The organism is Streptomyces sp. NPDC002784 (genome assembly GCF_053592135.1).
In genome coordinates this window covers 56036-110389 of the sequence record NZ_JBSFVD010000014.1, presented here as the reverse complement: position 1 = coordinate 110389, position 54354 = coordinate 56036, and the positions used below count along the sequence as shown (strand labels likewise).

The 54354-nt window shown below is 72.1% G+C and carries 60 protein-coding genes, 1 tRNA gene and 3 pseudogenes (2 of these 64 only partly in view); 43 read left to right on the top strand and 21 right to left on the bottom strand.

Translation table 11 applies throughout. From position 1 onward, the window contains the following. From rpmB to ACWD1Z_RS23570, 4 genes are all read left to right on the top strand, one after another. On the top strand, positions 1–8 hold the 3' end of the coding sequence (rpmB, locus tag ACWD1Z_RS23585; RefSeq protein WP_389416917.1) for a 50S ribosomal protein L28. It extends 229 nt beyond the left edge of the window; 8 of the gene's 237 nt are visible here — the last part of the coding sequence; its start codon lies beyond the left edge, outside the window; it ends in the stop codon at positions 6–8. A 79-nt stretch (positions 9–87) separates the two neighbouring features. After that, positions 88–393 carry a 30S ribosomal protein S14 gene (gene rpsN, locus ACWD1Z_RS23580; protein WP_451121505.1) on the top strand — a complete coding sequence of 102 codons (306 nt, stop codon included), beginning with the start codon at positions 88–90 and terminating at the stop codon, positions 391–393. A 133-nt stretch (positions 394–526) separates the two neighbouring features. Then, on the top strand, positions 527–997 hold the full coding sequence (locus ACWD1Z_RS23575) for a hypothetical protein (RefSeq protein WP_451121630.1): 471 nt from the start codon (positions 527–529) through the stop codon (positions 995–997). Between the two features lie 179 nt (positions 998–1176). Then, the gene (locus ACWD1Z_RS23570; protein ID WP_451121503.1) at positions 1177–1698 is read left to right on the top strand and encodes a DUF4232 domain-containing protein; all 522 of its coding nucleotides are present in this window, start codon (positions 1177–1179) and stop codon (positions 1696–1698) included. 1 nt (position 1699) lies between these two features. Here ACWD1Z_RS23570 and ACWD1Z_RS23565 read toward each other — a convergent pair whose 3' ends face one another. Then, positions 1700–2833 (bottom strand): DUF2786 domain-containing protein, encoded by a 1134-nt coding sequence (locus ACWD1Z_RS23565; RefSeq protein WP_451121501.1) that lies wholly within the window; start codon positions 2831–2833, stop codon positions 1700–1702. Positions 2834–2898: 65 nt separating this feature from the next. Between ACWD1Z_RS23565 and ACWD1Z_RS23560 the strand changes: the two genes are divergently transcribed. After that, positions 2899–3531 (top strand): LysE family translocator, encoded by a 633-nt coding sequence (locus ACWD1Z_RS23560; protein ID WP_451121499.1) that lies wholly within the window; start codon positions 2899–2901, stop codon positions 3529–3531. Between the two features lie 39 nt (positions 3532–3570). Continuing rightward, complete coding sequence (locus ACWD1Z_RS23555) at positions 3571–5256, top strand: bifunctional 3'-5' exonuclease/DNA polymerase (RefSeq protein ID WP_451121497.1); 1686 nt, start codon at positions 3571–3573, stop codon at positions 5254–5256. Between the two features lie 112 nt (positions 5257–5368). Here the strand turns inward: ACWD1Z_RS23555 and ACWD1Z_RS23550 are convergent, their stop codons facing one another. From ACWD1Z_RS23550 to bldG, 13 genes are all read right to left on the bottom strand, one after another. Then, positions 5369–6184 carry a tetratricopeptide repeat protein gene (locus tag ACWD1Z_RS23550; RefSeq protein ID WP_451121495.1) on the bottom strand — a complete coding sequence of 272 codons (816 nt, stop codon included), beginning with the start codon at positions 6182–6184 and terminating at the stop codon, positions 5369–5371. Continuing rightward, entirely contained in the window at positions 6105–8618 is a 2514-nt protein-coding gene (locus ACWD1Z_RS23545; protein ID WP_451121493.1) for a BTAD domain-containing putative transcriptional regulator, read from the bottom strand. The genes ACWD1Z_RS23550 and ACWD1Z_RS23545 overlap by 80 nt, the downstream gene beginning before the upstream one ends. A 485-nt stretch (positions 8619–9103) precedes the next feature. Next, a tRNA-Thr gene (locus ACWD1Z_RS23540) sits at positions 9104–9180 on the bottom strand. Positions 9181–9287: 107 nt separating this feature from the next. Beyond that, positions 9288–10907, bottom strand: a complete 1620-nt coding sequence (locus ACWD1Z_RS23535) for an alpha/beta hydrolase (RefSeq protein ID WP_451121491.1) — start codon at positions 10905–10907, stop codon at positions 9288–9290. A 175-nt stretch (positions 10908–11082) separates the two neighbouring features. Beyond that, positions 11083–12288 carry a DNA polymerase III subunit delta' gene (locus tag ACWD1Z_RS23530; protein WP_451121490.1) on the bottom strand — a complete coding sequence of 402 codons (1206 nt, stop codon included), beginning with the start codon at positions 12286–12288 and terminating at the stop codon, positions 11083–11085. A 316-nt stretch (positions 12289–12604) separates the two neighbouring features. Continuing rightward, positions 12605–16159, bottom strand: a complete 3555-nt coding sequence (tmk, locus tag ACWD1Z_RS23525; protein WP_451121489.1) for a dTMP kinase — start codon at positions 16157–16159, stop codon at positions 12605–12607. Between the two features lie 128 nt (positions 16160–16287). Beyond that, complete coding sequence (topA, locus tag ACWD1Z_RS23520) at positions 16288–19116, bottom strand: type I DNA topoisomerase (RefSeq protein ID WP_451121487.1); 2829 nt, start codon at positions 19114–19116, stop codon at positions 16288–16290. A 261-nt stretch (positions 19117–19377) separates the two neighbouring features. Next, positions 19378–19575 (bottom strand): hypothetical protein, encoded by a 198-nt coding sequence (locus ACWD1Z_RS23515; RefSeq protein WP_451121485.1) that lies wholly within the window; start codon positions 19573–19575, stop codon positions 19378–19380. A gap of 339 nt (positions 19576–19914) precedes the next feature. After that, positions 19915–21432: a DUF7059 domain-containing protein gene (locus tag ACWD1Z_RS23510; protein WP_451121483.1), complete on the bottom strand. Its 1518-nt coding sequence runs from the start codon at positions 21430–21432 to the stop codon at positions 19915–19917. Between the two features lie 46 nt (positions 21433–21478). Further along, entirely contained in the window at positions 21479–22078 is a 600-nt protein-coding gene (locus ACWD1Z_RS23505; protein ID WP_451121482.1) for a small secreted protein, read from the bottom strand. Between the two features lie 186 nt (positions 22079–22264). Beyond that, a complete protein-coding gene (locus ACWD1Z_RS23500; protein WP_451121480.1) occupies positions 22265–24676 on the bottom strand; it encodes a sodium-translocating pyrophosphatase in 2412 nt (803 codons plus the stop codon). Positions 24677–24967: 291 nt separating this feature from the next. Beyond that, entirely contained in the window at positions 24968–25399 is a 432-nt protein-coding gene (locus ACWD1Z_RS23495) for an ATP-binding protein (RefSeq protein ID WP_451121478.1), read from the bottom strand. Between the two features lie 108 nt (positions 25400–25507). Further along, complete coding sequence (bldG, locus tag ACWD1Z_RS23490; RefSeq protein ID WP_003975386.1) at positions 25508–25849, bottom strand: anti-sigma factor antagonist BldG; 342 nt, start codon at positions 25847–25849, stop codon at positions 25508–25510. 83 nt (positions 25850–25932) lie between these two features. Between bldG and ACWD1Z_RS23485 the strand changes: the two genes are divergently transcribed. Further along, positions 25933–28440 (top strand): DEAD/DEAH box helicase, encoded by a 2508-nt coding sequence (locus ACWD1Z_RS23485; RefSeq protein ID WP_451121476.1) that lies wholly within the window; start codon positions 25933–25935, stop codon positions 28438–28440. Here ACWD1Z_RS23485 and ACWD1Z_RS23480 read toward each other — a convergent pair. The 6 genes and pseudogenes from ACWD1Z_RS23480 to ACWD1Z_RS23455 all read right to left on the bottom strand — a co-directional run. Further along, positions 28352–28732, bottom strand: a pseudogene (locus ACWD1Z_RS23480) (Rv3654c family TadE-like protein); the annotation flags it as partial. The gene ACWD1Z_RS23485 and the pseudogene ACWD1Z_RS23480 overlap by 89 nt on opposite strands. 227 nt (positions 28733–28959) lie before the next feature. After that, positions 28960–29319 (bottom strand): annotated as a pseudogene (locus ACWD1Z_RS23475) (TadE family type IV pilus minor pilin); the annotation flags it as partial. Then, positions 29306–29533, bottom strand: a complete 228-nt coding sequence (locus ACWD1Z_RS23470; protein ID WP_451121475.1) for a DUF4244 domain-containing protein — start codon at positions 29531–29533, stop codon at positions 29306–29308. The pseudogene ACWD1Z_RS23475 and the gene ACWD1Z_RS23470, both read right to left, overlap by 14 nt. Before the next feature lie 59 nt (positions 29534–29592). Then, positions 29593–30378: a type II secretion system F family protein gene (locus tag ACWD1Z_RS23465; RefSeq protein WP_451121474.1), complete on the bottom strand. Its 786-nt coding sequence runs from the start codon at positions 30376–30378 to the stop codon at positions 29593–29595. A gap of 111 nt (positions 30379–30489) precedes the next feature. Next, positions 30490–31365 carry a type II secretion system F family protein gene (locus ACWD1Z_RS23460; RefSeq protein ID WP_451121472.1) on the bottom strand — a complete coding sequence of 292 codons (876 nt, stop codon included), beginning with the start codon at positions 31363–31365 and terminating at the stop codon, positions 30490–30492. Continuing rightward, positions 31358–31960, bottom strand: a pseudogene (locus tag ACWD1Z_RS23455) (CpaF family protein); the annotation flags it as partial. The pseudogene ACWD1Z_RS23455 and the gene ACWD1Z_RS23460, both read right to left, overlap by 8 nt. 36 nt (positions 31961–31996) lie before the next feature. On the opposite strand from ACWD1Z_RS23455, the gene ACWD1Z_RS23450 reads away from it, so the two are divergent. Next, positions 31997–33502 (top strand): recombinase family protein, encoded by a 1506-nt coding sequence (locus ACWD1Z_RS23450; protein WP_451121470.1) that lies wholly within the window; start codon positions 31997–31999, stop codon positions 33500–33502. Here ACWD1Z_RS23450 and ACWD1Z_RS23445 read toward each other — a convergent pair. Beyond that, the gene (locus ACWD1Z_RS23445) at positions 33481–34443 is read right to left on the bottom strand and encodes a hypothetical protein (protein ID WP_451121469.1); all 963 of its coding nucleotides are present in this window, start codon (positions 34441–34443) and stop codon (positions 33481–33483) included. The genes ACWD1Z_RS23450 and ACWD1Z_RS23445 overlap by 22 nt on opposite strands. A gap of 162 nt (positions 34444–34605) precedes the next feature. On the opposite strand from ACWD1Z_RS23445, the gene ACWD1Z_RS23440 reads away from it, so the two are divergent. From ACWD1Z_RS23440 to ACWD1Z_RS23270, 35 genes are all read left to right on the top strand, one after another. Then, entirely contained in the window at positions 34606–34908 is a 303-nt protein-coding gene (locus tag ACWD1Z_RS23440; RefSeq protein WP_451121467.1) for a helix-turn-helix domain-containing protein, read from the top strand. 19 nt (positions 34909–34927) lie between these two features. Then, positions 34928–35362, top strand: a complete 435-nt coding sequence (locus tag ACWD1Z_RS23435) for a hypothetical protein (protein WP_451121465.1) — start codon at positions 34928–34930, stop codon at positions 35360–35362. Positions 35363–35493: 131 nt separating this feature from the next. Further along, positions 35494–35667 carry a hypothetical protein gene (locus tag ACWD1Z_RS23430; protein WP_451121463.1) on the top strand — a complete coding sequence of 58 codons (174 nt, stop codon included), beginning with the start codon at positions 35494–35496 and terminating at the stop codon, positions 35665–35667. Further along, entirely contained in the window at positions 35664–35864 is a 201-nt protein-coding gene (locus ACWD1Z_RS23425) for a hypothetical protein (RefSeq protein ID WP_451121461.1), read from the top strand. Before ACWD1Z_RS23430 ends, ACWD1Z_RS23425 begins: the two co-directional genes overlap by 4 nt. Further along, entirely contained in the window at positions 35861–36286 is a 426-nt protein-coding gene (locus tag ACWD1Z_RS23420) for a hypothetical protein (protein WP_451121459.1), read from the top strand. Before ACWD1Z_RS23425 ends, ACWD1Z_RS23420 begins: the two co-directional genes overlap by 4 nt. A gap of 79 nt (positions 36287–36365) precedes the next feature. Continuing rightward, a complete protein-coding gene (locus tag ACWD1Z_RS23415) occupies positions 36366–39035 on the top strand; it encodes a hypothetical protein (protein ID WP_451121457.1) in 2670 nt (889 codons plus the stop codon). Between the two features lie 47 nt (positions 39036–39082). Next, positions 39083–39604: a single-stranded DNA-binding protein gene (locus ACWD1Z_RS23410; protein ID WP_451121456.1), complete on the top strand. Its 522-nt coding sequence runs from the start codon at positions 39083–39085 to the stop codon at positions 39602–39604. 15 nt (positions 39605–39619) lie between these two features. Further along, complete coding sequence (locus ACWD1Z_RS23405; protein WP_451121454.1) at positions 39620–39820, top strand: hypothetical protein; 201 nt, start codon at positions 39620–39622, stop codon at positions 39818–39820. Next, on the top strand, positions 39817–40500 hold the full coding sequence (locus ACWD1Z_RS23400) for a hypothetical protein (RefSeq protein ID WP_451121452.1): 684 nt from the start codon (positions 39817–39819) through the stop codon (positions 40498–40500). The genes ACWD1Z_RS23405 and ACWD1Z_RS23400 overlap by 4 nt, the downstream gene beginning before the upstream one ends. Before the next feature lie 317 nt (positions 40501–40817). Next, positions 40818–40970, top strand: coding sequence for a hypothetical protein (locus ACWD1Z_RS23395; protein WP_451121450.1), 153 nt, complete (start codon positions 40818–40820; stop codon positions 40968–40970). Beyond that, complete coding sequence (locus ACWD1Z_RS23390; RefSeq protein ID WP_451121449.1) at positions 40967–41197, top strand: hypothetical protein; 231 nt, start codon at positions 40967–40969, stop codon at positions 41195–41197. Before ACWD1Z_RS23395 ends, ACWD1Z_RS23390 begins: the two co-directional genes overlap by 4 nt. Then, positions 41194–41559, top strand: coding sequence for a DUF6907 domain-containing protein (locus ACWD1Z_RS23385; protein WP_451121447.1), 366 nt, complete (start codon positions 41194–41196; stop codon positions 41557–41559). Before ACWD1Z_RS23390 ends, ACWD1Z_RS23385 begins: the two co-directional genes overlap by 4 nt. After that, the gene (locus ACWD1Z_RS23380; protein ID WP_451121445.1) at positions 41559–41753 is read left to right on the top strand and encodes a hypothetical protein; all 195 of its coding nucleotides are present in this window, start codon (positions 41559–41561) and stop codon (positions 41751–41753) included. Before ACWD1Z_RS23385 ends, ACWD1Z_RS23380 begins: the two co-directional genes overlap by 1 nt. Continuing rightward, a complete protein-coding gene (locus ACWD1Z_RS23375) occupies positions 41744–42541 on the top strand; it encodes a hypothetical protein (RefSeq protein WP_451121444.1) in 798 nt (265 codons plus the stop codon). Before ACWD1Z_RS23380 ends, ACWD1Z_RS23375 begins: the two co-directional genes overlap by 10 nt. Beyond that, the gene (locus ACWD1Z_RS23370) at positions 42538–42684 is read left to right on the top strand and encodes a hypothetical protein (protein ID WP_389416879.1); all 147 of its coding nucleotides are present in this window, start codon (positions 42538–42540) and stop codon (positions 42682–42684) included. The genes ACWD1Z_RS23375 and ACWD1Z_RS23370 overlap by 4 nt, the downstream gene beginning before the upstream one ends. A gap of 13 nt (positions 42685–42697) precedes the next feature. Further along, a complete protein-coding gene (locus ACWD1Z_RS23365; RefSeq protein WP_451121442.1) occupies positions 42698–43207 on the top strand; it encodes a hypothetical protein in 510 nt (169 codons plus the stop codon). After that, complete coding sequence (locus ACWD1Z_RS23360; RefSeq protein WP_451121440.1) at positions 43207–43581, top strand: hypothetical protein; 375 nt, start codon at positions 43207–43209, stop codon at positions 43579–43581. Before ACWD1Z_RS23365 ends, ACWD1Z_RS23360 begins: the two co-directional genes overlap by 1 nt. A 33-nt stretch (positions 43582–43614) precedes the next feature. After that, positions 43615–43815 carry a hypothetical protein gene (locus ACWD1Z_RS23355; protein WP_451121438.1) on the top strand — a complete coding sequence of 67 codons (201 nt, stop codon included), beginning with the start codon at positions 43615–43617 and terminating at the stop codon, positions 43813–43815. 123 nt (positions 43816–43938) lie between these two features. After that, complete coding sequence (locus ACWD1Z_RS23350; RefSeq protein ID WP_451121436.1) at positions 43939–44232, top strand: HNH endonuclease; 294 nt, start codon at positions 43939–43941, stop codon at positions 44230–44232. A gap of 23 nt (positions 44233–44255) precedes the next feature. Next, entirely contained in the window at positions 44256–44663 is a 408-nt protein-coding gene (locus tag ACWD1Z_RS23345) for a DUF6221 family protein (protein WP_451121434.1), read from the top strand. A gap of 9 nt (positions 44664–44672) precedes the next feature. Beyond that, a complete protein-coding gene (locus ACWD1Z_RS23340; protein WP_451121432.1) occupies positions 44673–44942 on the top strand; it encodes a hypothetical protein in 270 nt (89 codons plus the stop codon). A 125-nt stretch (positions 44943–45067) separates the two neighbouring features. Further along, positions 45068–45343 (top strand): hypothetical protein, encoded by a 276-nt coding sequence (locus ACWD1Z_RS23335; protein WP_451121430.1) that lies wholly within the window; start codon positions 45068–45070, stop codon positions 45341–45343. After that, positions 45306–46865 (top strand): terminase large subunit domain-containing protein, encoded by a 1560-nt coding sequence (locus tag ACWD1Z_RS23330; RefSeq protein WP_451121429.1) that lies wholly within the window; start codon positions 45306–45308, stop codon positions 46863–46865. Before ACWD1Z_RS23335 ends, ACWD1Z_RS23330 begins: the two co-directional genes overlap by 38 nt. A gap of 12 nt (positions 46866–46877) precedes the next feature. Next, positions 46878–48092, top strand: a complete 1215-nt coding sequence (locus ACWD1Z_RS23325) for a phage portal protein (RefSeq protein ID WP_451121428.1) — start codon at positions 46878–46880, stop codon at positions 48090–48092. After that, positions 48089–48763, top strand: coding sequence for an HK97 family phage prohead protease (locus tag ACWD1Z_RS23320; protein ID WP_389416871.1), 675 nt, complete (start codon positions 48089–48091; stop codon positions 48761–48763). The genes ACWD1Z_RS23325 and ACWD1Z_RS23320 overlap by 4 nt, the downstream gene beginning before the upstream one ends. Positions 48764–48899: 136 nt before the next feature. Further along, positions 48900–50294 carry a phage major capsid protein gene (locus tag ACWD1Z_RS23315; protein WP_451121425.1) on the top strand — a complete coding sequence of 465 codons (1395 nt, stop codon included), beginning with the start codon at positions 48900–48902 and terminating at the stop codon, positions 50292–50294. A gap of 74 nt (positions 50295–50368) precedes the next feature. Further along, positions 50369–50626 (top strand): hypothetical protein, encoded by a 258-nt coding sequence (locus ACWD1Z_RS23310; protein WP_451121423.1) that lies wholly within the window; start codon positions 50369–50371, stop codon positions 50624–50626. Between the two features lies 1 nt (position 50627). Continuing rightward, entirely contained in the window at positions 50628–51221 is a 594-nt protein-coding gene (locus ACWD1Z_RS23305; protein WP_451121421.1) for a phage gp6-like head-tail connector protein, read from the top strand. Between the two features lie 10 nt (positions 51222–51231). After that, positions 51232–51681 carry a hypothetical protein gene (locus ACWD1Z_RS23300; protein WP_451121419.1) on the top strand — a complete coding sequence of 150 codons (450 nt, stop codon included), beginning with the start codon at positions 51232–51234 and terminating at the stop codon, positions 51679–51681. Between the two features lie 8 nt (positions 51682–51689). Continuing rightward, positions 51690–51890, top strand: a complete 201-nt coding sequence (locus tag ACWD1Z_RS23295; protein WP_451121417.1) for a hypothetical protein — start codon at positions 51690–51692, stop codon at positions 51888–51890. A 1-nt stretch (position 51891) separates the two neighbouring features. Continuing rightward, positions 51892–52629 (top strand): hypothetical protein, encoded by a 738-nt coding sequence (locus tag ACWD1Z_RS23290; protein WP_451121416.1) that lies wholly within the window; start codon positions 51892–51894, stop codon positions 52627–52629. A gap of 66 nt (positions 52630–52695) precedes the next feature. Then, positions 52696–53106, top strand: a complete 411-nt coding sequence (locus tag ACWD1Z_RS23285) for a hypothetical protein (protein WP_451121415.1) — start codon at positions 52696–52698, stop codon at positions 53104–53106. Beyond that, on the top strand, positions 53106–53621 hold the full coding sequence (locus ACWD1Z_RS23280; protein WP_451121413.1) for a hypothetical protein: 516 nt from the start codon (positions 53106–53108) through the stop codon (positions 53619–53621). Before ACWD1Z_RS23285 ends, ACWD1Z_RS23280 begins: the two co-directional genes overlap by 1 nt. Positions 53622–53630: 9 nt before the next feature. Next, positions 53631–54041 (top strand): hypothetical protein, encoded by a 411-nt coding sequence (locus ACWD1Z_RS23275; protein ID WP_451121412.1) that lies wholly within the window; start codon positions 53631–53633, stop codon positions 54039–54041. A gap of 177 nt (positions 54042–54218) precedes the next feature. Next, on the top strand, positions 54219–54354 hold the 5' end (the start) of the coding sequence (locus tag ACWD1Z_RS23270) for a phage tail tape measure protein (RefSeq protein ID WP_451121410.1). It continues 2789 nt past the right edge of the window; the window shows 136 of its 2925 coding nt (coding positions 1–136); the start codon lies at positions 54219–54221; its stop codon lies beyond the right edge, outside the window.

The window sequence follows — 54354 nt, the reverse complement described above, 5'->3', positions numbered from 1 at the left end:
GGGTCTGATGGCGAAGCGGAGCACGCGGGAGGACGCGGGAGGTACGGGGCTGATGGCGAAGCAGAACACGCGGGAGGTACGGGGCTGATGGCGAAGCAGAGCAAGATCGCGAAGAACGAGAAGCGGCAGGAGATCGTCGCGCGGTACGCCCGGCGGCGGGCCGAGCTGAAGGAGATCATCCGGCGGCCGTCGTCGACGGAGGCCGAACGGCTCGCGGCACAGCGGGAGCTGCGGCGCCAGCCGCGCGACGCGAGCCCCACGCGCGTGCGCAACCGGGACCAGGTCGACGGGCGCCCGCGCGGGTACTTCCGGGCGTTCGGGCTGTCCCGGGTGTCGCTGCGGCAGCAGGCGCACGCGGGATATCTCCCGGGGGTACGCAAGTCGTCCTGGTGACGGTCGTCGCCCTGGTCCTGGTCCTGGTCCTGGTTACGTCCTGGTAGCTTGCTGCGGTCGTGGCGTCCTAACCGGCTCATCCTGGGGGCTTGCAGTGACTTCGGCGAGGTACGCGCGCGTGGCGCGCAGGCGGATGCGGATCATGGCCGCGGCCACGGGGCTGACCGGCGTGCTCGTGCTGGGCGGGTGCGGCGACGGCGACTCCTCGGACGACGCCTCGCCCAGCGCGAGTGCCACGCCGTCCGCCACGGGGGCCTCCACGGGGGCCGCCGACACCGGAGGGGGCGGCGGGAGTACGGCGTCCCCCGCCGGTGACCTGGAGGGCAGCTGGCTCGCCACGACCAAGGGCAAGGCGGTGGCGCTGGTCGTCACCGGCAGCAAGGCGGGGCTGTTCGCGACCGGCGGGACCGTGTGCAGCGGCACCGCGGGCGGCACGATCGAACTCACCTGCACGGACGGCAGCAAGGACCGGTCGAGCGGGACGGTCGAATCCGTCGGCGCGGACACGCTCAAGGTGACCTGGGACAGCGGCCTGGGCACCGAGACCTACCGGAAGGCCGACGGCGCCACCCTGCCCACGGGGCTGCCGACGGCGGGCCAGTAGCCCCGGAGTCCCCGGGCCCCGGAGGTTCGGCAACCGGCGCACAGCCGCATGCGGGACGGCGACGCACAGCCGTATGCGGGACGGCGACGCACAGCCGTATGCGGGATGATCGGCGCACGTGATCGTATGCGTGATGATCGGTGTACGCGATCCGTCACGCACGCCTCAGAGGACACCACATGCGCGCCACCGCCCTCCCCCTCGCCGCCCTCGCCGCGGCCCTTCTGCTGACCTCCTGCGGTGACAGTGAGGGCGGTGACGGCGGCGCGGACGCGAAGCAGGGCGACAAGGCCACGGCCGCCTGCCGGCTCGCCGCCCTGGAGGTGCAGGTCGGTCCGGCCAACGCCGCCCCGGCCGCCGGGGACACCGGCAACGTGCCCGTCACCCTCACCAACGACGGCGCCGACTGCACCCTGGACGGCCTGCCCTCGGTGACCCTGAAGGCGGGCGGCACCTCGGCGGAGGTGGCCCCCGACGCGGCGGCGACGCAGGAGAAGCGGACGCTCGCGCGGGGCGGCTCGGTGTCCGTCACCGTCACCTATGTGCGCGCGCAGGCGGGCGGCGGCCTCGCCGTGAAGACGGCCGACTTCGCGCTGCCCGGCGCCGACGCGACGCACAGCTTTCCCTGGTCGTACGGCGATGTCGCGCTCAAGGGCGACCAGCCCGACGCCACGGTGAGCGGGTTCCAGCAGGGCGACTGAGCTACTCCAGCCGGCGCCTGGCCCGCACCTGCGCCTGATCGGCGGCCTCCGCGCCCTCGGTCCAGCCCGCCGCGTCGGTCACGCCGCGCAGCCGGGTCGTGGTGGTCTCGGGGAACATGTGGTCGAGCCGGGCGGTGACCGCGACCTCCCGGGAGGCCAGGACCGGCAGCAGGTCGTCGCTCACCTGGGTCTCGGCGGCCCGCGCGAGCCGGGTGCCGATGCGGTGGGCGTAGGCGGCGAGGAAGGACTGCCGGAAGGTCTTGGTCCGCTTGCGCCCGCCGGCGCGCTGGGCCGCCTCCGCCTTCGTCATCGCGGTCTGCGCCTGCACGAGGAGCGAGGTGTGGAGCAGCTCGACCACCTCCAGATCGGCCTCGAACCCGACGACGGTGGAGAAGCCGACGGCCTCGTTCCACACCGCGCGGCAGTGGTTCGCGGCGGCCACCGCGTCCAGCAGCATCGCCTTGGCCTGCTCGTACGGCGGCTCGACGCCGATCCGGCAGGCGCCGGGGATGTCGGGCGCGGGTGCCTGGGCCGCCAGCAGCGCCTCGTCGACGCTGTGCCGGGCCATCAGCTCCTGTGCCTTGGCGGTCAGCGCCTCCGCCTCCTCCGGGAACCCCGTTCCCTCCGCCTTGGCGAGCAGCGCGCGGATCCGGGTCAGCATGCGCGACTCGGGCCTGCGGGAGTGCCGCGGATCGTCGAGGGGTTCCAGGGGCGGCAGGCGCAGCAGCAGGCGGTACAGCTCCAGGACGGCGGTGGCGTGCGTGAAGCGGTCGCCCGCGCGCGTGGGCGGCGCGTCCAGCTCGTCGAGCTGCGCCCGCCACCGCGGGCCGCGCGGCACGTCGTCCGGCGCCTGCGCGTGGATGAGGGCCGCGAGCAGGCGCAGATGTACGTCGTCCAGGTCACGCCGGACGACGCGTACGACGTCGGCGGGCTGCCAGCCGCGCCGCCAGGCCGCCGCGACGAACTCCCGGCCCCGGCGCTCCAGTTCCGCGTCCGCGCCGGCGTCGGCGGCGAGGAGGGAGGCGCCGGTGTCCAGGGCGCTGTCGGAGTCGGTGTGGAGGGCGGCCTCGAAGGCGCGGTCCACGGTGCCGCGCGTGCCGCTCTTGCCGCCGCTCGAACTGTTCGTACTGCTCACCCGCCGATCGTCTCACTCCCCGAAAATCGGTCGCCCCCGCGCGTGGGTGCTCCGAGCATGGCCGCATGGTGGACATGTCTTTGTACGCGGCGTTTCTGGTCGCCGCCTTCGCGCTCTGCATCACCCCGGGCCCCGACATGATGTTCATCGTGGCGATGGGCGGGCGGGGCGGACCCACGGCGGGAGTGATGGCGGCGTTCGGGGTGGCCTGCGCGATGCTCGTCCACACGGTCGCCGCGGCGCTCGGCCTGTCGGCGCTGTTCACGACGCTGCCGACGCTCTACCACGTGCTGCGCTGGGTGGGCGCGGCCTATCTGCTCTACCTCGCGGTGAAGGCGTTCCGGGACCGCTCGGTGCCGGGCGAGGACGGAACCGCCGACACCGGCTCGGGCATGCGGCGGGCCTTCTGGCAGGGTGCCGTCACCAATCTGCTGAACCCCAAGGTGATCCTGTTCAACGTGGCGTTCCTGCCGCAGTTCGTGGACCCGTCGCTCGGGCGTGTGCCGGGGCAGCTGCTCCTGCTCGGCGGGACACTCGTGCTGATGGGGTTCCTCTGGGACGGCTGCGTGGGCCTGCTGGCCGGCCGGCTGGCGGACCTGCTCCGCCGCAGCAGGCGGGTGAACCGCTGGCTCAACATCGTCTCCGGCACGGTGTTCACGGGCCTGGCGGTGCGGCTGGCGGTGACCTCGCCGAAGTAGCCGAGGGCCGTTGTCAGACCCTCCTGCCACACTCCTGACATGACCGACCGGTGGGCTCTCGCACCGGCCGAGGACGGTGGCGCGGAACTCGCCCCCCTCGGCCCGGACGGGGTGCCCGCGGGGCCGGTCGTGCGGGAGCCGGACCTCGCCGCGGCGGTGCGCGGCAGGCCGGAGGTCGCGCGCTGGGTCTGGCGTTCCACCGCCGAGGTCTACCCGCGCCTGCTCGCCACGGGGGTGCGAGTGGAGCGGTGCTACGACATCGAGGACGCCGAGACCCTCCTGCTCGGCCACGAGGGGCGGTACGGCGAGCCCCGTTCCGCGGCCGCGGCCCTGGCCCGGCTGCGCGGCGGACCCGTACCGCCCGACCCGCCCCAGCGGCCCGCCGAGCCGGGCGCCCAGTCCTCGCTCTTCGAGCCGCAGGCCGTCCATGTGCCGCTGGCCGACCTGCTGGAGGTCTACGCCGAGCAGCAGCGGCGGCACGACAAGGCCGCGCACCCGGAGCGGATGCGGCTGCTGACGGCCGCCGAGTCGGCGGGGATGCTGGTCGCCGCCGAGATGAACCGCGCCGGGCTGCCGTGGAGCGCCGACGTCCACCGCCGGGTGCTGCACGACCTGCTCGGCGAGCGGTACGCGGGCGGTGGCGAGCCCCGGCGCCTGGCCGAGCTGGCCGACGAGGTGTCCGCCGCCTTCGGCCGCCGGGTCCGGCCCGATCTGCCCGCCGATGTCGTCAAGGCCTTCGCGCAGGCCGGCATCAAGGTGCGGTCGACCCGGCGCTGGGAGATCGCGTCCGTCGACCATCCGGCCGTGGCGCCGCTGCTCGAATACAAGAAGCTGTACCGGATCTGGGTGGCCCATGGCTGGTCCTGGCTCCAGGACTGGGTGCGCGAGGGGCGGTTCCGCCCGGAGTTCCTCGCGGGCGGCACGGTCACCGGGCGGTGGGTGACCAATGGCGGGGGCGGGCTGCAGATCCCCAAGGTGATCCGGCGGGCGGTCGTCGCCGACCCCGGGTGGCGGCTCGTCGTCGCCGACGCCGACCAGATGGAGCCGCGCGTGCTGGCCGCCATCTCCCGCGACCCCGGTCTGATGGAGGTGGCGGGCCGGGAGAGCGACCTGTACCAGTCGGTCTCCGACCGGGCCTTCTCCGGCGACCGCGCCCAGGCCAAGCTCGCGGTGCTCGGCGCGGTCTACGGCCAGACCTCCGGCGACGGCCTGAAGAACCTCGCCGCACTCCGCCGCCGCTTCCCCCTCGCCGTGGCCTACGTCGACGACGCGGCGCGGGCCGGTGAGGAGGGGCGGCTGGTGCGCACCTGGCTGGGCCGCACCTGCCCGCCCGCGGCCGGAGCGGGCGAGGAGTCGGCGGAGGAGGCGGGCATCCCGGTCGGCGACGACTCCGACGAGGCCGCGCAGTGGGTGCCCGGGTACGCCTCCACGGACGCCCGCGCGCGGGGCCGCTTCGCCCGTAACTTCGTCGTCCAGGGCAGCGCCGCCGACTGGGCGCTGCTGCTGCTCGCCGCGTTGCGTCAGGCCTGCGCGGGCAAGGCGGCCGAGCTGGTGTTCTTCCAGCACGACGAGGTGATCGTGCACTGTCCCGAGGAGGAGGCGGAGGCGGTCGTGGCGGCGATCCGGGAGGCGGCCGAGCTGGCGGGGCGGCTGACGTTCGGGGAGACGCCGGTGCGGTTTCCGTTCACCACGGCGGTGGTGGAGTGCTATGCGGACGCGAAGTGATCAGGCGGGGGGCGAGGAGCAGGTGGTCGGCGGGAGTGGCGAGGAGCGAGGTGATCAGGCGTGCGCGGCGAGCAGCGAAGTGATCAGGCGGGGGTGGTGAGCGGCGAAGTGATCAGGCGTGCGCGGCGAGCAGCGTCGCGAGTTCGGTGAGCACCGTCTTCTCGTCGGTCCCGTCCAGTGCGTCCCGCGCCGCCGTCCATGCCGAGCGGGCCTCCTCGGTACGGCCCGACTCGCGCAACAGGAGTCCGTGCTGGTGGCGGGCGAGGCCGCCCATGTAGCGGTCGGCGCGGGCGTCGGCGCGGCGCAGCAGTTCGGCGCACTCGTGGGCGGCCCGCTCGGTGCGGCCCAGCAGCCGCAGGGAGCGGACCAGGCCGAGGCGGGCCTGCGACTCGCCGTGCCAGTCGCCCTGGTCGGCGAGGTCCCGCAGGGTCTCCTCGAAGTGCCGGGCGGCCGCGTCCGGTTCGCCGAGGGTGAGATGGGCGTAACCGATGTTGCACCGCGCGTAGAGCTGGAGGAGGGCATTGCCGATCGTCTCGCCGATGGCCAGCGAGAGACGGTGCTGCTCGATGGCGGCGCGGGGGTCGGTGTGCTCGTACAGGTTCCCGAGGTGCTGGTGGGTCACGGCCTCGCCGTACGGGTCGTTCAGCCGCCGCGAGTAGGCGAGGCTCTGGCGCAGCGCCCGCCCCGACTCCTCGTAGCGGCCGAGTCCTTCGAGCAGCAGGCCACGGTTGTTCAGGGAGCGGCGGATCCAGGAGAGGAGGCCGAGCCGCCGCCAGATGGCCAGGGCCTGGTCGTTGAGGGCGAGGGCGTCGTTCTGCCGGCCGGTCAGGAAGTGCAGTCCGGCCAGGTCACCGAGGGCGTACGCCTCGGCCGCCTCGTCCCCGAGCCGCCGCGCCACCCGCAGCGCGACCCGGCCGAGGGTCTCCATCTCGGGCGACCCGGCCGCCGCGTTGGAGGTACGGGAAGATCAGGCGCAGCAGCGTGCACAGGCGGGCGGCGATACGGGGCTCGGGCGCGTCGGCGTACCGCTCGGCCAGGGCCACCACGTTCTTCAGCTCGGTGTCGCCCCAGGCGAACGCCTCCTCGGGGCCGGTGAAGGGGTGGGTGCCGGTGACGTGGGACGCGTGCTCGGGCGGCTGGCTGGAGGTGGGACGGCGGCGGTCGTCCTGGTCGAGGCCGGGGTCGACGATCGCGGTCAGGGTGCGTTCGGCGAGGGCGGCGTACCAGTTCAGGGCGGTTTCGACGACGGCGGTGCCGCCTTCCGTGCCGGCCAGTTCGCGGGCGAAGTCGCGGACCAGGTCGTGGGGGACGTAGCGGCCGAGTGCCGTTTCCTCCAGGAGGGCCACGTCGACGAGCCGGTCGAGGGCGTCCTCGGCGCGCCGGGTGCCGATGCCGCTCAGGCGGGCCAGCAGGGGGGCGCCGTACTCGGGCAGGTCGAGGGCGCCGATGCGGCGCAGTACGAGGGCGGCGTCCCGGTCGGCCTCGCGGTCGGAGGCGGCGAGCGCGTCGTGCGCGACGGCCAGGGAGCGGCGGACGCTGAGGTCGTCGTACTCCAGGTGGTGCAACCGCCCTTCGGTGGCGGCCAGTTGACCGGCCAGCACCTCCGGGGTGAGGGCGCGGCGGGCGGCCAGCCGGGCGGCGACCACTCGCAGGGCGAGCGGAAGGCGGCCGGTGAGTTCGACGAGGGGGTGGCCGGCGTCGATCCCGTCGTCGCGTCCGGACACCGCCCGCAGCAGTGCCGCGCTGTCCTCGGCGGACAGGGGCGTGAGCGGGATGCGCCGGGCGCCGTCGAGGGCGGCGAGGGAGGAACGGCTGGTGATGATCACGGCGCAGCCGGGGCCCGCGGGGAGCAAGGGGCGTACCTGTGCGGCGTTCGCGGCGTCGTCCAGGACCAGCAGGGTGCGGGTGGGGGCGAGCATCGAGCGCAGCAACGCGGCGGCGGCGTCGGGGTGTTCGGGGATGGCGCGGGGGTCGGCTCCGACGTCCCGCAGAAGCGCGGCCAGGGCCTGGGCGGAGGTGAGGGGGAGCATGCCCGGAGTGGCGCCGTGCAGGTTGACGTAGAGCTGGCCATCGGGGAAGCGGTCCGTCAGGGCGTGGGCGATGTGGAGGGCCAGAGCGCTCTTGCCGAGGCCGGCCATGCCGGTCAGGACTGTGATGACGGGGCTGGCGGGGCTGGCGGGGCTGGGGGCAGGACCGGCGAGGGTACGGCGGAGGTCGTCGGCGAGATGGGTGCGGCCGGTGAAGTGGGCGGGGGGCGGGGGGAGTTGGGCTGGGCGGATGGGGGGTGCGGGGGTTTTGGCGTCGTCGGCAACGGCTCCGGAGGGTACCGGGGTGTGGGGCTCGTCAGGGGCTTTGGAGGGCGCCGGGGTGTTGGCTTCGCCAGCGGCTCCGGAGGACGCTGGGACTTTGGCCTCGCCAGCGGCTCCGGAGGGCGGCAGGCTGTTGGCCGTACCCGCAGCTCCGGAAGACACCGGGCCCTTGACCTCGCCCGCAGCTCCGGAAGACACCGAGCCCTTGACCGCACCCACAGCTCCGGAAGACACCGAGCCCCTGGCCCCACCCACAGCTCCAGAGCGCTCAACGCCGCCCGCTTCCTCCGCCGGCTCCCGCAGCACCTCCAGGTGCGCCCCGCGGACGGCGACGCCCGGCTCCACGCCGAGTTCCTCCACGAGCCGGTGCCGCAGGTCGCGGTGGACGGCGAGCGCCTCCGCCTGACGTCCGCTGCGATGCAGCGCGAGCATCAGCTGGCGGTGGTAGGCCTCGCGCAGCGGGTGTTCGGCGGCGAGGGCGGACAACTCCGGGAGCAGGACGTCCGGTCGGCCGTCGGCGAGGGCCAACTCGGCGTCGTAGCGCCACTCCAGGAGCAGCAGCCGGGCCTCCCTGAGGCGTTTCACGAACGGGTAACCGCCCAGGTCGGCGGGGAGTCCGCTCAAGGGTGCGCCGCGCCACAGGGCGAGCGCTGCGGTGCACTCGCACAGGGCGCGGCGCCAGTCCCGGGAGGCGTGGGCGGCGCGCGCGGTGGCGAGGTGCGCCTCGAAGACATGGACGTCCAGCTCGCCGTCGTCGACGCGCAGCAGATACCCGGGGGACACGGCGCGCAGTCGCGCCGGGTCGTCGAGGAGGCGGCGCAGCCGGGTGACGTGGTTGTGCAGGGAGGCGTGCGCGGAGGCGGGCGGCGCGCCGCCCCAGAGCGCGTCCTTGAGCGCGTCGACGGAGACGGTACGGCCGGCTTCGAGCAGGAGGGCGGCCAGGAGGGCCCGGAGCTTGGGGCTGCCGACGGGGCGGACCACGGCGCCGTCGCCGCCGGGGTCGTAGAGCACCGGCGGCCCCAGCAGTCCGAACCGCAGCTCGTACCGCTCCACGCCGCCCACTGCCTTCCCGCGCCCCGCGCGCCACGGCGTAGCCCGGCCGTCGTGGCGGATTTCCGCCGGTCGACGGCGGTATTCCGCCACCCTGTCCCCGACGGGCCACCCGCCGGGATCCGCTGCCGTTCCGCCCGTCCGGCACGATGGCCCCGGCGTCTTCACGCCAGTCGGCCGACTGCGGCACGGCGAACCTTTGGCCACATGTTAGCGATCCGTTGGTGGAACCTGATGTGATCACTACATCGGATCCGGCTCGACGGTGCGCGCGTAAGACGCGTTGCTCGGGGGAGTGTTACCGCCGCGGCCGGTCCGGGGACGCACAGGGTCCCGGTCGTCGGAGGTGAACGACCGGGACCCGCGTCCACCCCCCTCGCCGCGCAGGTGCCCCTGCCCCCGGTCCGCGCGCTTCCACTACCGCTTCCGCTTCCACTACCGCGCAGCAAAAAAGACCCCGGCTCGGAGCGATCCGACCGGGGTCCTGGTGGAGCCGCCTTCGGGATTCGAACCCGAGACCTACGCATTACGAGTGCGTTGCTCTGGCCATCTGAGCTAAGGCGGCGCGCTGTCCGCACTATGGTGCGATCAGCAACGTCGGTAAGTCTACACAGTTTCGGAAGGTGCTCCGTACCGGCCCCGGCGGGGGTGGGACCGGGGCCGGTACGGGGGCTATGAGCAGCGCTTCCGGTCCGCCGGCGGGGTCCCTCGCAGGAGGTACGCGTTGACCGTGCGGTCGATGCAGTCGCTGCCCCGGCCGTACGCGGTGTGGCCGTCGCCCTCGTAGGTGAGGAGGCGGGCCGAGGAGAGCTGGGCGGCCAGCGCGCGGGCCCAGCGGTACGGCGTCGCCGGGTCGCGGGTGGTGCCGACCACGACGATCGGGGCCGCGCCCTTCGCCTCGATGCGGTGCGGCTCGCCCGTGGGGGCCACCGGCCAGTACGCGCAGTTCAGAGAGGCCCAGGCCAGGCCCTCACCGAAAACGGGGGACGCCTTCTCGAAGGTCGGCAGGGCGTCCCGCACCTGCTCGGGGGTGTCGAAGGCGGGCGGGAGGTCCAGGCAGTTCACGGCGGCGTTGGCGAACATCAGGTTCGAGTAGCGGCCCTCCGCGTCCCGCTCGTAGTAGCTGTCCGCGAGGGCCAGCAGGCCCGCGCCGTCGTTCTCCTTCATCGCCGCGGTCAACGCCTCGCGCAGCTGCGCCCAGGCCCCCTCGTCGTACATCGCCGCGATCACGCCGATGGTGGCCAGGGACTCACCCAGCTCGCGGCCGTCCGCGTCGCCCGTGGGGATCGGCCGGGCGTCGAGCTTGCCGAAGAACGCCTTGAGGTTCTTGCCGACCTCGCCGGTCTTCCTGCCCAGCGGGCAGTCGGGCTGCTGGACGCAGTCCCGCGCGAACGCCTGGAACGCCGTCTCGAAGCCCGCGGTCTGGTCGAGGTTCAGCCGGCGGGCGGGCAGCGACGGGTCCATCGCGCCGTCCAGGACCAGCCGGCCGGCGCGCTTGGGGAACAGCCCCGCGTACGTCGCCCCGAGGAAGGTGCCGTAGGACGCCCCGACGTAGTTCAGCCGCTCGTCCCCCAGCACCGCGCGCAGGATGTCCATGTCCCGGGCCGCCTCGACGGTGGACACATGGCGCAGCAGCTCCGGGGAGTCCGCCCCGCAGCCCTCCGCGAACGTCTTGTACGCCTCGACCAGCGCCGTCTGCTCCCGCTCGTCGTCGGGTGTCAGATCGGTCCGGGTGTACGTGTCCATCTCGGGCCCGTCGAGGCATTCGACCGGTTCGCTGCGGGCGACGCCCCGCGGGTCGAGGGCGACCATGTCGTAGCGGGCGCGGACCTCGGCCGGGTAGCCGATCCCGGCGTACGCCTGGAGGTAGGCGACCGCCGAGCCTCCCGGCCCGCCCGGGTTGACCAGCAGCGACCCGATCCGCTTGCCCGGGCCCGTGGCCTTTTTGCGGGCGACGGCCAACCGGACGTCGCCCTCCCCCGGCTCGGCGTAGTCGAGCGGCGCCTTCAGCGTGGCGCACTCGAAGCCGGGGATCCCGCACTCGCGCCAGTTCAGCTTCTGGCCGTAGTACGGCGACAGCGCGTCCGGGGTCGCCTGCGGCAGCGCGGCCAGCGCGGCCTCCGCCGCCGGGCTCGCGGACGTGGTCGAGCCGCCCGTGGAGCAGGCGGAGACCACCAGGGCGGCGACGCCGATCAGGGCTCCGGCCGCGCGGACTCCGTGGGGCCGGGGACGGGCGTGCCGGTGGGACCGGGGACTTGGGGTGGGGGTCGGGTGGGGGCGCCTGAGGTGCATCAAACGAGCGTAACTCTGTGCAGCGGCACGAGAGCCCTCCGTGAGGATCACAGCTCATACGGGTTACGTGGTCAACCTGCCGTTGATCGTGACGGGGACGGGGTGGGGGTGAGCTGCCCGCCTGGCGCGTGGGCCGCGCCGTATGGTGACCGGTTGCCGCCTGGAGCCGCCGGTCTCAGCCCGCTCTCAGCGCCATCGTCATCGCCTCCACCGCCAGCAGCGGAGCCACATTGCGGTCCAGCGCGTCCCGGCACGCGGCGATGGCCTCGATCCGGCGCAGCGTGGCTTCCGGGGAGCTGCCGCGGGCGAGCCGCTCCAGGGTGTCCTCGGCGTCGGCGTTGGCGATGGCCACGCGGGAGCCGAGCTGGAGGGCGAGGACGTCGCGGTAGAAGGCGGTGAGGTCGGTCAGGGCGAGGTCGAGGCTGTCGCGCTGGGTGCGGGTGCGGCGGCGCTTCTGCTTGTCCTCCAGGTCCTTCATCACGCCCGCCGTGCCGCGCGGGAGCCGGCCGCCCTGAGCCGCGCCGAGGGCCGTCTTCAGCTCCTCGGTCTCCTTGCCGTCCATCTCCTCGGCGAGCTGCTTGGCGTCCTCGGCCGCCGCGTCGACGAGTTCCTGCGCGGCCTTGAGGCAGCCGCCGATGTCCTCGACCCGCAACGGCAGCTTGAGAACGGCGGCCCGGCGCTCGCGCGCGGCCGGGTCCGTGGCCAGCCGGCGCGCCCGGTCGACGTGGCCCTGCGTGGCGCGGGCCGCGGCGGCGGCGACCGCGGGCTCGATGCCCTCCCGGCGTACGAGCATGTCCGCGATCGCGTCGACGGAGGGCGTGCGCAGGTTCAGGTGGCGGCAGCGGGAGCGGATCGTGGGCAGGACGTCCTCGATGGACGGGGCGCACAGCATCCAGACCGTACGGGGGGCAGGCTCCTCCACCGCCTTCAGGACGGCGTTGGCCGACTTCTCGTTCAGCCGCTCGGCGTCCTCGACCAGGATGATCTGCCAGCGGCCGGTGGCCGGTGAGGTGAACGACTTGCGGACGGTGTCCCTCATGTCGTCGACGAGGATCTGCGAACCCACGGCGGCGACCGTGCTGACGTCGGCATGGGTGCCCACCAGCGCCGTATGACAGCCGTCGCAGAAGCCGCAGCCGGGGGTCCCGCCGAGGGCGCGGTCGGGGCTGACGCACTGGAGCGCGGCGGCGAAGGCCCGGGCCGTCTGGGCGCGGCCGGCGCCGGGGGGGCCCGTGAAGAGCCAGGCGTGCGTCATCTTCGACGCCTCGGGGGGCGGGACGTGGGTGGCGGCCGCGGTGACCAGGGCGTCGGCGTCCCGGGCAGCGGCGATGAGCTGCTCGCTCACCTTCTCCTGCCCGACGAGGTCATCCCACACGGTCATGCCACACGCCGCCTTTCCGTCCACCTGCAGCGGTACGGCATCCATTGTGCGGGTCGCCACTGACAACGAGGTCCGCCCACCGCCGCGCGGACGCCGACCGCCAGCTCAACACAGCCCGCGGCCCCACTTCTCGCCACCGCAACCGGCACGGACACGAGCCGAAGGCGCAGCGCCGCCCCGGCCCGCTTCTCGACACCACACCGCACCGACACGAACCAGCGGCTCAGCACCGCCCCGGCCCGCTCAGCAGCACCACAGCCCCGACACCCGACCGAGGACTTGAGCGCCGCCCCCATCCCCGACACCGGCCGACGACTCAGCGCCGCCCCCGCCCCCGGCCGCGCTCGTCGTCGGGCTCGTCATCCCGCGGGCCGAGCAGTTCGTCCGCGAGTGACGGCAGATCGTCCAGCGGCGTCTCCTCCGCCCAGTCCGACCGCGGCCGCCGACGCCGCCGACCCGACTGCGCTCCGCCACCCCCGGAACCGCCCTGCCCGTCGCCCCGCGCATCGCCCCGCGCCTGACCGTCGGCGTCAACCTGCGGCAGCTCCCGCGTACGGTCGTCCGCCCCGTCGCGCCGAGCGTCATCCCGGGCATCATCCCGGACATCGTCCCGGGCATCGTCCCGGAAGAACCCCGGGGGAACCCGGTCCGCCGGATCCCCGCCCCGCACGGGAGGCAACACCGCGGTCTCGTCCGCGGCGCCCGGAGCGAGCTTCGGCAGCACGGCCGTCTCATCAGCGGCCCGCGCCGGAGCCGCCGCCGCGTCATCAGCAGCCCGCACCGGAGCAGCCGCCGCCTCATCCACGTCCCGCACCGGACGCAGCACCGCCGTCTCCTCAGCGTCCCGCACCGGAGGCAGCACCGCCGTCTCGTCGGAGGCCCCCGAGGGCTCCCCCGTCCGCGGCAGCACGCTCGTCTCCTCCGAGGCCCCCGACGGCTCCCCCGGCCGCGGCACCTCCGCGGTGTCCTCGGAATCAGCGCCCCCGGCATCAGCCACTCGGGAATCCACCACCCCGGCATCAGTCACCCGGGAATCCGCAGGCCCCACATCCGCACCCGGCGCACGCCGCGCACCCGCCGCACCCGCGGCCACAGCCCCCGCCCCAGCCCCCGCCCCAGCCCGCGGCAACACCGCAGTGTCCTCCGCAGGCCCGCCAGAGGCATTCGTCGGCGTCACCACCGGCGTAGCGACCGTCGCCGCATCCTGCGCGGCCGCAGGCACCGCCGGAGTCGCCCGCTTCGGCCCCGCCCCGGCCACCTCCGCCGCCGCGGCCGCCGCCTCGGCCAGTCGCCGCGCCTCCTCGGCCCGCAGCAGCGCCTCTTCCGCCTTGCGCTGCTTCTCCAGGCGCCGCGCCTCGGCCTCGGCGCGCAGCCGGGCCTCCTCCTCGGCCTGCCTGCGGCGGCGTTCCTCCTCCGCCCTGCGGCGGGCCTCTTCCTCGGCGCGGGCCTTCTCCTCGGCGAGCAGCCGCTGCCGCTCCTCCTCGGCACGGCGAGCCGCCTCCTCGGCGCGCTGCCGGGCCTCCTCCGCCTGCCGTTCGGCCTCGCGGCGCTGCGCCTCCTCCAGCTCGCGGCGCTTGCGCTCCTCCTCCTCGGCGCGCAGCCGGGCGAGCTGCTCCTGGCGCTCGCGCTCCTGCCGCTCCTCCTCGGCCTTGCGGGCGGCCTCTTCCTCGGCCTTGCGGCGGGCCTCCTCCTCGGCCCTGCGCCGCGCCTCCTCCTGCTCCCGGATCTCCTGCTCGGACAGCGGCAGCGCCTGGTCGAGCCGGTGCCGGATGACGGTCGTGACGGCCTCCGGCTCCTGGCCCGCGTCGACCACGAGGTAGCGGCCGGGGTCGGAGGCGGCCAGCGTGAGGAAACCGGACCGCACGCGCGCGTGGAACTCCGCGGGCTCCGACTCCAGCCGGTCCGGCGCCTCGGTGAAGCGCTCGCGCGCGGTCGCCGGGTCGACGTCCAGCAGCACGGTCAGATGCGGCACCAGACCGTTGGTGGCCCAGCGGTTGATACGGGCGATCTCGGTGGGCGAGAGGTCACGGCCCGCCCCCTGGTACGCCACCGAGGAGTCGATGTACCGGTCGGAGATGACCACGGCGCCCCGCTCCAGCGCGGGCCTGACCACCGTGTCGACGTGCTCCGCGCGGTCCGCGGCGTACAGCAGCGCCTCCGCGCGGTGCGAGAGCCCGGCGCTGGAGACGTCCAGCAGGATCGAGCGCAGCCGCTTGCCCACCGGCGTGGCGCCCGGCTCGCGCGTGACGACGACCTCGTGGCCCTTGCCCCGGATCCACTCGGCGAGCGCCTCGGCCTGGGTGGACTTGCCGGCGCCGTCGCCGCCCTCCAGGGCGAGGAAGAAGCCGGACGCGGTGGGCGCCTGCTCGGGGTCGTCACCGCCGCGCAGCGCGTCGCGCAGATCGTGCCGCAGCGGCACACCGGACCGGTCGTCCACCTTGGCCAGCACCAGCGCGGCCACCGGCAGCAGCAGCGCGCCGACCAGCATCAGCGTGAACGCGGCACCTCCGTGCGCGAACACGAACCGGCCGCTCTCCAGCCGGTGCGGGCCGATCGCCGCGGCCACCAGGGGCGCGACGACCGCGCCGAGCGCCACGAACACCCGTACGACCGCGTGCAGATGCTCGGTCGTGCGGGGGCGGCGGAACTCCTCGGTCTCCTGGTCCAGCAGCGTGTGACCGGTGTTGGCGGCCACGCCCGCGGCGGCGCCCGCGAGGGCGACGACCAGCAGGACGGTGGTGACGTCCGGGACGAGACCCGCGGTGAGCAGCGCGACGCCGGTGAGCGCGATGGCCAGCGCCAGCAGGCGGCGCCGCGACAGCGAGACCAGCGCCTTGGGCGCCGTACGGATGCCGACGACGACTCCGCCGGTCAGCGCGAGCACCAGCAGGCCGTACAGCACCGGGCCGCCGCCCAGGTCCTTGGCGTGCAGCACCGACACGGCGACGGTGGCGGCCACCGCGCCCGCGACGGACGCGCAGGCCGGCACCAGCAGCGGGATCGCGCCGGTTCGGCCCTTGTCGACAGCGGTGCCCGTCTTGGGGCGGCGCAGTCCCTCCAGCGGGGAACGCGCGCGTGGGGTGCGGGTATCGGGCAGTTCCAGGAAGGTCAGCACGGACAGGGACGCGGCGAACAGACCGGCCGCGACGTACGAGGGCAGCGCGGCCTGGTGCTCGCCGAACCAGTCGATCCCGGTGGCCAGCAGGTTGTTGAACAGGGCCGCGGTGACCAGCGCGGCGGCCGCGAGCGGCACCGCGAGGAAGCCGGTGCGCAGGGACAGTCGGCGCAGCGCGTCCATGTGGTCCGGCAGCGGGCGGACCGTCGCGCCCTCCGGTGGCGGGGCGGGCAGCAGGGCGGGCGCCGCGCTCTCCCGGCACACGGCCCAGAACCGCTCGGCGACTCCGGTCACGAAGACGGTCACCAGCAGCAGGGCCAGGGCGTTGTCCGGCGTCCAGTCGATCCACAGCGGCGCGACGATCAGCAGCGCGGCCCGCACGCCGTCCGCGCCGACCATCGTCCAGCGGCGGTCGAGCGGCCCTTCCTGGGAGGTCAGCGAGGTGAGCGGGCCGAGCAGGACGGCGCCGAAGAGGAGGGTCGCGAGGATCCGCGCCCCGAAGACGGTCGCCACTGCGAACGCCACGCCCCGGTATCCCCCGCCGAAGGACCCCTCGGCGATGGCCGCTTGGAGCGCGAGGAGGACCAGCACCAGCAGGGCGAGGACATCGCCCACGCTGCCCACCAGCTGTGCGCTCCACAACCGCTTGAGCTGCGGTCGGCGCAGCAGGGCGCGGACGGCGCGTTCGCGCGAGTCCGCCGCGAGGGCGTCGTCGGGGGCCGGCGGATGGGCCGTTGGCTGCTCGGCACGCGTCATGCATTCAGCCTATCGGCAGCCACCGACAGTCCGCGGGGGCCGTCCGAACGTACGCCCGCCCCGACACCAAAGAGTGATGCCGGGGCGTTCGTTTCGCGAAGAAGTCCGGGGATTCAGCCGGGTCCGGCTCAGTCCTCCGCGGCCGGCTTGGCGGCCGTCGCCTTCTTCGCCGCGGTCTTCTTCGCGGTCGTGGTCTTCTTCGCCGCGGTCTTCTTGGCGGCCGTCGCCTTCTTGGCCGGGGCCTTCTTGGCGGCGGTCTTCTTCGTCGTCGCCTTCTTCGCCGTCTTCTTGGCGGGCGTCTTGGCGCGCTTCTCGGCGAGCAGCTCGAAGCCGCGCTCCGGGGTGATCTCCTCGACGCTGTCGCCGGAGCGCAGGGTCGCGTTGGTCTCCCCGTCGGTGACGTACGGTCCGAAGCGGCCGTCCTTCACCACGACCGGCTTCTCGCTGACCGGGTCGGTGCCCAGCTCCTTCAGCGGCGGCTTGGCGGCGGCCCGGCCACGCTGCTTGGGCTGGGAGTAGATCTCCAGCGCCTCTTCGAGGGTGATCGTGAAGAGCTGGTCCTCGGACTGCAGCGAACGCGAGTCCGTGCCCTTCTTCAGATACGGGCCGTAGCGGCCGTTCTGCGCGGTGATCTCCTGGCCCTCGGCGTCGGTGCCGACGACCCGCGGCAGCGACATCAGCTTCAGGGCGTCGTCGAGCGTCACCGTGTCCAGCGCCATCGACTTGAACAGCGAGGCCGTCCGCGGCTTCACGGCGTTCTTGCCGGTCTTCGGGGTGCCCTCGGGGAGGATCTCGGTGACGTACGGGCCGTAGCGGCCGTCCTTGGCGACGATCTGGTGACCGGTCGCCGGGTCGGTGCCCAGCTCGAAGTCGCCGCTCGGCTTGGCGAGCAGTTCCTCGGCCAGCTCCACGGACAGCTCGTCGGGCGCCAGGTCCTCGGGGATGTCCGCGCGCTGGTGGTTCTCGGAATCCTTCTCGCCGCGCTCGATGTACGGGCCGTAGCGGCCGACCCGCAGCACGATGCCGTCGCCCACCGGGAACGAGGACACCTCGCGCGCGTCGATCGCGCCCAGGTCGGTCACCAGCTCCTTGAGGCCACCGAGGTGGTCCCCGTCGCCGTTGCCCGCCTCGGCGGCGCCGCCGGCGGCCGCGGCCTCGCCCTCACCGAAGTAGAACCGCTTCAGCCACGGCACGGACTGCGCCTCACCGCGGGCGATGCGGTCGAGGTCGTCCTCCATCCTGGCGGTGAAGTCGTAGTCGACGAGCCGCCCGAAGTGCTTCTCCAGGAGGTTGACCACGGCGAAGGACAGGAAGGACGGCACCAGGGCCGTGCCCTTCTTGAAGACATAGCCGCGGTCGAGGATCGTGCCGATGATCGAGGCATACGTCGACGGGCGGCCGATCTCGCGCTCTTCGAGCTCCTTGACCAGGCTGGCCTCGGTGTAGCGGGCCGGGGGCTTGGTGGCGTGCCCGTCGACCGTGATCTCCTCGGCGCTGAGCGCGTCGCCCTCGCTGACCTGGGGCAGCCGGCGCTCGCGGTCGTCCAGCTCGGCGTTCGGGTCGTCGGCGCCCTCGACGTAGGCCTTGAGGAAGCCGTGGAAGGTGATCGTCTTGCCGGAGGCGCTGAACTCGACGTCCCGGCCGTCGGCGGCGGTGCCGGCGATCTTCACGGTCACGCTGTTGCCGGTCGCGTCCTTCATCTGGGAAGCGACGGTCCGCTTCCAGATCAGCTCGTAGAGCCTGAACTGGTCGCCGGTCAGTCCGGTCTCGGCGGGCGTGCGGAAACGATCACCCGAGGGGCGGATCGCCTCGTGCGCCTCCTGCGCGTTCTTGACCTTCCCGGCGTAGGTGCGCGGGGCGGCGGGCAGGTAGTCGGCGCCGTACAACTGCGTGACCTGCGCACGGGCGGCGGCGACGGCGGTGTCGCTGAGCGTCGTGGAGTCCGTACGCATGTACGTGATGTAGCCGTTCTCGTACAGCTTCTGGGCGACCTGCATGGTCGCCTTCGCGCCGAAACCGAGCTTGCGCGACGCCTCCTGCTGGAGCGTCGTCGTACGGAAGGGGGCGTACGGCGAGCGGCGGTACGGCTTGGACTCGACCGAGCGGACCGCGAACCGCGTCTGCTCCAGGGCGGCGGCCAGGGCGCGGGCGTTCGCCTCGTCGAGGTGAAGGGTGTTCGCGCTCTTGAGCTGTCCCAGGGAGCCGAAGTCGCGGCCCTGGGCGACCCGCCTGCCGTCGACGCTCTGGAGGCGGGCGACCAGCGACGACGGGTCCGACGAGTCCCCGGCGCGGCCGGTCGCGAAGGTGCCCGTCAGGTCCCAGTACTCAGCGGAACGAAACGCGATGCGCTCGCGTTCCCGCTCCACCACGAGCCGGGTGGCGACCGACTGGACGCGGCCCGCCGACAGCCGCGGCATGACCTTCTTCCACAGGACCGGCGAGACCTCGTAGCCGTAGAGGCGGTCGAGGATGCGGCGGGTCTCCTGGGCGTCCACCAGCTTCTGGTTCAGCTGCCGGGGGTTGGCCACGGCTGCCTGGATCGCGGCCTTGGTGATCTCGTGGAAGACCATCCGCTTGACCGGGACCTTGGGCTTGAGCACCTCCTGGAGGTGCCAGGCGATGGCCTCGCCCTCGCGGTCCTCATCGGTGGCGAGGTAGAGCTCGTCCGAATCCTTCAGCAGGTCCTTGAGCTTCTTGACCTGGGCCTTCTTGTCGGCGTTGACCACATAGATCGGCGCGAAGTCATGTTCTACGTCCACACCGAGGCGGCGGACCTCACCGGTGTACTTCTCCGGCACCTCCGCGGCGCCGTTGGGGAGGTCGCGGATGTGCCCGACGCTCGCCTCGACAACGTATCCGGGGCCGAGATAGCCCTTGATCGTCTTCGCCTTGGCAGGCGACTCGACGATGACGAGTCGGCGGCGGCCGCCCTTCGCGGTCTCGCTGGTCGGGGACAACTTCGCTCTTCTCTCCGGTCGACGCTGGGTGATCTCCCCAGGCCTTGCTCTCCCGGGGTCGGGTACTGGTGACGCTGCGGAGTGTGACGGTACATCCCGCCCCCGTGTCAAACGGGAAAAGCCCGCAACGGCCACTCGAACGGTAACCCGACTACCGCCATTCCTGCCGCCCGGAGTGCCCACCGGCCTTTTCGAGCGTTTCCGGAGGAGTGCCTCCCAGTTATCGGAGTCCCAGCGTGGGCCCGGTACCAACAGCGGTTCTCACAGGCGGGTGAAGCACCACACGGCGAGGACGAGCGCGATCACCGCGGCACAGCTCGCGAGGGTCGCGGATGCGACGGGGTTCACACCGTGGGCGACCGGTTCCCGGTGCCGCACCCGGGCCGCCGTCCACACCAGGAGCCCGGCTCCGAACAGGGCGAACACCAGTCCCGCGAAGATCGCCGGTCCGCTCTCCATGGCGCCCCTGCCCCCTTTTCCCCGCTCCCCGCATGCCTCGGCACCGCGAGGCTGACACGCGCGGGAAGCGGCCGGGCGAACCCGAGGTGAACGCCGGGCCGACGCGGCGGCGGGGCCCGCGGGGGTCGTCGCCAGGGGTGCCGCCGGAATCCAGGCGAAGGATGTCGGCCGCCGATCCGGGCACAGGATGTCGGCCGGCGATCCAGGCGCAGGATGTCGGCCGAATTCACGCCCCTTGAGCGGCCCGCGAGGAGCCCTGTGAGGCACCCCCGGCCCCAGGCACCCCCGGATGCCAGGGACCCCGACCCCAGGCACCCCCGGCCCCCGGCCGCCCCGCCCTCACGCCGGATCCAGGAACCCCTGCTCCACCAGCAGCCGGATCTGCGCGGGCGTACGGTCGCGCAGCAGCACCGGGTCCTCGCCGACCAGCTGGGCGATGGCGTCCAGGATGCGCCCCGCGCTGAGCGTGCCGTCGCACACGCCCGCGAACCCGGCGCCGACCGTGTCCACCTTGGTGGCCCGGCGCATCCCGCGGTTCTGGCGCAGCACGACATGCTCGGGGTCCTCGGCGCCGGGCAGTCCGACCTGCTCCTGGACGATCTCCGCGGCGAGCCGGAAGTGCCCTTCGAGCAGGGCCGCGTCGTCGTGCGCCCGCAGGTAGTCGAGGCGGCCGAAATGCGCCCGTACCGTGTCGCCGAGCGGCTGCTCGACGGGGTGCGGCCACTCCTCCACGGTGACGGAGGGCACGGCGGCGTCCGTCCTGCGCAGCGTGATCCAGCCGAAGCCCACGGCCTTCACCTTGCGCGCCTCGAACTCGTCCAGCCAGGCGTCGTACCGCGCCTGGTACTCGGCGGGGTCACCGCGGTGGTCGCCGGCGTCCCGCAGCCACAGCTCGGCGTACTGCGTGACGTCCTGCACCTCGCGCTGGACGATCCACGCGTCGCACCCGCGCGGCACCCATGACCTCAGCCTGTCCTGCCAGTCCTCCCCCGCGACGTGCTGCCAGTTGGCGAGGAACTGCGCGAACCCGCCCTCGTTCAGCCGCTCCCCCGCCCCTTGAACGAGCGACCGGCACAGATCGTCCCCGCCCATCCCGCCGTCCCGGTACGTCAGCCGCGCACCCGGCGAGATCACGAAGGGCGGGTTGGAGACGATCAGGTCGTACGTCTCGTCGTCCCGGACCGGCTCGAACAGCGAGCCCGCGCGCAGATCCGCGGCCGGCGCGCCGGACAGGGCGAGGGTCAGCGCGGTGATGTGCAGCGCGCGCGGGTTGAGATCGGTCGCCGTCACGCGCGTGGCGTGCTGGGCGGCGTGCAGGGCCTGGATCCCGGAGCCGGTGCCGAGATCGAGGGCGGCGGGGACGGGCGTACGGACGGTGATGCCCGCCAGGGTCGTGGAGGCGCCGCCGACGCCGAGGACGACGCCCTCCTCGGTGCTGCCGATGCCCCCGGCGCCGCCGACGGCGCATCCGAGGTCCGAGACGATGAACCAGTCCTCGTCCGCGGGGCCGCCGTAGGGCCGTACATCCACGGTCGCGGCCAGCTCGTCACCGCCGGCCTCGACCAGCCAGCCGGTCTCCAGGCACGGGTCGACGGGCAGCACGTCCGCCACGCGCGCGTGCGGGACGGGCTGCTGGAGAAGGAACAGCCGGACGAGCGTCTCCAGCGGCGTGTCCCCGCGGGTCGCCCGGAGCGCGGGGACGGTCTCGCTGCGGGCGAGCGCCGCGTACGCGGGCGCCCCGAGCAGTTCGAGCAGCCCGTCGGCGGTGAAGGAGGCCCCGAGCAGGGCCTCCCGCAGCCGGGCGGTGACGTCGGAACGATCGGAAGCGGGCAGAGCGGGCAGCCTGGAGGTACTCACGCCCCCATTGTGACCCGCACTACCCGCTCCTCGCGGCTGCTCGGCGTCAGCTCGCCGCGGCCGTGGCCGCCCCGGACGCCGCGTTGCAGCTGGACTGCTTCGCCATCGCCTGGCCGACCTCGCCCTCCTCCAGTTCCTTGAGGGCGTTGCTGCCGCTGGTGCTCAGCTTGTTCAGCTCGGTGGCGATGTCCTTGAGGCCGTCCGCGAACTTCGCCTGGTCCTTGGTGTCGAGTTCGTCGACCTGCTTCTTCAGGGAGGCGTAGGACGCGGAGATGCTGTTGAGCTCCTTGACCGCGTCCTGCTGCTTCTTCTCGCTGTTCTTGGCGTCCCCGGCGTCCGGCGCGCCGGCCTTGTCCACGGCGTCGCCGATCGCCTTGTAGGCGTCGGACATGTCCTGGAACGCCTTGGCGTCGGTCTTCTGGACGTCCTCCGGCGAGCTGTTGTCCGAGGTCTCCTTCTGGATGGCGATGTTGGCGGCCTCGATCTTCTTGGCCTGCGGCTTTACGGCGTCACAGACCTGCTTGGCCCAGGCGTCGAGCTTCTCGTTGCCGTCATCACTGCTGCATCCCGACAGCGCCATTACCAGTACCGCACCGCCGGACAGCGCGGCCGTGAGCTTCTTGTTCACCGGATTGGTCCCTTCCATGGCTCTCGGCCCCGGAACATACACGGCAGAGGGGCGAGATCCCTACGCCGACTGTCCGTTGCGTCCACTTCTGGACCATTTGCACCATGTGAGAGAAGGCTCACGAAGGGGACGTGAACGCACAGAGCGGGCGGGAAGCGCGTCCGTACGCGCCTCTCGCCCGCCCTGGTGAGCCGGGCCGTGCGACTAGGTCCCCGAAATCACCGCCCGGTCGTCCGAGTCGGCCGTCCGCTCCGCGCTGTCGTCGTCGCCCATGGCGATCCCGCGCCGCTTGGAGAGGTACACCGCACCGGCGATCACCAGGAACGACAGCACCGCGATCAGTACCCGTGCGCCGATGTTCTCGTCGTCGCCGTACGAGAAATCGATCACCGCGGGAGCGATCAGCAGCGCCACCAGGTTCATCACCTTCAGCAGCGGGTTGATCGCGGGGCCGGCGGTGTCCTTGAAGGGGTCGCCGACCGTGTCGCCGATCACCGTGGCGGCGTGGGCCTCGCTGCCCTTGCCGCCGTGGTGGCCGTCCTCGACGAGTTTCTTGGCGTTGTCCCAGGCACCGCCGGAGTTGGCCAGGAACACCGCCATCAGCGTGCCCGCGCCGATCGCGCCCGCCAGGAAGGCGCCGAGGGGGCCGACGCCGAGCGTGAACCCGATGAAGATGGGCGCCATCACGGCGAGCAGACCGGGAGTCGTCAGTTCCCTGAGCGCGTCCCGCGTACAGATGTCGACGACCTTGCCGTACTCCGGCTTCTCCGTGTAGTCCATGATCCCGGGCCGCTCGCGGAACTGCCGCCGCACCTCGTAGACCACCGAACCGGCCGACCGGGACACGGCGTTGATGGCCAGTCCGGAGAAGAGGAAGACGACCGCCGCGCCGGCGATGAGGCCGACGAGGTTGTTGGGCTGCGAGATGTCCATCATCAGGCTCAGTGGCGCGTCGTCGCCCGACAGCTTCTCGCCCACGTCCCGCGCGCCGGTGGTGATGGCGTCGCGGTAGGAGCCGAAGAGCGCCGCGGCCGCGAGGACCGCGGTGGCGATGGCGATGCCCTTGGTGATGGCCTTGGTGGTGTTGCCGACCGCGTCCAGGTTGGTGAGCACCTGTGCGCCCGCGCCCTCGACGTCGCCGGACATCTCGGCGATGCCCTGGGCGTTGTCGGAGACCGGCCCGAAGGTGTCCATGGCGACGATCACACCGACCGTGGTGAGCAGGCCGGTACCGGCCAGCGCCACCGCGAACAGCGCCAGCATGATCGACGTACCGCCGAGCAGGAAGGCTCCGTAGACGCCGAGGCCGATCAACAGGGCGGTGTAGACGGCCGATTCGAGGCCGACGGAGACACCGGCGAGGACGACCGTCGCGGGACCGGTCAGGGAGCTCTTGCCGATGTCCCGCACCGGCCGGCGGTTGGTCTCGGTGAAGTAGCCGGTCAGCTGCTGGATGACGGCGGCGAGCAGGATGCCGATCGCCACGGCGACGAGCGCGAGGATCCGCGGGTCGCCGCTCTTGCCCTGGATGGTCGCGTCGGTGACGCCGTCCAGGTCGGCGTAGGACGAGGGCAGGTAGACGAAGACCGCGATGGCCACCAGGACCAGCGAGATCACCGCGGAGATGAAGAAGCCGCGGTTGATCGCCGTCATGCCGCTGCGGTCGCTGCGGCGCGGGGCCACGGCGAAGATGCCGATCATGGCCGTGATCACGCCGATCGCGGGCACCAGCAGCGGGAAGGCGAGTCCGGCGTCGCCGAAGGCGGCCATGCCGAGGATCAGCGCGGCGACCAGGGTGACGGCGTACGACTCGAAGAGGTCGGCCGCCATGCCCGCGCAGTCGCCGACGTTGTCGCCCACGTTGTCGGCGATGGTCGCGGCATTGCGCGGGTCGTCCTCCGGAATGCCTTTCTCGACCTTGCCGACCAGGTCGGCGCCGACGTCGGCGGCCTTGGTGAAGATGCCGCCGCCGACCCGCATGAACATCGCGATCAGCGCGGCACCCAGACCGAAGCCCTCGAGCACCTTCGGCGCGTCGGCCGCGTACACCAGCACCACACAGGAGGCTCCCAGCAGACCGAGCCCCACCGTGAACATGCCGACGACGCCGCCCGTGCGGAAAGCGATCTTCATGGCTTTGTGCGAGACGGCGGTGAGATCCTTTTCCGGCTCACCCTCCGCCGGGGTCGCTTCCCTGGCCGCGGCGGCCACCCGCACATTGCTGCGTACGGCGAGCCACATGCCGATATAGCCGGTGGCCGCCGAGAACGCGGCGCCGATCAAGAAGAACACCGATCGGCCGATGCGCTGATTCCAGTCGTCCGCGGGGAGCAGCATGAGCAGGAAGAACACGACCACGGCGAATACGCCGAGCGTGCGCATCTGCCGGGCCAGATAGGCGTTGGCGCCTTCCTGGATGGCCGTCGCGATCTTCTTCATGCTGTCGGTGCCCTCGGCCGCCGCGAGCACCTGGCGCAGCAGGATGCCGGCCACCACGAGCGCCGCCAGGGCGACGACGCCGATGACCACGATCAGTCCGCGGTTGCCATCGGTCAGGACTGCGGCTGCGAAGGTTGTGGGCTGATCCAACTGATGAGGGGTAGAAAGCCCCGCCATTCGTCCTCCTTGACGCTTGGGCTGAGCTCAAGATGTGGACGGATTGTAGGTACCGGAACCTGATCAAAACAGTGCGCGGTAAACGGAATTAATCTTCGCATGCCCTTCAGCAAATGATCGACCCCCGACCACGGAACCCGAACGAGCTAATGCCTCAAAGGCATTGACGTCGCGATTCGGCCCAGCAGGAACCTGATCGAATTATCGGGGGGATTGATCGTGAAGGAATTCACGAAATGCCGAAGGGCCCTACCAGCGGTAGGGCCCTTCGGGTGATCTTCGCGGAGAACGTCAGGGAAGTTCGGTGACGGCCGGAATGCTCGGCCAGGTCATACGGATCAGCCCGCCGTGCTCCCCGGCGGTGACCTCGACGTCGTCGACGAGCCCGCTGATGACCGCGAGGCCCATCTCGTCCTCCTCGGCCTCCACGTCATCGGCCCCGGCGCCCGGCGCCCGGTCGCCCGGGGCGGAGCGCGGCGCCTCGTCGCCGACCTCGATGGAGAACTGCTTCTCCTCCTCGATCAGCACCACCTTCACCGGTGCCGTGACGCCGCCCAGCTGATGCAGTCCGACGGCACGGCTGCAGGCCTCACCGACCGCGAGGCGCACCTCGTCGAGTACGGCCTCGTCCACTCCGGCCCTGCGCGCCACCGCTGCCGCCACCAGTCGGGCGGTCCTGACGTGCTCGGGCAGCGCGCTGAAGCGGAGTTCAACGGTGGCCATGCATCCCCCTCGCAACTACGGGCGTGCTGTCCGGAGGGCCGGGCCGCCGAAGCCCGGTCCTCCTTCTCGAACTACTTCCGTCCCGGGGCCGAAGCCCGAAGGCGGTGATCAGTCGGTCGCCGCCACCGCTTCCTCGACCGAGGTGTGGATCGGGAACACCTTGGTGAGGCCGGTGATGCGGAAGATCTTCAGAATGCGCTCCTGGTTGCAGACCAGGCGCAGCGAGCCCTCATGGGCACGCACCCGCTTCAGGCCGCCGACCAGCACGCCGAGCCCGGTGGAGTCGAGGAAGTCCACGCCCTCCATGTCGACGACGAGGTGGAAACTCCCGTCGTTCACCAGCTCGACCAGCTGTTCGCGCAACTTGGGCGCGGTATATACGTCGATTTCGCCACCGACCTCGACGACCGTACGATCGCCGACGGTACGGGTCGACAGGGACAGGTCCACGGATCCTCCAGCACCTTGCTAATCGAGCGGTCGTCCCGCGGGACACCTCGGCTTGAAGCCCCCAGGACGGTTCGCCAGCCGCGATGGCATTCAATCACTTACCGGCGGGCGTGCACGACGCCTTGGTCCCATTGTCCGTCACGCCAGTGACACACTCGGTGCCGATGGCCGAGAATCACCGATCCGATCGACCCCCGACGGGCCCCGCTTCCCGGGTGGACCCGGGCACGGTCCTGGGCCGGCTCGCCTCGGGGCCGAGCCGGGCTTCGCGCATCACTCATACGGAGCATGTGCCCCCGCGGGAGGGTCGGCATGCCGTCTGGCCTGACCGGATTCGATCCGAGGTGATCGCGGCCGTGCGGGCGTGCGGTGTCGATCACCCCTGGGCCCATCAGGCACGCGCCGCCGAGCACGCCCTGGACGGCGAGTCGGTGGTCGTCGCCACCGGCACCGCGTCCGGCAAGTCGCTGGCCTATCTGGTGCCCGTGCTCTCCGCCCTCCTGGACGGCTCCGAGGCCGCCAACGGCCGCGGCGCCACCGCGCTCTACCTGTCGCCGACCAAGGCTCTCGCGGCGGATCAGTGCAGATCGGTGAAGGAACTTTCACAACCGCTCGGCAATTCCGTCCGGCCCGCGGTGTACGACGGGGACACGCCGTTCGAGGAACGCGAGTGGATCCGCCAGTACGCCAACTACGTCCTGACCAACCCCGACATGCTGCACCGCGGCATCCTCCCGTCCCACCCCCGCTGGTCCTCCTTCCTGAAGTCGCTGAAGTACGTCGTCATCGACGAGTGCCACACCTACCGGGGCGTCTTCGGCTCGCACGTGGCCCAAGTGCTGCGCCGGCTGCGCCGCCTGTGCGCCCGCTACGGCTCCTCTCCCGTCTTCCTGCTGGCCTCCGCGACCTCCGCCGAGCCTTCGGTCGCCGCCCGCCGCCTGACCGGCCTGCCGGTGGTGGAGGTGGCCGACGACGCCTCACCGCGCGGTGAACTGGTGTTCGCCCTCTGGGAGCCCCCGCTCACCGAGATGCAGGGCGAGAGGGGCGCCCCGGTCCGCCGTACCGCCACCGCCGAGACCGCCGACCTGCTGACCGACCTCGCCGTCCAGGGCGTGCGCTCGGTCGCCTTCGTCCGCTCCCGGCGGGGCGCCGAGCTGATCTCGGTGATCGCCCAGGAACGCCTCGCCGAGGTCGACCGCTCGCTCGCCCGGCGCGTGGCGGCCTACCGCGGCGGCTACCTCCCCGAGGAGCGCCGTGCCCTCGAACAGGCCCTGCACTCCGGCGAACTCCTCGGTCTCGCCGCGACCACCGCCCTGGAACTCGGCATCGACGTCTCCGGCCTGGACGCCGTGGTGATCGCCGGCTACCCGGGCACGCGCGCGTCGCTGTGGCAGCAGGCGGGCCGGGCCGGCCGCTCCGGCCAGGGCGCGCTCGCCGTCCTGGTAGCCCGGGACGACCCGCTGGACACGTTCCTCGTCCACCACCCCGAGGCCCTGTTCGACCGGCCCGTGGAGTCCACCGTCCTCGACCCCGACAACCCGTACGTCCTCGCCCCGCACCTGTGCGCCGCGGCGGCGGAACTGCCGCTGACCGAGGAGGACCTGGCGCTGTTCGGCCCGGCCTGCGAGGAACTGCTCCCCCAGCTGGAGGCCGCGAAGCTGCTCCGCCGCCGGACCAGTGCCTGGCACTGGACCCGCCGGGAACGGGCCGCCGACCTCACCGACATCCGCGGCGGGGGCGGCCGCCCGGTCCAGGTCGTCGAGTCCGGTACGGGACGGCTGCTCGGCACGGTCGACGCCGGCGCCGCCCACGCCACCGTGCACGAGGGCGCGGTCCATCTGCACCAGGGCCGCACCTACCTGGTGCGCTCCCTGGACCTGGAGGACTCCGTCGCCCTGGTCCAGGAGGCCAGCCCCTCCTACGCCACGGTCGCCCGCGACACGACGTCCATCACCGTCCTGGAGACGGACACCGAGATCCCCTGGGGCGACGGGCGCCTCTGCTACGGCTCCGTCGAAGTCACCAACCAGGTCGTCTCCTTCCTCCGCCGGCGCCTGATCACCGGCGAGGTCCTGGGCGAGACCAAGCTCGACCTCCCTCCTCGGACGCTGCGCACGCGCGCGGTGTGGTGGACGGTCACCGAGGACCAGCTCGACGCGGCCCGGATCACTCCGGAGATCCTCGGCGGCGCCCTGCACGCCGCCGAGCACGCGTCGATCGGCCTGCTGCCCCTCTTCGCGACCTGCGACCGCTGGGACATCGGCGGCGTCTCCGTCCCCCTGCACCCCGACACGCTGCTCCCGACGGTCTTCGTCTACGACGGCCATCCCGGCGGCGCGGGCTTCGCGGAGCGCGCCTTCCACACCGCCCGCGCCTGGCTCACCGCCACCCGCGAGGCCATCGCCTCCTGCGAGTGCGAGGCCGGCTGCCCGTCCTGCATCCAGTCCCCGAAGTGCGGCAACGGCAACGACCCGCTGCACAAGAGGGGCGCGGTACGGCTGCTCACGGAACTCCTGCGGGGGGCGCCTGAGAAGGAGACCCCGGCGGAGACGGGGGCCCCGCCGGAGACGGAGGCCCCGCCCGCGCCCTGACCTCCGCGGCGAACGGTCCCCGGCCCGCGGCCGCGGACACGTCCGAGACGTCACCCACGAGCACACACTGCACCAGCCGGGTGCCCTGGTCCCGGGCCACCCTCTCCGCCCGCTCACAGGCCGCTGCGGCGCCTTCCGCCCAGTGGTCCGCCGCCGCGAGGGCGGCGAGATCGGCGCCGCCCGCCGCACGGTGCCGGGTGACCACGGCTTGGCCGAGGGCAAGCACGACCGCGAACACCACGCAGAGGACGGCCAGGGTGGCGACGGTCCATACGGTGGCGGAGCCGCGGTCGTCGGGGCGGCGGTCACCCGAGTGCGGGTCACCCGAGTGGGGGTCACCCGAGCGCGGGTCACCCGAGTGCGGGTCATCCGAGTAGTGGGGGCTCATGGACCCACCCCGGTGCCGGGCCCGGCTTCCGGCACCGCCCCGACTTTCGGCTCCGCCCCGGTGTCCGGCGCGACCTCGGTGTCCGGCACCGCCGCCAAGTCCGGCACCGCCCCGGTAGGCGGAGCAGCCGGCCCCACCCCGCCCTCCTCCACCGCCGCCACGGCCTCCTCCCGTACCTCGAAGGGCAGTCCCCGCAGCACCGGCGGCTTGGCCACGACGAGCACCCGGACCCGGTCCCCGGTGCGGCTGACGGTGACCTCCGCGCCGGACGGGGCGGCCTCCCGGGTGACCGCGGTGACCGCGTCGGCCGGGTCCTGGCGCGCCGCGGCGCGGGCGCCCGTGCGGGCCGCGTCCACGCACTGGATCTGGGCGGCGATCACGAGCAGCCCCCACACCAGCGCCATCGCGAACATCACCAGCACGGGCAGCACCACGGCCGACTCCGCCGTCACGAACCCCCGGTCGGCGCCGCGCCGTTCACATCCGCGCATCGAGCGCCCGCTTCACGATGGCCTGGAGTTCCGCGTTGACCTGCCCGCTGGTGACCACCTTGTACAGCACCACGGCGAACGCCACCGCCGCGATGATCCCCATCGCGTACTCGGAGGTCACCATCCCCGAGTCCCGCCGTCCGAGGCAGGCCCGCATGCGCGCCCGTACTGCGTCCACTGCCCTGTTCATCGCCTTGTTCATTGCCTTGTTCATTGCAACCCCCGTAAGGATTAGTTCCGTTGACACAACTGCTGGTCAGAGCCGAAGGCCGGTCATCCCCCACCCCCTTCCAGCACCCCGTCGGCCAGCCCGATCACCACGGGCAGCACGCCCACCGCGATGAACGCGGGCAAAAAGCACAGCCCCACCGGCACGGTGACCAGGACCGCCGCCCGCCGCGCCCGGGCCGTCGCGGCACGCGCCCAGCTGGCGCGGGCGTCGGCGGCGATGCGGGCGACCGGTCCGGCCGCCGGAAGCCCGGACACATCGGCCCGCTCCAGCAACCGCGCCAGCGCCCCGGCGCCCGGCAGCGCCCCCAACTTCCGCCACGCCTCGCCCGGTTCACCTCCCAGCCGCACTTCGGCCGCGCCCCGCGCCAGTCCCTCCCCCACCGGCCCGCCCAACGCCTCGCCCACGGCCTGCGCCGCGATCACCGGCCCGGCGCCGGCGGCGATGCAGGCCGCCAGCAGGTCAGCGGCGAGGGGAAGTTGCCGGGCCGCCTCGGCGGCGTCGTACACCGCGCCTTCGGAAGCGACCCGCCGCCCCCGCCACCGGTCCAGGGCAACCGCACCGGCCAGCCCCACCCCGGCCCCGGCGACCCCACCGACCAGCACCCACCCGGCACACCCCACCGCCACGGCGGGCAGCCACCGCCGCACCAAGCTCCGCACCGGGAACCTCCGTGCGTCCGGCGCCACTTCCGCGGCGGCCATCAGCCCGGCGAGCCGCCGCCGAACCCTCCGCTCCCCCCGCACCACCCCCACCCACCGCACGAGCCACGCCAGGCCCAGCACGATCCCCACGATTACCCCCAGCCTGTGGACAACTTCCGCACTCACCACGCCTCCCTTCGCCAAGCCCTCAGCCGAACCACACCCCGGAACACCCGACCCGCCCTCGCCCCCACCCCGAACCGCACCCCGACCCCCACCCCGACCCGCCCTCCCTCCTCACACCGCCTCCGCTCCCCGCACGATCCGCATCGCCCACCACACCCCCAGCCCCTCCAGCACCCCACCGGCGAACAGACACCCCAGCCCGGCACCGCTGTGCAGCAGCACGCGCAGCGGATCGGCGCCCATGACCGCGCCGAGCAGCAGTCCCAGGACCGGCAGCCCGGCGAGCATCAGCGCCGTCGACCTGGCGCCCGCCAACTGCGCCCGCAGATCGGCCCGCTGGTCACGCTCGGCCCGCAGCGCCGCTTCGAGCCGGTCGAGTCCGGCCGCGAGCCCCGCGCCCCGGTCCACGGCCACCCGCCAGCACGCGGCGAGACCCAGCAGCCCCTCGGCGCCCGGTCTCCGCGCCGCCGCCGCGAGGGCGCCGGGAACGTCGCCGCCGAATCGCGCGGCCGCCAGCACCGCCGCCTGCGCGTCCCCGAGCCCGCCGGAGTCGAGCGCCGCCCGCAGCAGCGCCTCGCCCGGCTGCCGTCCCGCCCGCACCTCCCCGGCGAGCACCGCGCACAGGGCGATCACCGCGTCCCCCCGGCGTTCCCGGGCCCGCCGCGCCGCACCGGCCAGCCGCACCCTGCGCAGCAACGGCACCGCCACCGCACCGGCGACGAGCGGCAGCACCGACGCCCCGAGCACCGCCAGCACGACCCCGGCGACCGCCGCCCCCCACTCGGCCCGCAACCGCCGCCGGATCCGGCGCAGTTCACCGGCCGCCTGCCGCCACCCGGGCGGCCCGGCCGCCACCACCCCACCACCGGCGAGCAGCAGCCGGGCCCGTCGAGCCCCGGCGTCCCGCCCGCTCAGCAGCCACAGGGCGGCCCCGGCACACACCACGGCCGCGCCCGTCGAAGCCCCGCCCACACCCGTCTCACCCATCCCCGCTCCCCCACTCGAAGTCCTCGTCCCGGAGCAGCCCCCGCAGTTGCCCCCACCCCCGCTCGACCACGAAGGCCCCCGCTCCCCACCGCAGCGCCGGAACCGTCCGCACCAGCCCCGACGGATCCCGCTCCAGCACCTGCACCTCGGCGATCCGCCGCCGGCCGTCGCGCCCCCGCACGAGGTGCAGCACCACCGACAGCGCGGCCGCCACCTGGCTGTGCAGCGCCGCCCGGTCGAGCCCCGCCGCCGTACCGAGGGCCTCCAGCCGGGCCGGGACATCGGCCGCCGCGTTGGCGTGCACGGTGCCGCACCCGCCCTCGTGACCCGTGTTGAGCGCGGCCAGCAGATGGACCACCTCCGGTCCGCGCACCTCGCCCACGACCAGCCGGTCCGGTCGCATCCGCAGCGCCTGGCGGACCAGGTCCTGGAGCGTCACGAGCCCGGCGCCCTCCTGGTTGGCGGGTCTGCTCTCCAGCCGTACGACGTGCGGATGGTCGGGGCGCAGCTCCGCCGAGTCCTCGGCGAGCACGATCCGTTCGCCCGGCCCGACCAGGCCGAGCAGCGCGCTCAGCAGCGTTGTCTTCCCGAACCCCGGACAAAGACACCACTGTTGAGCGACACTCAGGACATGAAGACCACCCAGACGGGGGGCGGCCGGACGCGCGCCGTCATCTACTGCCGCATCAGCCAGGACCGCACCGGGGCCGGCCTCGGCGTCGACCGCCAGCGCGAGGACTGCGAGGCCCTCGCCGCCCGAAACGGCTGGGACGTCGTCGAGACTTACGTCGACAATGACATCTCCGCGTACTCCGGCAAGAAGCGGCCGGGGTACCGACAGATGCTCGCCGACCTCGACGAGGGCAAGGCCACCGTCGTCATCGTCTGGCACACCGACCGGCTCACCCGCTCGATCGTCGAGCTGGAGGAGTACATCGAGCTGTCCGACCGCCGCGGCATCGCCACGCACACCGTGCAGGCCGGGACCGTCGACCTCGCCACACCGTCCGGCCGGATGACCGCGCGGATTCTCGGCGCCGTCGCCCGCCAGGAGTCCGAGCACAAGGGTGAGCGCGTCGCCCGTGCCCGCCGCCAGAAGGCGCTCAACGGGGACTGGATGGGCGGCATCCGCCCGTTCGGCTGGGGACTGCCCACCGGCGAGATGCGCACGAAGGTGGACCGGAAGACCGGGGACGAGGTCGAGGTGCCCGAGCTGGACATGATGAAGGCCATCCCCGAGGAGGCCGAGGCGCTGCGCTTCTGGACGGACGAGATCCTGTCCGGCGGATCGATCCGGTCACTCGTGAAGTGGTGCGCCGATAAAGGCATCACCACGACCCGCGGGAACCCGGTCACGCACACCGACATGCGGGACATGCTGCTGCGCCCGAGGAACGCCGGGATCGCCGTCTACCGAGGCGAGGAGGTCGGCCGGGGCAAGTGGGACCCGATCGTCGACGAGGCGAAGTACAGGGCCGTCTGCGCGATCCTGCGGGACCCCTCACGGACGACGACGCCCGGGGCTCAGCCGAAGTGGCTGGGGTCGCTGCTCTACCGGTGCGGGCGCGGCGAGTGCCCGCACTTCGTGTACGTCACCCAGTCCGGCGGGCGCCAGTACCCGAGCTACCGGTGCCAGACCGGGCACGGCGGCGGCCGACGCGCCGAGGTCGTCGACCAGTACGTCGAGGACACCGTCGTCGAGCGCCTTGAGCGGGACGACGCGCCCGAGCTGCTGGAGCCCGCGCCGGACGGTGTGGACGTGGCGGCGCTACAGGCGGAGAGCGAGACCATCCGCCGGCGCATGACCGACCTGGCGGGCCTGTTCGGGGCCGGGCAGATCGGTATGGAGGCGTTCACGACGGGCACGGACACGGCGCGCGCGCAGTTGGAGGGCGTCACCCAGCAGCTGGCGCGTGCCGCCACCCGTGATCCCCTGGCCAGCCTGGTGGGTGCGCCGGATGTGCGGAAGGCGTGGAAGCGGCTCGGCCTGGACCAGCAGCGCAACGTGCTCCGGGCGCTGGTCGAGGTGACGCTGAAGACGCCGCGGCCGGGGCGCATGCCGGACGGCGGGTACTTCGACTACGACGCCGTCGCGTTCGATTGGAAGCGGGGCGCTCATTCTCCGTCGTCAACGTAGACGGGGTGCACCTGCACAATCAGCTCTTCCCCCTGCGCAGCCCGAAGGGAGTCGATACGCCCGAGGAGATACTGGTACTGCTGTTCCAGACGGCGCATTTCGGCATTGGCATTCTCGAAAATTGCCAATGCCCACTGGGCTTGACGCCGCGCTTCTTCTTCGCGCTCTTTCGCAGTGCTGTATTGGTTGCGCGCGGCGTTGCATCGCGTGCCGACCTGAACCATGCGCTGTTCCATGGCTTTCGCTTCGGCTTCCAGCTCTTCACTGGTGGGTGGGGCCTTCAGTTCCTCTGGAGCATCGTCACTGAAAGAGGACCCAAGCAGCCACTCTACCGTCGTACCGAGAGCGTAGGCGATGGCCTCACCCTCGGCCCCCTTGATCAACCGCGTCCCGTTCTCAAGCCTCTTCAACTCATCGACACCCAGGCCACCGCCGACCGGCAGCACCCCTTGAGCCTCGGCAACGCCCTGCGCCACCTGCTCGATCGACAAGCCCTTCATCCTGCGGTAGCGCTTCATCTGCCGAATGAAGGAGTCTTGAGCGAGACTTGCAGATTCCTGCAACTCGATATCGCGCATGCGGACGTGCGGGATTCCTGACTTCGCCGCCGCCTCGGCGGCATGCCCTGGCTGCGACTCGCCCTCCGCTCCGAAGTACTTGGGGAAAAGACTTGGCTGCCCCAGGACGAGCTCCGGATCCGCACCGGAGAGGATCTGTTCCACAGCGCCCGCAGGCCACCCGAGCCCCTCGGCGATCCTGGGGATGGACTGAGGCATTCGTCCGCGCGGGACGCGCCCTTCCTCGGCTACCTGAATGCTCTTCTCTGATACGCCAGCCATGCCGGCGAGCGCCTTTCGGCTATGTCCTCCGCCCTCCCTGCTCTCGCGCAGAGCTCGACCGAGCTTGGACCAAGCTTCGGCGTCTGGCGTCAGACCGGCCACGGCTGGACCTCCTGTCAACGATTGGTAACGACAACAGCGTATGACTTTGGCAGCGAAGCGGCTTCGTGTCCAGCGCGCTTGGTGCCGTTACCAAGTAACGAGACCAACGTTTCTGGTGTCAACGCTTGGCATCGACGCCAGACGACGGGTAGCGTCTGTGGTGTGAAGACGAACGGACGCCTGATCCGCCGTCGGCGCCTTGAGCTGGGTCATGGGATGAACCGGTTCGCGGCGCTGGCCGGGATCAGCGGGGCAGCGCTCAGCCGCATCGAGAACGGCCAGCGGCAACCGCGTCCCGAGACGCTTAAGAAGATCACCGATGCACTCGGCTGCCAGATCCGCGAGGTCACAGCCGAGATGGACGGCACCGGTCCCGCGTGCGAGGCGGGACCGTCTGCCGGAAACGACGAAGAGGCCGCGTGCGAGGCGGCCTCTCCAGTCGAGCAATCCGCACTCCCCAGCTAGAAGAGATCGGAACAGCTCTATGAACAGCTTCGCACAGTCGCCGGACCTGACAGCCCAGCGCATCGGCTCCGCCGATGACGACCAGATCACGTACCAGGCCGCCGCCGTATACGTCGCGACCGCGGCGTACACCGAGGCCCTCACCATGCCCAACCCGGCCGCCACGCTGGACGACATGTGCGACGCCCTCGCCGAGATCATGCCGAGCCTCCTCCGCGTCGTGAAGGCCGAGGAAGGAACCGAGTTCGCCGAAACCTTGCAGGCCGCCATCGCCGCCCGGCTGTGGGCGGCCGCCGCCATCGAGCACAGCCGCATCGAGGCCGGCGACGGGTACGGCTACCTCTTCGACATCCTGGCCGACAGCCTCAAGCGCGGCGCCGACCCCCACATGATCAGGACGACCGCGCTCGACGCACCCGGAAAGATCCGCGCGCTCGCCAAGGCTGCCGCGTGAGTGCCGCCACCACCCCGGCGGCCGGAGACACCTCCGGCCGCCCGGCCCACAGCGAGCGGAGGGAACACTCCGCCGATTCCGTGGTGTCCTTGGCGGAGGGCGCGGGGCCTGAGCAATCGCAGGAGGATTGCATGGCCTCTCCGCGCCGCCCGGCCCGGCCCGTCCGCTTCGAGGACCCGGCCAGGAACGCCGCCTACTGGGCGCGCATCGACAGCATCGTCGACCAGGCGCCGCCCCTCACCGACGATCAGCGAGCGATCATCCGCGCGGCGTTCCACACTCCCGCGGCACGGGAGGCGGCATGACCACCGTCCTCGGCACCCTCTTCGTCGACCTCGAAGGCATCCGCGCCCGCTACGAGTGCCTCCGCTCCGGCTGCATGCAAACCGTCGAGGGCCCCGTGTACGGCGCCGAGGACGTCAGGGCCTTCGTCGCCGTCATCCGCAACGACCACCGCGCCCGCTGCATCGCGGACGCCCCGCAGCAGGGAGGGCACCGGTGAAGGGCACCGTCCACATCCAGGTCGGCCGGTTCGACGCCAAGGTCCACAGCCCGTTCGAAGTGAAGGACTACATCAAGGACCTGCCCCGAACCTGGCGCCGGTGGGACAAGGACGACAAGTGCTGGGTTGTCGAACTGCACGCCGTCGACGCCCTCAAGTCCAGCCTTCGCATCGCTGGATTCACCGTCCGCACCACACACGACGCGGGCTCTGGGCAGCGGCGCACCGCCCCGCCGCCCCGCACCGAACGCAACACGGACACGTGGGCCGACTCCATGTATCTAGCGCTCGGCAAGGAGCTCGGAGACAAGGCGTACAAGGCTCTCGTCCCCGTACTTCACCCCGACCGCGGCGGCGACACCGTCGGCATGCAGCAGCTCAACGCCGCCCGCGACAAGGCCAAACTCCAACCCGCCCGGTGACGCGAGCGCGGCGCCACCAGGGGGTAGCGCCGCGCCATCACGAACACCATCGGCACCACGGGAAACGAGAGACACGTTCGTGAACACCATCTCCGAGCCACTGGCCGCAGACCCGGACATCATCCGGGCATGGCTCGCCCCCCGCATCAAGGCGCCGGGCCTCGTCTCGATCTGCGCCAAGGACAACTGGACCGGGATCCAGACCGACGACCTCGACCGCGCTGTCGCCTGGGCGCTCGACCAGGACCGCGCCGGGGTCGAGGGCATCTACTGCCGTGTCACCACCGTCACGTCACGGTTCCCCGCCGGAGCCCGAGGTAGCGCCCGCGACTCCCGCGCGCTCATCGGCATGTGGTCCGACATCGACTTCGGAAACGACCTCCACAAAGCGACCGGCCTGCCCGCCGACGCAGACGAGGCGCGCGACATCCCGCGGTTCGCGAAGCTCCCCGAGCCCACCCGCGTCGAGCACTCCGGCGGCGGCCTGTACGCCTGGTGGGAGTTCGAGCGGCCGCTCGTCATCGGCGAGGACATCGACTTCGACGAGGCCGCCGAGCTCGCCGGGGACTGGCAGAACATCCTGCACGCCGGCGCCAAGGCGATGGGCCTCGGCTACGGCACCGGCGTGCGGGACCTGGCGCGAGTGCTGCGCCTCCCCGGCACCGTCAACCGAAAGCCCGGACGTGCTCCGGTCCTGTGCCAAGTCGTCGAGGGCGGCGGGATCCACTACAGCCTCGACGACATCCGCAAGTTGGCCACCGACCTGAAGCCAAAGCCGAAGAAGCGGACGCCGCCGAAGACGTCCACGCCGCAGGGCAAGACATCACGCCCCGCCCCGCCCCGCGGCGGCCGCGGCCCCCTGGAGATCCTCGGTGACCACGCCTGCTGCGGTGAGATCCTCATGCATGTCGGCGCCACCTACGCCGAGCAGTACCCGGGCAACTGCTCGTACTGCGGCGGCGACTGCCAGCGGTGGAACCGGCCCGGCTGGACAGACGGCTGCTCCCGGGACGGGATCGCCGTCCACAAGGATGGCGCTGCGGTCACCATCCGCAGCGACAACTTTCCCGGCATCGCCCCAGCCGCGGTCGGTCATGTCCTCTCCCCTGGGCAGCTGTTCGCCGCGCTGCACCATGGCGGCGACGAGTCCGAAGCGTCCCGCGACATCATCCGTGCCGCGCATGGCCGTGACGGCGCAACCAGCGCCGCGCGGGCTCTGCCTAGCGGGATCCTCGACGACGTCCGGCAGGCCACCGCACGCGACGAGGGCGAGCCGGCCGAGCAGCCGGAGCCCGAGGTTGTCGACGACGAGCCGGAAGCTCCGCCCGCTGGGTCCCCGGCCGCACTACTGATCGACTTCCTCGACCAGATGAAGACCTACGTCCATCTCACCGACCACGGTCACGTCGTCTTCGCCCTCGCGGTGGCCGTGTCCTCAGACCTCGACGGCGAACCACTGTGGGGCATGCTCGTCGGCCCGCCGTCCGGCGGAAAGAGCGAGGCGGTCAAAGCCCTCGACGAGATCGCCGACGAGCACGTCGACGACATCACGGGCCCCGCCCTGCTGTCGTGGATGCCCGGCAAGAACCCCAAGCCAGCAGGAATCCTCACCCGCATTCCCAGCCGCGCGTTCGTCAGCATCAGCGACTTCTCCACCGTGCTGGCCACGTCCGACCGGGGCGGCCGCGACACCCTGTTCGCCCTGCTGCGACGGGCTTACGACGGACACGTTGTACGCGAGGTCGGCAACTCTCCGCGGCCACTCACGTGGACGGGGCGCCTCACCCTGCTCGCCGCGGTTACCCCGGCCATCGACAACTTCTCTTCGCACACGGACGCCCTCGGCCCGCGCTGGCTGTACTGCCGCCTGCCGGAGACGGACAACACCCACAAGAAGGCGACCGTCCGTAAGCGCCGGAAGATCGAAGGGCTCGCCGAGAAGCAGGCCGAGGCCCGGCGCAGGGCGTCCGCCCTGGTGTGTGCCGCGCGCCGAGTCGTGGCGGACGTCGAACTCGACGACGAGATGTACGACCAGCTCGAGGACGCGGCCATGCTCACGTGTCTCGGGCGTGCCGCCGTCCCGCGCAACGCCTACGGCCGCCGGGAGATCGACGGCATCCCGATCATCGAGGAGCCCGCCCGCATCACCGGGCAGATCGTGTCTCTCGCCAAGTCGCTGCTCGCGCTCGGCGTCCCTCGCGGTGAGGTCTTGGCGCTCGCGGGCAAGTGCGCGCTGGACACCGTTCCGCAGGCACGACTGGCCTGCCTGAAGCAACTGGCAGGCGGCGAGCCGATGACGGTGTCCGAGGTCCGCCGGCGCACGGGGCTCAACCGCCACGTCGCCCGCCGCGCGCTCGAGGACATGGAGGTGCTCGACCTGACGACGTGCCCTCGGCACGAGAAGGACGAGGACTCGGAAGAGGTGGGCTTCCCGACCTCGAACCCGTGGCATCTGGGCGAGGAGCGGGCTCTCGTGACGCGCGTGCTCGCCGCACAAGCAGCAAACGAACAGGCGAGCGATTCCGAGGACTCGCCCTTGGCACGAAGTGTTGGTTACCCAACCCCAACCCCCCAAGAAAGAGACCTTAACGGTCTTGGGAAGCGCTCGTCAGAGGGTTCCGGTACGCGCGCAACCCACACTTCGGGCCAAGCAACGCCCCAGGCAGCGCGGCCCCCCGCGCCCGAAGACAGCGGCCTGTGGGACGTCCCGCTCGAAGAGCCCGACGACTACTGGGCCGAAGCCAGCTGATCCCCCGGCCGTCGCCCGACAGCCGACCAACCCGAAGGAGACCAGCCGTGGCTGGAGAGACCGTCATCACCATCGTCGGCAACCTTGTCGACGACCCCGAACTGCGCTTCACGCCGGCTGGCGTGGCCGTCGCCCGTTTCCGCGTCGCATCCACCCCGCGCACCTTCGACAAGCAGACGAACGAGTGGAAGGACGGCGAAAGCCTGTTCCTCACCTGCTCGGCCTGGCGAAAGCTCGGCGAGAACGTCGCCGAGTCCCTCACGAAGGGCATGCGCGTCATCGTCCAGGGTCGCCTGAAGCAGCGCTCTTATGAGGACCGCGAGCAGGTGAAGCGGACCGTGTACGAACTCGACGTTGACGAGGTCGGGCCGAGCCTCGCCCGGGCCACGGCAAAGGTCGAGAAGAACCCGGCGGGCGGCGGCAACGGCAACCGTGGCAACTCGCCCACGGATGACCCGTGGGCCACCGCCCAGCCCGCCAACGGCCAGCCCCAGGGCGGCGGCTGGGGCGGCGGTCAGCAGCAGCCAGCCGCGCAGGGCGCCGGCTACTCCGACGAGCCCCCCTTCTAGGCCGGGGAGACCGACGTGACCCCGAACGAGATCCAGATGCTGTGCGTCGGCGTCGCCTTCGGCGCCCAGGGCATGGCGGTTCTGCACATGTGGTGGAACGCCAAGGACGCCCGCCACGACCTGGCCGTATCCCGCACCGCCCTCAAGCGCTCCGCCGGCGACCGCTATCTCAGCAGCCTGCGCCTCTATCAGATCCAGCACCGGAGCCGGGGGTGAGCGCCTCCTGCGGGCTGTGCGAGCGGGAGATCACGGCCGGCTATCTGTGCACGAGGGACGCCACGCAGTTGGCCATGCGCCTGGACGATCTGCCCTTGCTGTTCGAGGAACTGACCGAGTGCCTCGTGCCGCGACGCTCGGGCCCCGCCGAGTACGTCACGGCGGCCGTGGCCGGGCCGCGGTCCCCGCTCGACGAGGACGTCCTGGACCTGGTCGACGGCGGGCATGTCGCCAAGGTGCTGGAGCTGTGGCGGGCGGACGTGCAGCGGGTGCGCTGGCCAACCCACGAGGCGCCTCCCACCGAACGCGGCATGGCCCGCCGTGTGGCGGTCGCTGCCCGCTGGCTGGCCATGGAACTCGACTGGATCGTCGTCGAGTATCCGGCCGCCGGCGACCTGGCGCGCGAAGTGCGGGAGCTGGAGGCGGGCATGCGGTCGGTGGTCGGTGATCCGGCACCGCGGCGGCAACGGCTGGGCACGTGCGTCGCGATCGACGCCGAGGGCGTGGTGTGCGGGGCGGTCATCTCCCGACTGCCGGGCCAGAGCCGGGTGCCGTGCCGGTGGTGCGGCTACGTGTACGAGTCGGAGCAGGACTGGCTGCTGCTCTTGCACTTCCAGGTGCGGGAGCCTGCTACTCCGGCTTCGCGGGACGCGGCGGGAGTTCGTCCGTCTCATGCGTGAGCCAGCGCAGGAAGTCGCGAATGACGGCGCCCCTGTTCCGTTCGCCGACAGCGGCGCCCGCCTTGGCCCACAGCTCTTTCTCGACCCGGACGGTCTGGCGGGGCGTCTTCTCGACGTTCGGCATCAGCTCTCCACTCTCGTCATGACACCCCGAGGTTAGCCCTTGCGGTGTCATGACACCAGGGCTACGGTAGGTGTCATGACACCGGCCGCGAGGCCCCGTCACCACAACTGAAACGGCCCCCGCCGGTGCTACCAACACCGGACGAGGGCCTGACCGAGAAGTCCTACCTGCCTACACAGGAGGAGATCCGGCTATGGCCGATCTTTCCATGCCCACCCTTGCGCCCGGAACGGGCCGCCGCCTCGTCGCCGCGGGCATCATCCGCCGCAGCCCCGGCCGCACCCTCACCGTGCGCGTCACCGCGGCCGGCGCCACCGGAGTCATCGCCAAGGCGGTGACCCGATGACCGAGCACACCATCACCGAGCCCAGCGACCTCGACGTCGCGATCAGCGTCGCCCAGCAGCTCCTCGACAGCGACCAGGTGCTCTCCCTTCGCGAGGCCCTCCGCCTCCTGCTCCGCGCCCTCGACGCCGAGCCGGTCACCGAGGAAGAGGCCGCCCGCCGCTTCGTCGCCAGGCACTTCCCCGAGGTCACCGCCTTCCTCGCCGCCGAGCGGGGTGAAGGCCAGTGAGCCCCGAGCCCCGTACCGCCGTCGTGCAGGTCTTCGTCACCAGTCCTCTGGAGATCGACGAGCCCGACTGGTGCACCGGCGCCCACGACCCCCACGCCCAGTACAAGGTCGACATCTCCCACGACGGGCCCGAGCACGTGATCGCCCCCAGGGGCGAGGAGTTGTTCCGGGCGTTCCTCACCCAGGCCCCGTTCGCCACCCGCGACCGCAGCGTCGGCCTCTACATCGAGGCCTGCGACCTCACGGGCACCCACACCCCCGACGAGGTCGAGCAGCTCGCCGACGACCTCGCGGCCGCGGCCGAGCAGCTGCGCGCCCTCGGCCGCGACCTCGCGCGGATCCTCGCTGGGGGTGGCTGCTGATGAGCCTCTTCGGCCGCAGCGCCAAGTCCAGCCGCGACTACCCCGCCTCCGGCACCTCCGCCACCGGCGACGCCAGCCGCTTCCGCCGCTCCAAGACCACCGGCGCCCGCCAGGCCGGCGCTGACGCCGAGGACTGGGAGCAGGCCGACCGCAAGCGCGACAAGCAGGGCACCAGCATCTGGCGGTGGAAGTGAAGCGCGACCCGCTCCTGTGGGCCGCGCTCATCGCGGTACTCGTCGTCCTCGCGTCCGCCGAGTACCGGCTGGCGGTGGCGTGCGGCTTCGGCCAGTACGTCGCCGCCGGCGTCCCGGCCGCCCTCGACGTGTACGCCCTCGCCGCCCTCCGCGCCCGCCGCGACGTCCTCGCTGTTGTCGTCACCCTCATCGCCGTCAACGCCGCCAGCCACCTCGTCGAGGTCGGCCTGCTGCCCGTCGACGTGCCCCTCGTCGTCGCCGTCTCGGCGGTCGCCCCGCTCGTCCTGTGGCGCGTACACCGGCTCTCCGACCACCAGACGGAACCGGCGGCGGAACCCGCCCCGGAACCAGCACCGGCTGCCCCGGAACCGCCGGGACCGCTCACCGTCGAGCGCCAGCCTGCACCGGTCGACACGGCCCCCGTCGGGCCCGTCCTCGGCCCATGGAGCCCGCTCGCGGAACTCGCTCGCGGAACCAGCGGAACCGAGCCCGGAACCAGCCCCGACCTGCTCGGCGATCACTTCGCGGGCGTCCGCACGGTCATGACCGCCCCCCGGGCGGAACCGGCACCGGAACCCGACCGGAACCCGGTTCCGGCGGCCGACACCGGCGCCGCGGACCTCACCACCGAGGACACCGCGAACACCACCTTCGCCAAGCGCGTCGCCACCGTCCGGAAGTGGCTCCAGGCGGAACCGGAGCTCACCGGAACCGACATCGGAACCAGACTCGGCGTCAGCGACAGCTACGGCCGCAGGCTCCTTCGCGCAGCCCGCGAGGACACATGATCCTCACCGCCTACTTCGCCGGATCGGCCCTCCTCGCCCTCCTCGGGCTGTGCGCCCTCGCGCTCCACGCCGTCCCCCGCATCACCGGGACCGTCGCCTTCATCCTCACCCTCGCCGCGCTCGGCGTGGCCATCGTTCGCTGAAGGACCGCAGCTCATGACTTACGTGACCATCGGCGGAGTCACCGTCGGACTCATGATCCTCGCCTGGTTCATCACCACCTGGTGGCCCGGCCTCAAGCCCCTCCGCAAGGACCCCGTCCGCCACACCGCGGCCCTCCTGCCGTTCCTGCTCTCCTGGTCCTACGGAGCCCTCACCGTCCTCGGCATCGGCGGCCTGATCGGATGGGCCGCCCACACCACCGTCTGGATCACATCCTGGCTCGGCGACGTCGCCCTCGTCTGGGGAGTCGGCACCGACGCCGGGCAACGCGCCGGCGGAGCGGTCTACCTGCCGCTCACACAGACCGGCGGCGCCCTGGTCCTGATCCTCACCGTGATCGTGATCGTGTCGGCCAAGAAGTCTTCGCGACACGGCACGGCGATCACGGCCGGTGCATGGTGCGGGATCCTGCTCGGCACCTCCGCAGGGATCGCCGGGTTCGCTGCGGTGCCGCTCGCCACGGCCGTGAACTGGCTCGGCGGCGCGATCTACGGATCCGTGTGATGGGCCGCCGCAAGCAGGCCGAGGCGGAGCCCGAGGAGCAGCCGAGCCGGGCGGCCGGGGCGTGCGTCCTGGTCCTGCTCGCGGGCGTGGCGCTGGCCGCCGTGTTCGCCGTGTCGCTCACGGCCGGGGTGCTCCTCCTGTGGGTGGTCGGTGGCGCGGCCGTGTGGCGCTCGGCCCGCCGCATGTCCGATTCGTCCGCCCCTCCCCCACCGGAAGAGGCGCGCCCCTCCTGCCGCGAATGCGCAGGTCACCAGCTTGTCAGCGTGACCCCTCTCGCAGGCCAGAAGGGGATGTGGATCTACACGACCGCCGCTCCCGACCGGCCCAACCACACGCACGTGCACGTCGTCGCCGAAGAGGCGGACACGCCATGATCCGACTCACAAGTCGTGCTGCATCATGACGACATGGAGTCGCTCTACGCCCCACCCGGCCACCTCACCGCCGCACAGACCCGGCAGGCCCTCGGCATCACCGCCGGCGCCCTCCGGAACCTCGTCTACCGCGGACAGTTGCAGCGCTCCGGCGGCACCGAACGACACCCGTACTACGCCGTCCCCGACGTCGCCGCGCTCGCCGCCAAGCGCCGCGAACGCCAGAGCGCTTGACCGCAGGTCAGACGCTGTGTGACGATCCGCGTGTACAACTGTGCCCTCAACCGGCACCACTAGACGCACACGAAGCCCCGGCCAATCCCCCCGGCCGGGGCTTCGTCGTGCTCAGGGGGAAGCGTGGCCACCGATCGCAGTGAGCTCACCAGCTACGAGTACCGGCAGATGCGCGCCCGCACCCTCGCCGCCTCCGACGTGTGCATCGTCTGCGGCCACAGCGCATCCGATGCCGTCGACCACGTCCACCCCGTGAGCAAGGGCGGCGCACGCAACGACCCCGACAACCTCGCACCCATCCACGGCGTGGCCGGCTGTCCCGTGTGCCTCCGCAAGTGCAACAGCGAGAAGGGCGACCGGCCCCTCGCCGACGTCGTCCAACTGGTCACGTCAGTCGACTGGTTCGCCGGACCGTAGCGCCCGCCTGGGAGGCCCTGAGCATGGAAGACCTAAAGGTGTGGCTGCGCACCCAGCTCGACGAGGACGAGCGGATCGCGCGGGGCGTCGAGGACCGCAGCGCCCCGTGGGATGGTCAGTGGATGGCCGACGGCAACAGCGCGGTGCGAACGGTCAACGGGCACGTGCTGTTCTACCGGCACGGCCCCGACCCGTTGAAGCCCGGTCTCACCGACCACGTTGCGGAGCATGATCCGGCTCGGGTGCTGCGGGAGCTCGACGCCAAGCGCCGGTTCCTCGACAGCCTGCTGCCGGACCTGGAGCAGGCAGACCGTTGCATCGAAGGCGAGTGGGGCAGCAGCGACGATCTCACCGAACGCACCCTGCGCCTCCTCGCCCTGCCCTACGCCCACCGCCCCGGCTACCGCAGCGAGTGGGCAGACACCCTGTAGGAGGACGTCATGCCCGTACCCATCGAGACGCCCTTCGGGCCGATGGACGCCGTGGCCGACTGGCTGCGCGCCAACGACGTCGAGCCGAACGACGTGCCGATCGAGGGGCCGATCACCATCGAGGAAGGGCACATCCGCTACGCAGCCCTGCTGCGCAACGAGGCCGGCCGCCGCTACGTGGACGAGAGCACGGGCGAGGCCGCACGTGAAGAGCGCACGGTCCAACTCAAGATCGATCCGCCCGAAAACGTGCAGATCAAGGCCATGGAATCCGAATGATCTGACAGTCCCGGCCAGGATCTCCTCGGGATTTTTAGAAATCGGACATATCGCAACCCCGCGCCCAGCTTTTATTTTTCTCCCCCCGGGCCGATGACCCCGGATGATCTTGGAAGGGGGCCGGCATGGGGCCCGTCGAGGAAGCCGTGCGCGCCGACATCGAGCAGCTCGGCGACCTGGTCGGCGTCGAGCCGTCCCTGACCGAGGTGGCGTACACGCTGGCCGGCCGGATCGACGCCGCGCGGACCGCCGAGTGCGACATGTGCGGGGAGGCGATCCCCCAGGAGGACCGGCTGCTGCCCCAGTTGACCCGCGAGCTCCGGCAGACGCTCGCCCAGATCCTGGAGGGACGGGCGCCGGACGATGACGACGACCTCGGAGACCTGGGCACCCCCGACTGAGTTCGCCGAGGATCTGTACGAGCGGTACGGGCTGACCTGCCCGCCGCGGTGGGGCACACCGCGGCACCCGGACCGGCCGTCGCTGGGCCCGAAGCTGTGGAAGGTCATGGCCAAGCTCGGCGCCCCGCCGATGCCGTGGCAGAAGTACGTGTCTGACGTCGCCCTGGAGATCGACCCGGGCACCGGGCTGTTCGCGCACCGCGAGGTCGGTCTGTCGGTGTCCCGGCAGCAGGGCAAGACGGAACTGACGCTCGGCGCGCAGGTCCACCGCGCGCTCGCCTGGCCCCGGCAGAACATCGTGTACGCCGCCCAGACCCGCGGCATGGCGAGGCAGCGGTGGGAGGACGAGTTCTGGGAGAAGATCTCCAGCTCGGACCTGGCGAAGATGGCGCGCATCCGCAAGAGCAACGGCAACGAGGCGATCCTGTGGGGCCGCACCCGCTCGCGGATGGGCATCACCGCGAACACCGAGAAAGCCGGGCACGGGCCGCCCTTGGATCTCGGGTTCATCGACGAGGCGTTCGCGCACGAGGACGACCGCCTGGAGCAGGCGTTCAGCCCCGCGATGCTGACCCGGGCCATGGCTCAGCTGTGGTGGGCGTCAGCGGGCGGCACCACGAAGAGCGTCTGGCTCAACAAGAAGCGGGAGAACGGGCGCCGCCTCGTCGAAGCTCTGTGGGAGGCGCTCGCCGTCGACCTCGCGGCGCCGCGGCCGAGGGCCTGCTACTTCGAGTGGTTCGCCCCGGACGACATGGATCGGTCGGACCCGGCGACGTGGCGGGCGACGCTGCCCGCGCTCGGCTTCACGGTGACCGAGGAGATCATCGCGGCTGAGCTGGAGAAGATGGACCCGGCCGAGTTCGACCGGGCCTATCTGAACCGCACCAGGAAGCCGACCCCGCCCGTCGACCCGAACGTGCCGAAGGGCAAGTGGCCCGGCCTGCTCGACGCGGCGAGCAAGCCGGTGGCGTCGAGCGTCGCCCTGGCGATTGACGTGTCGCAGGACCGCAACCGTTCGGCGATCTCCGCCGCGTCGCTGCGGCCGGACGGGCGGGTGCACCTGGAGGTTGTGGCGTACCGGCCGGGCACGGACTGGGTGGTGCCCGCAGTGGCGCGGCTGCACCGGCTGTGGAAGCCGGTGGCCGTGGCGGTCGCATCGGGGTCGCCGGCCGCGTCCCTGATCGACGATCTGGTGACGGCCGGGATCGACGTGCCCAAGGACAAGGCCAACCCCGACCGCGGCGACCTCGCGGTCATGCGGAGCGGGGACATCACGGAGGCGTGCGGGCAGCTGGCCGACGCGATAAACCAGGGCACGGTGCGCCACCTCGACCAGGTCCCGCTCACCGCCGCCGTGAACGGAGCCAGGACGCGCCGCCAGGGCGACGCCTGGACCCTGGACCGGACGAACTCCCTGGTGGACATCAGCCCGCTCTGCGCGGCGACGTGGGCCCGGTGGGCGCTGGTCATCCGAGGCCCGCACGTGATCGAGGACTACGACATCGCGGACTCGTTCGCGTGAGGGGAGGTGAGCATGGGCGCCTGGACCAGGCTGAAGAACGTGTTCGCCCGCGAGGCTCAGATCACGTCACCCGAGGATCTCCTGGCGCAATCCCGGGAGCGGCGCTCCGGCCGGGTACCGGTCACCACCGAGACGGCGCTGCGCAACAGCGCGGTATGGGCGTGCCTGCGGCTGCGGGCGGACCTGATGTCCAGCTTCCCCATCGACGTCTACCGCTACGTCAACGGCATTCAGGTCGAGGTGCCCAAGCCTCCCGTCCTGGTCTCGCCGGGCGGGACGGAGATGGGCATCAAGGAGTGGGTCTACTCCAGCCAGTTCGACCTCGACCGCGGCGGCAACGGCTTCGGGATCATCACCGAACGCTCCGGGGTCATCGGCCCGGACGGGCGCGGCCTGCCCGGCCGGATCGACCTGGTCGAGCTCGGGTCGGTGTCGGTCCGCGGCAACGGCCCCACCATCACGAAGTACGTGATCGGCGGCAAGGAGTACGAGCCGTGGGAGGTCTGGCACGAGAAGCAGTACACCGTCGCCGGGTGCCCGCTCGGTCTGTCCCCGGTGGCGTTCGCCGCCTGGACGATCGAAGAGACCCTGTCCGCCCAGCAGTTCGCACGGGACTGGTTCGCCGGCGGCGCCGTGCCCCTGGCCGAGCTGAAGAACACCGCGAAGACTGTCGACAAAGACGCGGCCCGCGTCGCCCGCGAGAACTTCCGCGCGGCCGTCGACTCCAGCGGCCTGTTCGTTCACGGCATGGACTGGGAGTACAAGCCGATCCAGGCCGTCGCCTCACAGTCCAGCTTCCTCGAGGCCCGCCAGTACGGCGCCCAGGACATCGCCCGATTCTTCGGCTGCCCCGGCGACCTGATCGACGTCGCCGTCTCGGGCAGCAGCGTCACCTACGCCAACATCGGGCAGCGCAACCTCCAGTTCCTGATCATGAATCTGGGTCCGGCCGTCGGCCGCCGCGAGGACGCGTTCAGCCGCCGTCTGGTGTCCGGCCCGCGGTTCGTGAAGCTGAACACGGACGCGCTGCTGCGCATGGACCCCGAGGCCCGCGCCCGCACGATCGGCGCGCGCATCACCAACCGGACGCTCACGCCGACCGAGGCCCGCGCCCTGGACAACCTGCCGCCGTTCACCGAGGACGACTACGCCGAGTTCGACCGGCTGTTCGGGTCGCGCTCGGTCCCCGCCCAGCCCACGACCGCCGTACCGGGAGCATCGTCATGACCGCCTTGACCCGGGCCGCTGCGGCGGCCGACCGAGCCCAGCACATCCGCCAGCGCGCCGACCGTCCCTCGCAGCGGCGCTGTGCCGAGCAGGCCAGCGCTCGCGCCACCGTCCGCGCCACCCTGTCCGGCGTGCAGCTGCGCGAGAGCGGCGACGGTGGCGCGCTGGAGTTCGTCGGCCAGGCCACCGTGTATGAGCAGGCCTACGAGATGTGGGACATGTTCGGCCCGTACACCGAGGTCGTCTCCGAGGGTGCCGGCGCCGACTCCCTCGCGCGCGCCGATCTCGACGTGCCGCTCGTGCTCGGACACGACCAGCTGCGCCGCCTGGCCCGCACCACCAACGGCAGCCTGTTCCTGACCGAGAGCGCCACCGGCCTGGACGTCCGCGCGCCCGCCCTGGACCCGGCGGACTACGACGTCGCCTACATCGCGCCCAAGCTCCGCGCGGGCCTGGTCGACGAGATGTCCTTCGCGTTCCGCATCGAGTCGGGGCAGTGGTCCCCGGACTACACCGAGTACCGCATCAACCGGTACGACATCCACCGCGGCGACGTCGCGATCGTCGGCTACGGTGCGAACCCCTACACCACCTCGACCCTGCGCCAGCCCGCCGCGGCCGCGCCGTCGAGCCGGGCCCGCGCGCTGCTTGAGATCGCGCTCGCCCGCTGACCCCTGATCTTCCCGCCGCCCGGCGGGAGTTACTGCCCTGCGCTCTGCGCGCACGAGTCCGCCCGGCGCCATGGCCTCGGGTGGCCGTCTGACCTGGACACGGGGCGCCTGTCACCACGACCAGAAGGGACGAGCCATGACGCTCGCCGAACTGATCGCCCAGGCGCGCACCGCGCTGGACACGGCGATCACCGCCCGACAGCAGGAGCAGGACGCGCTGATGGCGCTGCGCTCCGACGAGAACCTGACCGAGGAGGCCGTCGCCGCCCGGGTCGCCACCCGCGATGCCGCGGACGCCGAGGTCACCCGCCGCCAGCAGACCCTCACCGAGCTGGAAGCGGAGCAGGCCCGCGAGGAGGAGCTGACCGCGCTCCAGGCCCGCACCACTCCGGCCGCAACCCGCGCCCCGGCCTACGACCAGGTCCACCGGGTCGGCCAGGACGAGCGGACCTACCGGCCCGACCAGGACCGGCGCGGCGCGCAGTTCCAGCGCGACGTCGCCGCCGCGTTCCTCGGCGACTACGAGGCACGCGACCGCCTGACCCGGCACATGGCCGAGGAGCGCGCCGAGCGCGGCACCCAGGTCGAGGCCCGCGCGGTGGGTACCGGCGCCTTCGGCGGACTCGTCATCCCGCAGTACCTGACCGACATGTACGCGCCGATGGCCCGCGCCAACCGGCCGTTCGCCGACGCCTGCCGCCACCACACCCTGCCCTCCACCGGCATGACGGTGGAGATCTCCCGGATCACCACCGGGTCCAACGCGGACAACCAGTCGGCGGAGAACGCCGCCGTGGCCGAGCAGGACATGGACGACACCGCCCTGTCCATCCCGGTCCGCACCGCGGCCGGCCAGCAGACCGCCTCCCGGCAGTCCATCGAGCGAGGCGCCGGCGTCGAGGACGTCATTCTCGACGACCTGTTCCGCGCCTACGGCAGCCGCCTGGACACCACGCTGCTCAACGTGGCCACGGTGGGCCTAAGCAACGTGGCCACCGCGGTGGCGTACACCGACGCCAGCCCGACCACGGCCGAGCTCTACCCGAAGGTGATCGAGGGCCTGGCCGGGGTCGAGGGCGCGCTGCTCGACCAGGCCTCCGGCGACAACCTCGCCGTCATGCACTCGCGGCGCTGGTACTGGATGCAGAACGCGATGGGCACGTCGTACCCGCTCATCACGCAGCCGGGCGTCGTGGCGCAGACCCTCGGGGCGAACTACGCCGAGGCCTACGGGCGCGGGGTGCGCGGCATCCTGCCCAACGGCACCCCCGTGATCGTCGACAACAACATCGCGGTGAACCTCGGCGCGGGCACCAACGAGGACGAGATCTACCTGGTCGACCGGCAGGAATGCCACCTGTGGGAGGACCCGGACGCCCCGGTGTACATCCGTGCCGAGCAGCCCAAGGCAGCCAACCTCGGCGTCCTGCTGGTCGTGTACGGCTACTACGCCTTCACGTTCCAGCGGCAGCCGCACGCCCGGAAGATCGCGGGCACCGGCCTGATCACGCCGACGTACACCGGCGCCTGATCCCCCCTTCTCGCGCGGGCCCGCTACGACTCCAGCGGGCCCGCGCGGTCCATCCCGGCATCGAGGAGACAACCGTGAGCAACACCCCCCAGACCGAGGACCCGATGGTCGCCGCCCTGCTGCGTGAGCGTGAGGGCTACGTGCAGCGCAGCATGGACGACCGGGTCGCCCAGGTCGACGAGCAGCTGAAGCTGCGCGGGCACAAGCCGCCGCGGCGCGGCCAGCCCGAGCAGGCCCCGGTCGAGCCGCCGGAGGACCCGCAGAAGGCAGTGGCCGCCCAGCGGGCCGAGCCGCCCAAGGGGCGCCAGCAGCAGGGCAAGAGCGAGACGTGACGTGGCCAACGAGTACGTCACCCTCGCCGAGCTGAAAAGCCAGTTCGGCGTCGAGCCGGACGACGACTCCCGGGACACGGACCTGAACCGGGCTCGCGCGTCTGCCTCGCGCAGCATCGACAAGACGTGCGGCCGCCGTTTCTGGCTCGACCCGGAACCGGTGGCGCGGACGTTCAGTCCCCGCGGCCGGATCGTCCGCGACGACGACGGGGACCTGTTCCTCGTCGACGACGTCGGCAGAGCCGACGGTCTGATCATCGAGACCGGCTCCAGCGCGTCATGGTCGGCGGTCACCGAGTACGAGACCAGTCCCGACAACGCCCTCGCCGACGGCCGGCCCATCACCGGATTCCGGCGGGTGCTGGGCACCTGGGGGACGTCCACGTCGCGGTTGCGGGTGACGGCCCGCTTCGGGTGGCCGGCCGTACCGGACGACATCCACGAGGCGGCGCTGATCCTGGCCTCCCGGCTGTACAAGCGCAAGGACAGCCCCGAGGGCATCATCGGCTCGGCCGAGTGGGGCGTGCGCAACCTCAGCCGCCGGGACCCGGACGTGTGGAACCTGATCGAGCCCTACATCATCCCCGGGTTCTGAGGAGCGCCCCATGCAAGTCTCCGCCGTGCGCGAGGCGTTGGCCGAAGCGGCCCGCGCGGTCGTCCTTCCGGCCGGGCTGCCCAAGCTGACGTGCTCGGGCTACGTCCCCGATGCGGTCACCGCGCCGCACTTCTTCGTCGCCGAGTACGAGCAGGTGTTCGACAAGGTCATGGGCCGGGGGCTCGATGAGCTCACCTTCACCACACGGGTTCTCGTCGGCCGCGCTGATGACCGCTCCGCGCAGCAGCTGCTCGACGCGATGCTGTCCGGCTCCGGCCCGGCCTCGCTCAAGCAGACGATCGAGGTGGCGCGGGGGGCGGCTGGCGAGTACGCGCTGGGCGGCTTGGCGCACGACCTGCACGTGATGCGGGTGCAGGGCTACCGCTGGTACGAGCACGCCGGCGCGACCTACGTCGGCGCCGAGCTGATGATCAAAGTGATCGGAGAGGGAAGCGCATGAAGATCCGCATGTTGGTCGCCATGCCCGAGGGCGCCACGCGCAACGGGGAGGCATGGCCGGGCGAGGGCGAGACGGCAGACTTGCCAACGGCGGAGGCCGCGCACCTGGTCGCCTCCGGCGTCGCCGAGGAAGTCGCCCTCGACGAGCCGGCCGCGCCGCCCGAGGTGCGCCGCGGCCGCCGCAAGATCGAGCCAGAGAGCGAGGGGTGACGTGCCCAAGACGATCCTGACCAACGTCCGCACCTTCGCCGTCGGCGTCGACCTCACCAGCAACTCGAACAAGGTCGAGGTGTCGTCCGAGGTCGAGGACAAGGACGGGACGAACTACGGCAGCCAGGGCTGGAAGGAAGTCCTTGGCGGCCTCGGGTCGGCGGAGATCGCCGCTGAGGGTCAGTGGGAGGCGGGCGACCCCACCAAGGTCGACGATGCGTCGTGGTCCCAGCTTGGCGGGGTCGGCCCCTGGTCGATCAGCGCGAACAATGGCGCCGCCGTGGGGGACCTGGCGTACTTCACGTCCGCGCTGCGCTCCGACTACAAGCTCGGTGAGGCGGTCGGCGAGGTCGCCCCCTGGACCGGCACCGCGAAGAGCAGCTGGCCGCTGGTGCGGGGGCAGTTCGCCCACCCGCCCGGCATCGCCCGCACCGCCACCGGCACGGGCAGCGGCCTCAACCTTGGCGCCGTCGCGGCGGGCAAGCGGCTGTACGCCGCGCTGCACGTGCTGTCCGCGGCGGGCACCACCCCGAGCCTCACCGCCCGTGTCGAGTCGTCCGTCGACAACACCTTCGGCACCCCCACCACGCGGCTCACCTTCACCGCCGCGACGGCGGTCGGTGGGCAGATCCTGCGTACTGCCGGGACGGCGATCACGGACCCCTGGTGGCGCGTCGCCTGGACGATCTCCGGCACCACCCCGTCGTTCCTGTTCGTCGCCGCCCTCGGCATCCAGTAACCGAACCCACCACCCTGCGAGCCCGGCCACGTCGGGCCTGTCGCCATGCCCTGAAAGGGGGCCGTCATGCCCAAGATGGTGCTGCTCGCCGAGTACCTGTCCATCAACGGGACCGTCCTGAACACCTACACCAAGAAGGCCGAGGTCGCCGTCGAGGTCGAGGACAAGGACGTCACCAACTACGCCTCGCTGGGCTGGAAGGAAGTCATCGGCGGCCTGAAGTCCGGTGAGCTCGGGGTGGAGTTCCTCCAGGACTTCGCCGCCGCTCAGCTCGACTCGATCATGTGGCCGCTGCTGGGCACGGTCGTCGCGTTCGAGGTGCGCGCCGACCAGGCCGCGGTGTCCGCATCCAACCCCAAGTACACCGGGAACATCCTGATCAAGGGCTGGTCCCCGATCACGGGCTCGGTCGGTGACGAGGCGACCGTCAGCCAGACGTTCCCCACCTCCGGCGCGGTGACCCGGGCGACCGTCTGATGGCCGGCGGAGGGCCGCCGTTCTCCCTCGGTGTGGAGACGCACCAGGGCCTGGCCGCCCTCACCCGGGCGATCCGCGCCGAGGAGGACGGCAAGGAGCTGCGCAAGGAGCTCGCGAAGAACATGCGCGAGGCGCTGAAGCCCGGGGCGGCCGAGGCCAAGAGCAGCATCATGGCCATGCCGTCCTCCGGGCTCATGGCCACCGCGCCCGCCCTGCGGTCCTCCGTCGCCCGCAAGATCAGGCCCGAGGTGAAGCTGGGCGGCCGCTGGTCCGGCGCCCGCGTGAAGGCCGTCAAGACGAAGAACGTCCGCGGCTTCCCCAACGCCCCGAAGCGACTGAACCGGGCGGGCGGCTGGCGCCACCCCGTGTACGGCAACCGCGAGGTGTGGGTGCAGCAGCACGGAAAGGTCGACTGGTTCGACGACGCCTTCAAGGGCCGTGAGGGCGCGTACAAGGCCGCGGTCGAGGAAGCAATGGAAGACATGGCCCGGCGCATCGCGTCGCGCGCCGAGTAGGGGAGAGCAATGTTCCTGGTCTACAGCCCCGAGGGCAGCGAAGAGCCCAAGCGGTGGAAGTACAACCCGCGCAAGATCATGTCCGCTGAGCGGGAGTGGATCGAGCGGCGCACGGAGCGCAACTGGTCGGAGTTCACCAAGGACGTCGTCCAGGGCTCGTCGCTGTGCCGGCGGGCGCTGCTGTACACGTACCTCAAGCGCGAACACCCCCCGGTGCGGTGGGACGACGTCGACTTCGCGTGGGACGAGCTGAAGCTGGAGTACTCCAAGGGTGAGCTGATCGAGCTGCGGGCCACGATCGCCGAGTCGGCGACGGGTGACGAGCGGGCGGCCGTCCTGGACAAGCTCGACGCTGAGATCGCCGGCGCCTACGACGACCCCGAGGACGAGGGAAAAGCCCAGCTGCCCGTCGCCGACTGAGGCGCCTGGGCGACGCCGCGCACCTGCTGCACATGCGCCCGCGGGACTGGGATGACTGCACCGTCGAGGAAACCGACCTGCTGCTCGACTGGCTCGACGCCTACGAGGAAGCCCAGAACAAGGCACGCGCAGAACTGGATAGATAGGGGCTGACCGCCCCTCGTGAGAGGGGTGGTCATGAGCGATACGTCGCTGGTGTTCAACCTGGTTGCCCGGGACAACACCGAGCAGGGCCTGTCCTCGGCGCGTGAGCGGTTCGACACCGCGGCCGTCGGCATCGGCGCTGGCGTGGCGGCCGCGCTCGGCGTCGGTG

What these genes read in the sequence shown, in the direction of transcription:
- rpsN (WP_451121505.1), top strand. Translation starts at nt 88, where the DNA reads ATGGCGAAGCAGAGCAAGATCGCGAAGAACGAGAAGCGGCAGGAGATC.
- ACWD1Z_RS23575 (WP_451121630.1), top strand. Translation starts at nt 527, where the DNA reads ATGCGGATCATGGCCGCGGCCACGGGGCTGACCGGCGTGCTCGTGCTG.
- ACWD1Z_RS23570 (WP_451121503.1), top strand. Translation starts at nt 1,177, where the DNA reads ATGCGCGCCACCGCCCTCCCCCTCGCCGCCCTCGCCGCGGCCCTTCTG.
- ACWD1Z_RS23560 (WP_451121499.1), top strand. Translation starts at nt 2,899, where the DNA reads ATGGTGGACATGTCTTTGTACGCGGCGTTTCTGGTCGCCGCCTTCGCG.
- ACWD1Z_RS23555 (WP_451121497.1), top strand. Translation starts at nt 3,571, where the DNA reads ATGACCGACCGGTGGGCTCTCGCACCGGCCGAGGACGGTGGCGCGGAA.
- ACWD1Z_RS23550 (WP_451121495.1), bottom strand. Translation starts at nt 6,184, where the DNA reads ATGGAGACCCTCGGCCGGGTCGCGCTGCGGGTGGCGCGGCGGCTCGGG.
- ACWD1Z_RS23535 (WP_451121491.1), bottom strand. Translation starts at nt 10,907, where the DNA reads ATGCACCTCAGGCGCCCCCACCCGACCCCCACCCCAAGTCCCCGGTCC.
- ACWD1Z_RS23530 (WP_451121490.1), bottom strand. Translation starts at nt 12,288, where the DNA reads ATGACCGTGTGGGATGACCTCGTCGGGCAGGAGAAGGTGAGCGAGCAG.
- tmk (WP_451121489.1), bottom strand. Translation starts at nt 16,159, where the DNA reads ATGACGCGTGCCGAGCAGCCAACGGCCCATCCGCCGGCCCCCGACGAC.
- ACWD1Z_RS23515 (WP_451121485.1), bottom strand. Translation starts at nt 19,575, where the DNA reads ATGGAGAGCGGACCGGCGATCTTCGCGGGACTGGTGTTCGCCCTGTTC.
- ACWD1Z_RS23505 (WP_451121482.1), bottom strand. Translation starts at nt 22,078, where the DNA reads ATGGAAGGGACCAATCCGGTGAACAAGAAGCTCACGGCCGCGCTGTCC.
- ACWD1Z_RS23500 (WP_451121480.1), bottom strand. Translation starts at nt 24,676, where the DNA reads ATGGCGGGGCTTTCTACCCCTCATCAGTTGGATCAGCCCACAACCTTC.
- ACWD1Z_RS23495 (WP_451121478.1), bottom strand. Translation starts at nt 25,399, where the DNA reads ATGGCCACCGTTGAACTCCGCTTCAGCGCGCTGCCCGAGCACGTCAGG.
- ACWD1Z_RS23485 (WP_451121476.1), top strand. Translation starts at nt 25,933, where the DNA reads ATGGCATTCAATCACTTACCGGCGGGCGTGCACGACGCCTTGGTCCCA.
- ACWD1Z_RS23470 (WP_451121475.1), bottom strand. Translation starts at nt 29,533, where the DNA reads ATGAACAAGGCAATGAACAAGGCGATGAACAGGGCAGTGGACGCAGTA.
- ACWD1Z_RS23460 (WP_451121472.1), bottom strand. Translation starts at nt 31,365, where the DNA reads ATGGGTGAGACGGGTGTGGGCGGGGCTTCGACGGGCGCGGCCGTGGTG.
- ACWD1Z_RS23450 (WP_451121470.1), top strand. Translation starts at nt 31,997, where the DNA reads ATGAAGACCACCCAGACGGGGGGCGGCCGGACGCGCGCCGTCATCTAC.
- ACWD1Z_RS23435 (WP_451121465.1), top strand. Translation starts at nt 34,928, where the DNA reads ATGAACAGCTTCGCACAGTCGCCGGACCTGACAGCCCAGCGCATCGGC.
- ACWD1Z_RS23430 (WP_451121463.1), top strand. Translation starts at nt 35,494, where the DNA reads ATGGCCTCTCCGCGCCGCCCGGCCCGGCCCGTCCGCTTCGAGGACCCG.
- ACWD1Z_RS23425 (WP_451121461.1), top strand. Translation starts at nt 35,664, where the DNA reads ATGACCACCGTCCTCGGCACCCTCTTCGTCGACCTCGAAGGCATCCGC.
- ACWD1Z_RS23395 (WP_451121450.1), top strand. Translation starts at nt 40,818, where the DNA reads ATGGCCGATCTTTCCATGCCCACCCTTGCGCCCGGAACGGGCCGCCGC.
- ACWD1Z_RS23390 (WP_451121449.1), top strand. Translation starts at nt 40,967, where the DNA reads ATGACCGAGCACACCATCACCGAGCCCAGCGACCTCGACGTCGCGATC.
- ACWD1Z_RS23380 (WP_451121445.1), top strand. Translation starts at nt 41,559, where the DNA reads ATGAGCCTCTTCGGCCGCAGCGCCAAGTCCAGCCGCGACTACCCCGCC.
- ACWD1Z_RS23370 (WP_389416879.1), top strand. Translation starts at nt 42,538, where the DNA reads ATGATCCTCACCGCCTACTTCGCCGGATCGGCCCTCCTCGCCCTCCTC.
- ACWD1Z_RS23365 (WP_451121442.1), top strand. Translation starts at nt 42,698, where the DNA reads ATGACTTACGTGACCATCGGCGGAGTCACCGTCGGACTCATGATCCTC.
- ACWD1Z_RS23360 (WP_451121440.1), top strand. Translation starts at nt 43,207, where the DNA reads ATGGGCCGCCGCAAGCAGGCCGAGGCGGAGCCCGAGGAGCAGCCGAGC.
- ACWD1Z_RS23355 (WP_451121438.1), top strand. Translation starts at nt 43,615, where the DNA reads ATGGAGTCGCTCTACGCCCCACCCGGCCACCTCACCGCCGCACAGACC.
- ACWD1Z_RS23345 (WP_451121434.1), top strand. Translation starts at nt 44,256, where the DNA reads ATGGAAGACCTAAAGGTGTGGCTGCGCACCCAGCTCGACGAGGACGAG.
- ACWD1Z_RS23340 (WP_451121432.1), top strand. Translation starts at nt 44,673, where the DNA reads ATGCCCGTACCCATCGAGACGCCCTTCGGGCCGATGGACGCCGTGGCC.
- ACWD1Z_RS23335 (WP_451121430.1), top strand. Translation starts at nt 45,068, where the DNA reads ATGGGGCCCGTCGAGGAAGCCGTGCGCGCCGACATCGAGCAGCTCGGC.
- ACWD1Z_RS23330 (WP_451121429.1), top strand. Translation starts at nt 45,306, where the DNA reads ATGACGACGACCTCGGAGACCTGGGCACCCCCGACTGAGTTCGCCGAG.
- ACWD1Z_RS23325 (WP_451121428.1), top strand. Translation starts at nt 46,878, where the DNA reads ATGGGCGCCTGGACCAGGCTGAAGAACGTGTTCGCCCGCGAGGCTCAG.
- ACWD1Z_RS23320 (WP_389416871.1), top strand. Translation starts at nt 48,089, where the DNA reads ATGACCGCCTTGACCCGGGCCGCTGCGGCGGCCGACCGAGCCCAGCAC.
- ACWD1Z_RS23315 (WP_451121425.1), top strand. Translation starts at nt 48,900, where the DNA reads ATGACGCTCGCCGAACTGATCGCCCAGGCGCGCACCGCGCTGGACACG.
- ACWD1Z_RS23300 (WP_451121419.1), top strand. Translation starts at nt 51,232, where the DNA reads ATGCAAGTCTCCGCCGTGCGCGAGGCGTTGGCCGAAGCGGCCCGCGCG.
- ACWD1Z_RS23295 (WP_451121417.1), top strand. Translation starts at nt 51,690, where the DNA reads ATGTTGGTCGCCATGCCCGAGGGCGCCACGCGCAACGGGGAGGCATGG.
- ACWD1Z_RS23285 (WP_451121415.1), top strand. Translation starts at nt 52,696, where the DNA reads ATGCCCAAGATGGTGCTGCTCGCCGAGTACCTGTCCATCAACGGGACC.
- ACWD1Z_RS23280 (WP_451121413.1), top strand. Translation starts at nt 53,106, where the DNA reads ATGGCCGGCGGAGGGCCGCCGTTCTCCCTCGGTGTGGAGACGCACCAG.
- ACWD1Z_RS23275 (WP_451121412.1), top strand. Translation starts at nt 53,631, where the DNA reads ATGTTCCTGGTCTACAGCCCCGAGGGCAGCGAAGAGCCCAAGCGGTGG.